We start from the raw sequence: 56,540 nt of genomic DNA on the forward strand, positions 1-56,540 counted from the left end.
CTTACGCATGGCCATATCGATCATGTCGGCGGTGCGGCGGACCTGGCGGCCGAACTCGGCGTGCCGGTCGAGGGGCCGCACGAGGCGGACCGAATGCTGATCGAGCGGGTTGCCGACCAGGCGCGCCAGTTCGGCGTCTCGGAGGCCAAGCCGGTGGAGCCGGACCTGTGGCTTGTCGACGGCGATACGATGGAGATGGCCGGGCGGACCTTCCAGGTCCTGCATTGCCCGGGGGCACGCGCCCGGGCACGTAGTCTTTTTCGATCCGGAACTCAGGTTTGCCTTTTCCGGCGATGTGTTGTTCGCCGGATCGATCGGACGGACGGACCCTGCCGGGTGCCGATCATGCCACGCTGATCGCGTCCATCAAGGAGAAGCTTCTGCCGCTCGGGGACGATGTGTCGTTCCTGCCCGGTCACGGCCCGGCATCGACCTTCGGACACGAGCGGGAAACCAATCCGTTCCTGCGCTGAGCCCTGTGATTTTACGGGGCGACTTGCCCTGCGCGTCAGAGCAGGGCGCGCAGCTCGTCTTCCTTGTCGTTGACCAGCCAGCCGTAATAGTTTTCGCGGGGGCCAGGCCGCACCGCTTCTGCGGAAGGCGGGCCGCCCGTGACCACGGATCGCCCAGATTATACAGGGTGGCCGTCAGTCCCGGGTTCTTCGAAATGTCCACCTTACCGACGGATTTGTAGGCCTCGATTGCATCCTGGATGACGGCTGCCATGTAATGCAGCGAGATGTCCGGGTCCATCGTAGCCCTGTAGACTTCCTTGGCATTGGACGCGTCCAGCGCGCGGTAGCGGCTTTGACGGGCGACCCGGTCGGTCATCTTCAGGACCGTCAGCGGGCTGAGCTGGCCGAGACCGAAGCTCTGCCCGGCAAAAAAGCGGCTGGAAGAAGGTTTCGTTGAAATTCGTGCGGGGATACCGGGTGCCGTCGACCTTCCGGTTTCGGAACTGGCCGTTCCACACGCGCTCGTAACACGACCAAAGGCGATCGCTGTCCGTGGCGGTCTTGCCCTTCCGGCAACGGTCGAACTGAGGTCTCTGGACGAAGTCGACCACGTTTTCGTCGTTGTATTCAAAGCTGATATCGATGCCGGCATAGGCGAGCGCCTTGATGTAGTAGGACTGGGCGCTGTCGAGTGTGTCGTAATTGTAGGTATGCTCGCCGACAATGGCGCCGATCATGTGGATCGGGTCGATCCCATAGACCTTCGCAACACGCTTGATGGACGAAACCAACCGGCGGTCGCGCTGGAGAACGGCAAGCACCTTTTCGAATTTTGCGTCATAGCTGGATTTGGCAGCCTTGGTACGGCGCGCCGACGCGAAAGGGATACTGGGCTGGTTCCGGTAGCGGTTTCCATCCGGAACGACACGCACCTGAGCGGCCGCTGCCGTCGAGTACATCGCAATGTAAGCCTGCTCCCGCCAACGGCAGGGCGACGGCCAGTGCGGCTGCGGTGTGAACAAGACGTTTGAATATATTTCTTCCGAACATTGCCGGTGCTCCAGGACCAGGCTCAAAATATTAAACGCGGCCTGCCGGTATCGTTGGATTTCATGCCTTACCGACGTCGAACGTGCGAACCGCAGGACGGTTTATCATCGAATCCTGCGAATCCCGTAAACGCCGGCGACAAGAAATCATCCCGCAACGTTACTTGCAAGCTGGCCCATTGGCCTCATCGACCGGTTTTTTGCCGGGCGGAAAAAAGATGCGCGTTTCCAGATTGGACCTAACATTGATGTGAATAGGTGAAGACCAGGGTGTCGGTCGTGTACCGGCCGGTTGGGCGACACTGGTTGTAAACCTCCCGGGTGCCGCGGACGGTTACCTGCAACTGGTCGGACCGGACGGGGCCTTCAACGGCATATTCCAGGGGGTGTGCCGGGGCAGTATTTTGAAAACACCCGGGCGGTGCCCCGGGTACCAGTTGCCCTGCTTTATGCCGTTGAACAGCAAGGTGCCGCGCTGGACGCCGCCGGCCTGCAGTTGTGGCCGCGGAACTTCATAACTGATCCAGCGCTCATTGCCCCTTGCCTGGAGCCGCATCAGGGATCCGTTGTGGGTCCAGCAGCTGTCTGCGCGTGCAACGGTCGAAAAGGTGGTCGCCGCGAGAAGAGCGATTGCCACAGCCTGCCACCGTCTGCCGGAGCCCCTTGATCCGGGAAACCTGTTTTTTTCGCATGTGTCGAAACCCCCTTCGTTTGCTGCTGAAGACCTTACAGCGTCCCGGGCAGGTGTCTGTGACGTAAAGCACGGATTGGCCGCCGCTGTGATTTTGCGACGGGGCATGCGGACGATGAGTTCATTGATCCGGGCGCTTCTTGCCAAGGACGGGCCCCATGCGCAGACGGACGGCGCGCGGGACCTTCATGTGGTCGAAAAATTCCTTGTGCCGGGTCAGGCCGCAGAGTTCGCGCTGGATCGTGACGTGCCAGAGCGCTTCTCCGGCTTCGGCCATGAGCCTGTCCTGTTTTTCGAGCGCAACTTCGTCGGCATCCGGATCCGGGTCGGGCAGCCGGGCGAGCGCTTCTTCCAGTTTTCCGGTTCAGCCGTGCAAGGGTGCCGGCCTTTTCTTTGAAGATCTCCTGCTCCAGAGCCGCCGAAAGCGGGTCCTGCAGGTCCTTCGAATAGGCTTTGGGCGGTCGAACGGTCATGACATCCGGTGCTGTTGCTGGAACGAGGGTCGCCCGATCGCGCCCGGAATGCAACCGGTCATGAAAAAGCCCGGAGCATCATACTCCGGGCCTTGTTATTCGATTGAGCGAAGTGCCGATATCAGTCGCGCAGCTTGACCACGACATCGTCGTCGCCGTCCTTTTTCTTGCCGCTGTCTTCGGCTTCTTCGGTGAGGCCGAGTTCCTCGGCCGGGCCGCGGCCTTCCATGGCCATCTGGTAATTGGCGATGACGGACTTGAGCTGGGCGATCTGGTCGTTCGCGGTGTCGACCTGGATCTTGTACTTCTGCAGCTTCTTGTTCTCTTCGACGAGATCTTCCAGATTTTCGGCGTATTTCTGGTTCTGCTTGCGCTCGTGGTTGAGATCGGTCAGGGCCGAATTGTAACGCAGGTTGACCTCACGCAGCTTGGCGCTGGTCGAGATCAGCTCGTTGCGGTCCTTCTCGTGGTTCTTCTGCGCGCTGTCCAGCAGCAGTTCGATTTCCTGCATGCGCTTCATCAGCGAGCGGTTGCGCTCCTTGATGGAGGAGTTCTCGCGGGTCGTTTCCTGCAGCGACTGGGCGCCGATACGGCGCTGGGAGGACAGGTTCTCGATCTCCGCGTTCAGCGCGTAGACCTCGTTGTCGTGCTTGCGCTGTTCTTCTTCAAGCCGGGACTTGGAATAGGCCAGTTCCTGGCGGGCGACATCCATGTGCGACTTCAGGTCGATGTTGTCATTACGCAGATCGACGACTTCGCGCTTGGCGGCTTCAAGCTCGTTGGAGGCGCGGCTGTTCTTCTTGACTTCCTCTTCCAGAAGCGTCGCGCTTTCGGAGAGGTTCTGTTGCAGTTCCTTCTCGCGCCGGGCGATGGCATCCAGCTCGGACTTCAGGCTTTCGGCGTGGTCCTCGAGGGAGTCGTATTTCGCCTTGAGATCGTTCAGCTCACCGGTGAGTTCGGCGATCTGGGAATTGGCTTCCACAAGCTGGGCGCTCTGGTGGCGGTATTCCTCGTTCACCCGCTTGTTGTTGTCGCGGATGGTGACGATGTCGTTGCGGGCGGTTTCCAGGGCGGTGCGGGTCTCGGTGGAGCGCTTGCGCAGGGAATGCACTTCCGCCTGGGCTTCTTCCAGCTGGGTGGACAGCGACTTGACCTGGTGCTGCACGTCGAGAAGATCGGTCGACAGCTTGGCGTTCTCGGATTTTAGCCGGACTTCCGTCTCAACGTGCTGACGGGAGGTCTCGACGAATTCGGCCAGCATGTGAATGCTGTTCTGGGATTCCATCGCCAGGGCATTCATCTGGTCGAAGGTCTTGCTGAGGCCGCCGATGCGGGTCTTCAGGCCATCGAGCGTGTGCATCTTTTCCTGCATCCGCAACGCAAACGGAGAAATCTGCGCGACGTTCGATGCTGTGTCTTCCGCTTCCATGTGCGTTGCACCGGCGGTACCGGCGTCCTCTGGCCGTTCCCGCGCGTCTTCGCCAGACCGCGAGCTCTTGGAAAAAATGCCCATAACCGACTCCTGTCTTACGCGAAGGGCCTACTGCCGACGCGACTCTGCATTTTCATTAACTCATTTTTAACCGATCTTGCCGGTCGCTTTCAACGGTCAGCCAGATTTAGCCCTAAAAGCAAGGTATGGGGAAGGCTCACCGCCAAATTTTATCCCGCTGTTGCACCAGAGTCTCTTGGGGAAATCCCTGTTGTGGATTTGCGCTTGAGATCCTGCGCGAAACCGATGTAGATGCGGCTCCGGAATGACTGGCCGGCAGACTGATTCGCTCTGTGTGCGACGCAGGTGGACCTCGCGGCGCTGCGGTGCGATAATGACGAACCGGTCAAGACAGAATTTTTGACGGACGTTTCCAGATGAGCGACACCAACTTGAAACCGCGGATCAAGCCGCGGCTCAAGGCCGAGCGGCCGAAGCTTTACCGCGTTGTGCTCCTGAACGACGACTTCACGCCACGGGAATTCGTCGTGACGGTTCTGAAGGGCGAATTCCGGCTGGATTCCTCCCAAGCGGAAATCGTCATGCTGACGGCGCACCAGAAAGGCGCCTGCGTTGTCTCCGTCTATCCGAAAGACGTTGCCGAAACCAAGGCCGACCGCGCCGTCGCCGCCGCCCAGAAACGCGGCTTCCCCCTCCAGTTCACGGTTGAACCGGAGGAGTGAGGCATGTCCGGCCTTTGGCCGGCCAATCGACAACGATTTGTCGATTGGAATGCCGAACGCGCGAAGCCATAGCGGAGCGCAACGGGCGCAAACGATTTGTCGATTGGAATGCCGAACGCGCGAAGCCATAGCGAAGCGCAACAGGCGCAAACGATTTTGCTTTTTGAACGACGAACGGCCGAAGTCCTAGCGAAGCGCAGCGGGCGTACACGATTGGCGTTTCAAGCGACGAACGCCCGAAGCCCTGGTGGAGGGCAGGGGCGGCGAAAGCTGACAATTTTTATAGAGTTGCCCTAACGAAGACCGTGGCTCCCCGGTCCCGGATCTCCGCTACGCTGCGTCCGGGATGACGAAATCGGGGCTGGCTATCAAATCCGCGCCACAGATCTGGCCTATCAGGCCTCTCCCCTCAAATGAACTCGAAATCGTCCGAATGCAGGCTGGCGAGGGCGACGCCGTCGAGGGTGATGGTGGCCACGGAACTCGCAGTGATGACCGTGTCGGAGCCGGACGTGGAGGCTGCGGCGAGCACCGCGCTGAAGTCGTCGAAGACGGCCTTGGAGAAGACGATCCGGTCTTCGGTGCCTGCCCCCGCAGTGAAGTCCGTGATGTGGTCCATGCCGAAATTCTTGCCCCGGAAATAGAAGGCATCGTGGCCGGAGCCTCCGCTCAGGGTGTCGTTGCCGTCGGAGCTTGACGAGAGCAGCAGGTAATTGGTGCCTGACGCGGCGTCCGCGGAGAAGACATCCGTGGCGCTGTCGCCGTTGAAATCGCCGGTCACGATGTTTTCCGACGACAGGAACCAGTCCGAGTCCATGTAGTTCGGGATCTCCACGAAGGAGTTGTTGATGCAGGTGTAGAACTTGGCCTGTCCGGAGCCGGCCCAGATCAGGATCAGGTCGTCCGTGCCGTTGCCGTCATAGTCGTCGATCAGAACGCGGTCCGGGTTGTCGGTGAGGCCGCTCGGGCCTTTGTAGGAGCTCGAATAGTCGAAGCCGCCGCTGGCGCTGCCGAAGAACAGGCGGGTGTCGCCGGTGTGGGCCCAGCCGAACAGCAGGTCGTCCCGTCCGTCGCCGTTGAAGTCGCCGGTGAGGGTGTTGTCCGGAGAACCGTTGATCGCGGTCGCTTCGATCGTCTGTCCCTGGGTGGAGAAGCCGCCGCCGGCGGTGCCGTAGAACAGCTTGTTCTCGCCGTAGCGGTCCCAGGTGAAGATCAGGTCGTCGCGCCCGTCGCCGTTGAAATCGCCGACGAGGGTGTGGTCCGGACTGCCGTTGATCGCCCTTGGATCGATGGGGCCGGCTACGGTGGTGAAACCGCCGCCGGCAGTGCCGAGGTACAGATTGTTCGCGCCGTAATAGTCCCAGGTGAAGATCAGGTCGTCGCGCCCGTCGCCGTTGAAGTCGCCGACCAGCGTATGATCGGGATAGCCGTTGATGCCCCTTGAATCGATGGGCACGCCCGCATCGGTGAACCCGCCGCCGGCGGTGCCCAGAAACAGGCGGTTTTCGCCGCGGTAGTCCCAGGTGAAGATCAGGTCGTCGCGGCCGTCGCCATTGAAATCGCCGATGAGGGTGTGATCCGGATAGCCGTTGATCCCGGCGGCGGGAAGCGGGCTGCCGCCGTCGGTGAAGCTGCCGTCGGCCTTGCCGAGGAACAGGCGGTTTTCGCCGCGGTGGTCCCAGGTGAAGATCAGATCGTCGCGTCCGTCGCCGTTGAAGTCTCCGGCCAGCACATGGTCGTGGTAGCCGTTGATGGCCCGGTTATCGACATGTTCGACCGCCAGGAAGGCGTAATTGTAGCCGCCGTTGAGCGTGTCGCTGTTGCCGCCGCCGTTGAGCGTGTCGTTGCCGTAGTCGCCGAGCAGGTTGTCATTGCCGGCGTTGCCGGTCAGCACGTTGGCGGCGGTGTTGCCGATCAGGATGTCCCAGCCGGAGCCGCCGATGGCGTTTTCGATCACCGTGCCGCGGGCAATCGCCAGGTTTCCGGTCAGGCCGGCGATGTTGGAATAATGTTCGGCCCGCAGGTCCAGCGTCTGGTTTGCAGAATAGCCGCTGTAGTCGAGCGTGTCCGTGCCGCCGTTGTCGATGATGGTGTAGCTGACCGGAGACAGGGAGGAGAACTGGTTGTAATAGCCGCCGGCGGTCGAATTGAAGCCGTAGGTGGTATCGCCGGTGCGCAGGGAAGACGCCGTGCCGTAAAGGGTTTGGACCGCGAGAATATCGGCGATCATCGGCGTGATGATCCAGGCGAAGCTGGCGTTGACGTAGGTGTTCTCGGTCTGGGTGAAATACGACATGATCGACCCCTGCCAGGAGTCGTTCAGATAGTCGTTGTCGACGCCGTAGGTGGCCGAGCCGTTGTAGTTGCCCGCATGGCCGAGGCCGAGCGCGTGGCCGATCTCGTGGATGAAGGTCTGGAAGGAATAGGACTGGAGGCTTGTGCCGTACGTGGCTATCCAGGCGGTCGAGACGTTGACGATGGACTGGGTGATCGTGTTGCCGTAGCCGTAGGACTGGCTGAAGGCACCGGTGTAATCGTCATAGAAGTAGATATTTGCCGAGCTGGAGGTGGTCGCGCTGAAATTCAGGCCGGTGACGTAGGACCAGGCCTGCAGTGCGGTGGTGGCCAGCGTCTGTCCGGCGGAGGTGAGGCCGGTGATGTTGTAGGTCAGCGTGGCCCCGACAGAGACGCCGAAGGAGCGCCAGCTGTAGCCGTTTGAATTCCAGTAGCCGTTGACCAACTGGTCCGCGATCTGGTCGTTTGTGTATACGCTGCTCATTTATGGGTCCGGCGAATCCGTGCCTGGCTCTGTTACTTTCGACTCTTGTTAAGAAACTTAAAGAATTTGCTAATTTGAAGTCCAGTGGCAATTCTGCGAAATATCCCCTTAAACGTGTGAGAAAAGGGCCGCCGGGGGCGATCCTGTATCGGACGGGCCTGGCAGTGCGGCGCTTTGAAGCAACGGCTTATGCGGCGAGCGACAGCCCCGCCGCTCAGCCGCCGTTCAGCCACATCAGTCCCGCGACAATAAGCGCCACCACGACTGCGGTCGCGATCAGGGTCTGGGTGTCCGGGCCGGGGTTCGTTCCTGGTGGCGGCCGCAGCAGGGCCTCATCCGGATCTTCCGCCGGATCCGGGGCCGCCGACGGTGGCGTTTGTTTCGGCCGGGTCAGCCGCAGGATCAGAAGCATGAACACAAGCGCCGTGATCACAGCCATCGCCGGGCCCAGGGTCACGGCGACGCCCATGGCGATGCCGCCGACGATCGCCCCCAGAATTGCCCCGATTGCCCGCATCGCTGTTTCCCCCAGGCCGAAAGGAGGATTAACTTAACGGCAATGGTGGTCTTGGCCAATCGGGGTCAATTGGTGTCCGGACGCGAGACAAGGGTGGAAGCGGTGAGCGGTCCCTATCTGATTTTCATCACCTTCATGGCGCTGGCCCTGCTGCTGCTGGTGGCGGCCTGGGCGCGAACCATGGTGTTCTTCCGCCACCAGTCGCCGGAAGGCGCGCTCGGCTTCGATATCGTCGAGGGTTTGAGACTGTGGTCGCGGCTCCTGCGGCGCAACGGCTTCGGCCCGGAAGCCGAACCGCTGCGCCGCCGGGTGATCCGGCTCTATGCGCTGGCGACTGCGGTTTTTGCGTTTGCTGTGGTGCTGTTCACCGTCCTGCCGGCGGTGCCGGGGTGAACAGAGCTTATCCGCTTTGCCCGGCCGCCAGCGTCATCAGTCGAAGCAGATCTTCCGGATGGTTCGTATCCAGAAAGAAAGGATACTCGGGATGCAGGCCGCGGATCTCCGGCAGCAGGCGGGCCTTGGAGTTGAGCACCATTGTCCTGGGAATGTAACGGCCGAACCGGTCGTAGCGCTTGTTGATGCCGGGCTGGGTGTCCCGGTCGACCAGCACCATCACCAGCTTTTCCGAAAGCGCGGTCACCCGCGGATCGAAGAACTGCTTGCGGTATCGGGTGCAGTGCGGGCACCAGGTCGTATAGAACACCACCAGCATCCGCTTGCCGGTTTCACGGGCCTTGCGGGCGCCCGCGTCGTACCCAAGCCATTGGATATGATCACCGTTCCATTGCTTCAGCACGTCTGGCGGGTTGGCTTGTGCCGGAACCGTGCAAATGGCCAGGACGAGCAGTGCCAGGGCGAATTTGAAACGGGCGGCAAGGCTGGAAACGCGCATGGGCACTCCGCAAGAGGATGGTGGTGTGCTTACACTATCCGGTTGTGCGGCCGATGCAATGCCTGCCGCGGAGTGCCGGATGCGGTTTCCGTTTATGGCAAGTTGCAAATAATTCATTTTATTTCAGTGTGTTAGCTTGCCTCTATCAGTTGAAACAATCGCTGCCACTGACCATGTAAAGCTCTTCCGAAACAATGAAATTCGGGAGATGTCAAAATGAAAATGGTCCCCGGAATCGCACTCCTCGGCGGGCTACTGGCCGTCACCTCCGCAGGCCTCGCCTATGCGCAGGGAGAAACGGCCAAATGGTTCGTGCTGCGACAGGATCATGCGGGCACCTGTACCATCCGGATGCTGACCGACTTGGACGGCGGCTATCATCACAGCGCCAACTGGAACATCGCCGGCGGACCCTATGACACGCAGCAACAGGCGCTCGACCGCAAGCAGGCGCTCCAGCTCAAGGTTCAAGGCCTTCGCTGACACTCTTGGAAATCGCGGAAAACCTTTCAAAGTCAAAACAATAGCGGTTGCAAGAAAACTGCTGACGACTGCGAATGCAGTCATTCGCGACGAAGTGCCGTTCACTCCGTGAAAACACAGTTGCCAGAAATCATTCGCACCGCAGGTGCGGCTAATTCTCAATGAAAGCAGCGCTCTCTTGCGCTCGCGCTGAAGCCTCAAAGGTTCGACAAATCCGCCTGGATCCCGGCAACTTCTGCGGCAAACATGTCGAATTCCGGCCGGGTAAAGTGCGCATACTGGTAGTTGCCGGCTGACTTCAACGCGAGAACCACAAAATAGTCCCCATTGCCCGTTTCCTGCTTCAGGCTGAGCGTCACGTTCGTGGAACCGTTATTTGCCTTCGCTTCGGCCTCACGGATGAGATGTCCTGAGATCATCTGGTACAGCGCCCGGAAAAACCACATGGTTCTATCCCCCTCTTGTGCGTTGGGCTCTACCGCCCCGGACGCCCGCTCTTCTTCGGCCGGCCGCGGCGCTTTTCCTCCGCCGGATCCTCATATGACCCCGCACCGATCTTGCCGCGCACGACGGGCCTGACGTCGTCTTCGGGCTTCGTCGGCACGGGTCCGCGTGACAACGGTACCTCCGTCCGTCCAACGGTCATCTCGTCCAGCGTGTTCTTTCGCACCTTGGCGCTCGGCCCGGGAAGGGCCGATTTCGAAGCCGCTCTCGCCCGATCCTTCGCCGTTTCCCGTTTCTTGCCGCTTGCGCCTGCCTTGGTCCCCCCGGCGCCGAACTTGCGGTCGCCGCGGTAGCCGCCGCTGCGGTCGTCGACGGCTTCCTGGCGGGCCATGGGGTCGTCGGCCACCGCCAGTTCGGTGGCCTGCAGGCGCTTGATTTCGTCGCGCAGGCGGGCGGCGGTTTCGAAGTCGAGGTCGCTTGCGGCCTCGCGCATCTGCCGTTCCAGATCCTCGATGTGGGCCTTGAGGTTGTGCCCGACCAGCGCGCCGGAGTCCTCGGCGAAGCCGGAGTCCACGGTGACGTGGTCCTGCTCGTAAACGCTGTCGAGAATGTCGGCGATGTTGCGCTTGACCGATTCCGGGGTGATGCCGTGCTCTTCGTTATAGGCGAGCTGCTTTTCCCGGCGGCGCTCGGTCTCGGCCATGGCCCGCTCCATGGAACCGGTCATGTTATCGGCGTAGAGGATCACCTTGCCGTCGACGTTACGGGCCGCGCGGCCGATGGTCTGGACCAGCGAGGTTTCCGAGCGCAGGAAGCCCTCCTTGTCCGCATCGAGAATGGCGACCAGGGCGCATTCGGGAATGTCCAGGCCCTCGCGCAGCAGGTTGATGCCGACCAGCACGTCGAAGGCGCCGAGACGAAGATCGCGGATGATCTCGATCCGCTCCAGCGTGTCGATGTCGGAGTGCATGTAGCGCACGCGTACGCCGTTCTCGTGCAGGTATTCGGTCAGGTCCTCGGCCATGCGCTTGGTGAGCGTGGTCACCAGCGTGCGGTAGCTCTTCGCCGCGACCTCGCGGACCTCGCCGAGCAGGTCGTCGACCTGGGACGAGGCCGGGCGTACGTCTATGACCGGGTCGACAAGGCCGGTCGGGCGGATGACCTGTTCGGCGAAGACGCCGCCGGACTGGTCCAGCTCCCAGGAACCGGGGGTGGCGGAGACGCAGACGGTCTGCGGCCGCATGGCGTTCCATTCCTCGAAGCGTAAGGGGCGGTTGTCCATGCAGGACGGCAGGCGGAAGCCGTATTCGGCCAGCGTCGCCTTGCGGCGGAAGTCGCCCCGGTACATGCCGCCGATCTGGGGAATGGTGACGTGGCTTTCGTCGGCGAAGACCAGCGCGTTGTCGGGCAGGTATTCGAACAGGGTCGGGGGAGGTTCCCCCGGCGCGCGGCCGGTCAGATAGCGGGAATAGTTCTCGATGCCGGCGCAGGAGCCGGTGGCCTCCAGCATTTCCAGGTCGAAGCGGGTGCGCTGCTCCAGACGCTGGGCTTCTAGCAGGCGGCCGTGAGCGTTCAGCTCCTCCAGCCGCTCCTTCATCTCGGACTTGATCGACTTGATCGCCTGGTTCAGCGTCGGCTTGGGCGTCACGTAGTGGGAGTTGGCGTAGACCTTGACCTGCTTCAGCTCGCCGGACTTCCTGCCGGTCAGCGGGTCGAACTCGGTGATCGACTCGATCTCGTCGCCGAACAGGGAGATGCGCCAGGCCCGGTCCTCGTAATGGGCCGGGAACATCTCGATGGTGTCGCCGCGCACCCGGAACGTGCCGCGCTGGAAGGCGGCGTCGTTGCGCTTGTACTGCAGGGCGACAAGATCGGCGATCAGCTGGCGCTGGTCGATGCGCTCGCCGACTTCCAGCGCGAAGGTCATGGCGGTGTAGGTTTCGACCGAGCCGATACCGTAGATGCACGACACGGAAGCGACGATGATGACGTCGTCGCGCTCCAGCAGAGAGCGGGTGGCCGAGTGGCGCATGCGGTCGATCTGCTCGTTGATCGAGCTTTCCTTCTCGATATAGGTGTCCGTGCGCGGGACGTAGGCCTCCGGCTGGTAGTAGTCGTAGTAGGAGACGAAATATTCCACCGCATTGTCGGGGAAGAAGCTCTTGAACTCGCCGTAGAGCTGGGCCGCCAGCGTCTTGTTCGGCGCCAGGATCAGGGCCGGGCGCTGGGTGCGCTCGATCACCTGGGCCATGGTGTAGGTCTTGCCCGAGCCGGTGACACCGAGCAGCACCTGGGTCTGCTCGTCCGCCTGGATGCCTTCGACCAGTTCCGCGATCGCCGTCGGCTGGTCGCCGGCAGGCTCGTACTCGGACTTCAGCACGATCTGTACGCCGCCTTCGGACTTGGCCGGTTTTTCCGGCCGGTGCGGGGTCCAGATCTCACCGTTCTTGTGCAGCGGGTTGCCGCTCTCGATCAGCGCCGACAGGGCCTCCACGGTGGCGGTCGCGCCCTGGTTGCCGGTCAGTTCGCCGAATTTGGATTCCTTCTTTTTCTTCTTGTTGTCCTTGAGGTGTTTCTCGAGCTTTTCCGCATCCTCCAGAGAGATGTCGAGGCCGGCGACAGGGTTGAGACCGCCCGCCGCGCGTTCGCGGGCGGTGTCGGCCTTGCCGATGGACGTGCCTCGGGCGGATTTGGTGGGTTTGGGTTGGCTCCGCTTGGGGGCTTTTTTGTTTGCGCTCACGGATGAGCGTTCGCTGCGCTCACTATCCTCCGCGGGGGCGGCCTGACCGGCCGGCGCGCGGTCGCGCTTGCCGGCTTCGCCGGAATTCTTTTGCCCTTTCGGCGCTGGTTTCGCCGCTTCTTCCTCGATTTCCTTTGCCCAGTCGGAGATGCTGCCGCTCAGGGGGGCGCCTTCGAAGGTGGCCTGGGGGGCTTCGCCGAAGCCGTCTGTTTTCGGCTCGTCGGCGGCGGTCTTTTTCGGACGGGAAGGGGACGTCTTGCTCATCCCCGCAATATGGTCCACCCGCGCGCGGGAATAAAGGGGCGGTACGGACAGAGCGGGTGCAAATGACAGGCTCCTGACACAAGGGTGACAGGAGAACCCAGGGGCCGTGACCTAGTCGGCAGGCTTGTCGCTGCAGTACAGGCGCCCGTAGGTGTCCATCCGTTCCATCAGTTCGTCTTCCTGCCCAAGCAGCACGGTCAGGATGTGGATGGATTCCGGCGAAAAGGTCCAGGTGCCGTCGCTGAAATAGGTTCCCGTTCCCGCATTCAGGTAAATCTTGTCCTGAAGCTCGTCTTTCTGGCGCTGGGCAATGCTTTTCAGGCGCGCGGAAACGTCTTCGGGAAAGGCCTTCGTTTCCTCGGTTCCGATCCGATAGTCCATGGATTCAAGCTTCAGCAGTCTTTGAAGGTATTCGGGCCGGGGCTTGTAGACAACGGCGATCTGGTCTCCCCTGGTAAACCGCTCCTTGTCCGCGTTTTCCTCGCGGACCTTGCACAGATTCGTTTCCAGCAGCCGGACATCGACCTTCTTTTCGATGTAATTGTAGCCGCGAAATTTCTGCTGGCTTTCGTCATAGTTAAACCTTTGAACCAGGACGCAGCCCTCTAACGTCGCGCTATGGCTGACGCCGTCGTTCTCGCCGCGGGACAGAAGATCCGACAACCGGTGTTCCAGGTCTTCCCGGGAGATATCCTGCGCTTCACCCTGTGCGGCCTTGCAGGGCAGGGTTTCCTGCTCGCCCGCATGAGACGCGGACGAGCTTATGGTCAGGACGGAGAGGGACGTTGCGATGGCGAAAGCAATGCGTTTTGCGAAGTGCTGAAAATTTCTAAGGGAATGCATGAAAGATGGAACCGCCGGCTGGTGCTTCGATATAGGGAATCAATAATTGGCGCGGGGAGCCGGCGCAACCTGTTCGGTCCGGGACTGATGCCGGTCCAGCCGCTGCCTCATGCGGATATCGAGGCCGAACCGGACACCGACCCGGATCTCTTGCGAAAAGGCGTGGTCGAGTCTCGCGAATAATGGGGCAGCCGGAGGGCTTGGCTTCGCTCTGCTCAGGAACTCCTTCGCCCTACCAGTTTCAGGGAAGGCGGTTTATCCGCTTCTTCTTCGGTCTCCCTCTGGTCTCGTCAGAGATGCTGCACTCACCAGCACGCCTTCGAAGGTCGCCTGGCGGCTTAGCCAAAGCCTTCAGGTATCTGGCGGCGATCTTTTTCGAACGGGAAGGGGACGACTTGCTCGTCCCCGCAATATGGGCCACCCGCGCTCGGATAAGGGGGCGGACGGCCCTTTGCCGTCGGTTCGCCACGGCTCCTGAATGGGCTGAGTTGGGAGGGCGCGCAACGTTGCGCGGGACGTCGAACCCGGCGAAGCGATGAGCAATCAATCGAACGATGGACCTTCAGCAAAACCAGGCGGAGTTTCATATGTTTCCGGAGGCGCGGTTCCTTCGCATTGCTTTGGGTGTGGAATAAAGTTAATTTCTATCAAAGATTTTGATTGCCGGCTTGAGCAACCTGAAGGGGATGGTGATGGGCATTCAAGCAAGGTCAAGGCTGAGTTGCTGGATGTGGCAAGCGATGCTTCCGGCAGTCGTGGTCTGCCTTGCCATCCTCGCTGGCTGTGCCGGCGTTCCGATAGAAGCGCTGCGGGCCTATTCCGAAGCGTTTCAGCAGGCGAAGGATGCAGGAGACCTTCTGCTGGATGAGATCTCCCCGATCATATCCTCGAAAGGTACAACCGCCCGGCAAAATTGCGGGACGTCACCTCTCGGATATCCTCAGTGTTTTGATCCGGCTGTCGCGCTATCGGAAGAAGGGAGGCGCGTAAACGAGGATCCTTCCATCGTCGCACGTCGCGATGCCCTGGCAGCAGTGGTTCGCTACAACAGCATGCTGGTGGACCTGGCGGAAGGAAAGCCGGCGACCGATTTCGGCAATCGTGTCGATGAGTTAATCAAGCTTGTAAATGCGGTCGCCACACTCGGGGTTGTTCCCAGTGGAGGACTGTCCACTCTTATTCCGCCATCGGCGACGTTTGCGAAGGATATGTACAGTCGTTTGAGCGCGGCGAGGGCGAATGCCGTTGTTCGCGATGCGATTCTGAACAGCAAGCCGGATGTTCAGGAGCTTTTGCTGGCGTTGATGGAGGATACGCCCAGAATTTACAAAGTTTTCCTCGCAGCCCGGGAAAGAGACCTCATTGTCGCCAATCACGAAGCCAATGCGGCACGCTTGAACAAAGATTCGACCACCCGGGCGGCTGCATTAAAACGGGTCAACGCCATCCGGCAGAGCATCTCGGACTTTCACAAGAGCCTGACTGCCTACACGCAATTGTTGAACCAGACGTCCGAGGCGCTGGACACTTTGGTGATCGCGGCAAGCCAGCAACCCGGTACGGTGGAAAGTCTGACCCTGATTGCTGCGGAAGCGGCCGAGATCCGTAGAAAATCCGAAGAATTCTGGGCTCGGATAAGAGATGTCCGTTCAGCCGCCGCCGTTGCAACGCGCTGAGCTTCAGATGCGGGAGGAGTCTTATGGCAACACCTGAATCAATTGTAGCAGAACTCACGGAAGACCTCACCACGGCCCGGATCCTGGAACTGCAAAACAATGCGCAGACCATGGATGAGCTGAATGCCATCACTGATTTCGGCCTGAATCTCGCGGATCAGCACCTTGATGAAGCCATAGCGGGCTTTCGCGCCGGAACGCGCAGGTTCTTGAATATCACGGAACGTTTCCAGGCGCTCGCGGATGAACTGGACGACAAGTTCGTTTCCATATCGCCTGATCGGTTACCCGATGCAGCACCGGTCCTCAACAAACTGCTGGAGCGTTTGTCTGAAGCCTTGCGTCTGTTCCACGATGACGAGGGGATGCGCACAACCCACACGTCCAATCAGGAAGTCGAGGATATTAAGAACGATGAAGGGCAATTGCCTCCTGTTGTCAATCCGGTCGATATTCCGGAGGAGGCAAAACCGACCGAAGTTCTCGTCGCCCCTGCGACGTCGACAGCACGCGAGTATGAACAGATTGCGGATGAGTATATCCGCTTCTTCCTCGGCGCGGATTACAAGAACGACCGCAAGGCCCTGGTGAAGAAGCAAGCGTTGCAAGCTTTAAAAAACAAGACGCGATACGAAGCGGTCGGAAACCCTCTCGGTATTCCGTGGTGGTTCATCGCCGGAATCCACATGCTTGAGTCGAGTTTCAATTTCAAAACGCATCTACATAATGGAGACCCGCTCAGAGACAGGACGTTTCGAGTGCCTTCAGGCCGCCCCAAAGTGTGGAATCCGCCGAACTCCTGGGAAGCGAGTGCCAGCGATGCATTGAAACACCATGAACTCGCCGGACTGCAGGACTGGTCACTGCCCCGGGCCTTGTGGCGCTGGGAGCGATACAATGGCTGGGGCTATCGCAAGAAAAGAATTCCGACGCCTTACCTCTGGAGTTTCTCAACCATCTACGCCAAGGGCAAGTATATTGGGGATGGTGTTTTCAGTGTGAACGCAGTTTCTAAACAGTGCGGTTGCGCGGCGTTTTTGAAATACTTGCATGACGAGGGGCATGTTGACCTTGGGCTCGATGTCGTCGGCGAGGACGAGGCAAACCAGTCAGATTCCGATGCGGATGCAAACGATGTCGTTGAGCATAACAAACCGAACATCGACAACAATGTCCCTCCCGCGCATCCATTCCAAGCCTATTTCGAGGAAAAACTCCCAGATGTTCAACACTTCAAGTGGCATGAGTTCCTGGTGAAAGGCGGAGCTCATGCCACCAACGGCCTGAACACCGACCCTCCACAGGAGCTATGGGAAAATGTTCTTCCACTCGTACGGGTACTTGAAGAGTTCCGCGAGCAAGTGGGACTTCCGGTCGTTCTGACGAGCGTTTATCGAAGCCCCAAGTACAATTCCGCCATTGGTGGTGCAACGCGCAGCCAGCACATGGCTTTTACGGCCGCTGACTTCAAGGTAGTTGGCGCTGGGGCTGGGGGACCCGCACAATGGGCTGACCGAATGCGGCAGATCCGCAGTTCCGGCCTGTTCGAAGGGGGGATCGGAAAATATGCCACCTTTGTTCACGTGGACGTTCGCGGGACACGTGCCGATTGGTAGTCGCGCCGGTTCTCAGGCGCTCTTTCGCTTGTCCGCGCCGTTTTCGGAAGCCTCCTTCTCGCGGGCGGCCATGTCCTCGCGGAAAAGGTCCTCGACGAACACAGCCATGTTCCGGCCGTTTTCCTTGGCGTGATAGAGCGACTGGTCGGCGAGGCACAGGACCAGCGAGGCGGTGTCGCCGTTTTTCGGGGCGATGGCCCAGCCGATACTGACGCCGATATGGGCCATGCCGCCGGCGACCGGGATCGGCTTGGAGGCTTCCTCGATGATCGTGTCGCACAGCCAGCGCAGATGGCTCTCTTCCACATTGCTGGTGATCAGCGCCAGGAATTCGTCGCCACCGGTGCGGGCAACGATGCCCGATCCGGCAATGGCTTCCTTCAGCCGGCGGGCGACGTTGCGGATCACCATGTCGCCGGCCTCGTGGCCATAGGTGTCGTTGACCTGCTTGAAGCGGTCGAGGTCGATGGCGAGCACCGCGCAGGGGGACGTGTCGCATTTGTCCATCGCCGCATCCAGCAGATCGCCGAAATAGGTCCGGTTGCCCAGCCCGGTCAGCGTGTCGTGCAGGGCGAGATATCGGTTGCGGGCCTCGCTGTCCTCCAGCGCCTTGGACTTTTGCGCCAGCTTGCGGGCGGAGATATAGCCGATCAGGAGGAAGGCGAGGATGATGGCGGTCGCGATCGGACCGATAGCGTAACGGATCGCCGTGCCGGGCGCCGCGCTGATCCACTCGAAATAGCCGATCGGAGCATCGCCGTTGACGGTTACGGGCACGTTGGCGTCGGTTGAAACCGGGCTTGAGGAATAACGGAAATCGTCGAGCAGGAAGGTCTGACTGACACTGGCGAGCAGTCTGGTTTCGATCAGCCGCACCGACAGCAGGACGCCGGGCGCGCCGTCCGGCAGGGTCAGGGCATCGGTTTCGGGGATGATGGCCATGGCGCTGACCAGCGCCGGCTTGCCGTCGACCTCGCGAACATCCGACGCGTAGATCGGGGCCAGTTCGCCCTTTTCCACATAGCGGACGCGATACCCTTCCGCGGCGGGCCTGCGGACCGAGAAATATCCGTCACGCGCACGGGTCACCAGATCGCGGGCCGCCAGCAGAACCTCGCGGCCGCCGGATGCGGGTACGACCTCGTCTTCGGCGGCGACCATCATCAGGTCGTTGTCCGGTCCGATCACCAGCGTCCAGTCATGGTCGAAGTCGAGCCAGGTCCGGGCGGCAATCATGTCCGCGGCGGCCTTGCCGATATGCCCGCTCTCGACCTCTTTCACGGTCTGGTCGTTCACCGCGAGGAAGGTCTGGTCGCGGGCGAGCAGGTCCAGCTGATGATTCAGGGCTTCGTTGACCAGCGCCTTTTCATGGGTCAGCGCCAGGTCGTCTGCGCTTTGGGTCGTGGTCGCCAGCAGATACGCCATGGCAATGATGCCGCCGGCCAGCAGGACGGAAACGGTCAGATAGACGAAATGGCGCAGCCGGAAACGGGGAGGCTTCCCACCGGGATCGAACGGTTCCATGTCCTCCGGTTTGGTCAGCCGGGTCTGACGGTACATCTGCGGGCGCTCCCCTCGCGATATCAAACGGAGCACGTCGCCTTGCCACCGCCCCCGCGGCGTTGAAAGCTGAACTCGTGCCCATCTCTTGAGCGGCATTGTGCGGCAAGGGAGTGAAACAATCCTGAGCAAACGGGAGAAACCCGCGGATTTCAGCGGTTTCGGTTAATGAAGGGTGAGCGGGAACGATCAAATTTTTCAGGTTGATCGGGAACGTGATCGCTTGCCGGAGCGAGACGGCTGACACAGGTCCTCTCTCGGCGTTAAGGTGACGCCGCCCACCTAACCATTTCACCTGTCAGGAGTCCCCCATGCGCCTAGAAAGCGACAGCCTCGGCGAGATCGAAGTTCCGCACGACCGTTACTGGGGCGCGCAGACGCAGCGGTCGCTGAAGTATTTCTCGATCGGCACGGACCTGATGCCGATCGAGATCATTCATGCCTACGGCTTTTTGAAGCGGGCTGCGGCGGGGAGGTGAATGCGGAGCTGGGGCTTCTGCCGGACGACAAGTGCGAACTGATCGTGGCCGCGGCCGAGGAGGTCGATCGGGGCGATCTGGATGCGCATTTTCCCCTCCATGTGTGGATGACAGGCAGCGGCACCCAGGACCAAACATGAACGTCAACGAGGTAATCGCCAACCGGGCGATCGAGATGGCCGGCGGAAAAATGGGGTCGAAGGACCCGATCCATCCGAACGACCACGTCAACATGTCCCAGTCGTCCAACGACACGTTTCCGAGCGTGATGAACATGGCGGCGGCGATCCACACGACCGGTCGGCTGCTGCCGGGGGTGCGCAAGCTACGTGACGCTCTGGACGTGAAGGCGAAGACCTGGGAGCGGATCATCAAGATCGGACGCACCCACATGCAGGACGCAACGCCGCTGACGCTCGGCCAGGAATTTTCCGGCTATGTGCGCATGCTCGACGAAGGCATCGCGCGAATCGAATATGCGTTGAAGGATGTTTACTTTCTGGCGCTGGGCGGAACGGCGGTCGGCACAGGCATCAACGCGCCGGCGGGCTTTGCGGAACAGGCGGCGGAGCGGATCGCCGTTTTGACCGGGCTGCCGTTTGAAACGGCGCCGAACAAGTTCGCGGTGCAGGGCGCCCATGATGCCCTGGTGATGCTGCACGGAGCCTTCAAGGCGCTGGCTGGATCGCTCTACAAGATCGCCAATGACATCCGGCTTCTGTCCTGCGGGCCCCGCTGCGGCTTCAACGAACTCGTCATCCCGGCCAACGAGCCGGGCTCGTCGATCATGCCGGGCAAGGTCAATCCGACCCAGTGCGAGGCGTTGGCCATGATCGCCGTGCAGGTGATGGGCAACGACGTCACGGTGGGACTGAGCGGTGCCGGGGGCCTTCTGGAGATGAATGTCTACAAGCCGGTGATGATCAACGCGGTGCTGCAGTCGATCCGCATTCTCGGCGACGGCGCGACCAATTTCGCGGAGTTCCTGGTAGACGGCACGGAGCCGAACGAGAAGCAGATCGCCAGTTTCGTGGAAAATTCCCTGATGCTGGTGACGGCACTCAGCCCGGTCATCGGCTACGACAAGGCCAGCCATGCGGCCCATCACGCCTATGAGCACGACCTCAGCCTCAGGCAGGCCTGCCTCGATCTGGGCTATGTCAACGAGGTGGAGTTCGACCGGATCGTCGACCCGGAGAAAATGGTGCATCCGGGGGTTTGAATGATCAAAGCCCGGCCCCTCGAAAGGGGCCGGGCGAAACGCGTTACTGGTCGAGTTCGAGCTTGGTAACGACAAGTGTGCCATCACTGGCTTCGCTGTAGGTGAGCATTACGACATCGCCGATGTTCAGTCCTTCCGTGTCGATGGTGTCCGGCAGGACGTAAACGCTGTCATCGTCCAGAACGATGGATTTCGCTTCCGGATCGATCTCCACGATGGTGCCAGAGGCTTCGTCGGCGAAGGCGTGTGCGAGGGGCAGGGCGACCGTAACGGCCAGGACGGCCACCAGACGTTTGAACATGCGCATTCCAGGATCTCCAAAGAGAGCCCCGACGGCGAGGACGGGCCGGGCTCATGGCGCGGCAAACCGTATCCTCGGAACCTGCCGGGGGTATCGGGGGGTGGTTTTTCATAAATGCGCGGAGCTGTCGCGGCCTGCCTTGCCCCGGATCTTCTGTCCGGAGAAGCAGGCGGCTTGGGTCCTTTCGAAGGGGCCGGATTCCGGCTTTTCCCAGAAGGGCTTACGCAGGGCGCGTGTCATTCCGCGGTCCCGATATGAGCGCCCGCATTGCGGCGGATTTTAGGCTGGGAACGTGAGCTAAAAAAATAATTTTGCCGGAGGCGGGAACGTGTTCCGCGCCTCCGGGCAATTCATCCTTTTAGGCTGCCGCCACGTCCTTGAGGAAGGTTTCGATCCGCTGGGTCAGGGCGCCGAGCTGCCGTGTGGCCTCGTCGGTCACCTGTTCGACCTGTTGCGCCGACTGGCTGGTTTCGCCTGACCCTTGCGATACGATGCGGATGTTGTCCGTGACGTGGGCTGTACGCTCTGCGGCGACGCTGATGCTGGTGGATATCTCGGCGGTCGCCGTCGACTGCTGTTCGACCGAACCGGCCATGGCGGCGGCGGTCTCGTTGACGGCCTCCATCATGCTCATGATGCCGGTGATCGCCTGGACGGCCGAGTTGGTGGACTGCTGGATTTCCGAGATATGGGTGGAGATTTCATCTGTTGCCCGGGCGGTCTGGCCCGCCAGCGACTTCACCTCGGAGGCGACGACGGCAAAGCCCTTGCCGGCTTCCCCCGCGCGCGCGGCCTCGATGGTCGCGTTGAGAGCGAGCAGGTTCGTCTGCTCCGCGATCTCCTGGATGAGTGACACCACATCGCCGATGCGTTCGGCTGCCCGGGACAGGCCGCGCACCTGTTCGGTCGAGGTTCTGGTCGCGCCGGTGGCTTCTTCCACACGTCCCAGCGTGTCGGTCACCTGACGGCCGACTTCCTGTACGGAGGCGGTGAGTTCCTCGGTAGCGGCCGCAACGGTCTGCACGTTGTCCGTGGCATCGCGAGAGGCCTGGGACACCTCCTCGCTCTTGCCGCTGGTGTTGGAGGCGATCCCGGACAGGAGCTCCGCGGTGGCTTCCAGCTGCTGCATGTTTTCCGTGACGGCCGACAGGGCGGTCTCGATGTCCTGGCGGAATTCAGCAACCAGCTGATCCATCTTGTGCTGGCGGTGCTGAGCGGCGTTCGAATTCGCGCGCTGCTCTTCCTCAAGACGGAAACGGTCATGTTCCCGGTCACGGAAGGTGCCGATGGCACGAGCCATGTCGCCGATCTCGTCGCGCCGGTGCTCTGCAGGGATATCCAGATCGGTTTGCCCGTCCTGCAGGTGGCGCATGGCGGCGGTCAGGCGCCTGAGAGGCGTCATGATCGTGCGTGACAGCATGACCGCAAGCAGGGCGCTGATTGCCAGCGCCAGGCCGAGGGCCGCCACGATTTCGATTTTCGCGCTTTGCCCGGAGACGACGGCCTGGGTGCCGGACTGTTCGCTGATCCGGCGCGCAGCATCGGTCAGGCTGGCGACCGTGTTCGAAAAGGCGTTGTCCGCCGTATTCAGAGCCTCGGTTGCCGTCATGACCTCGGCGAAAGTCTCGGGCACCTTGGCCGTTGCCGCCTGGGCTTCGGTAATCAGCGCCGCAACAGATCCGTTCAGAACTTCCAGAACATCCTTGTCGCCAGCCTCCGACACGGTCTTGGTCCGGTTTTCAGCCATGTTGGCGGAGACCCTGGACATCTCGTCGAGGATGCCCTGGAGAACCGTTGCCGCCTCGGCGGAAGGCTGCTTCAGGTAATCGGCATAGGTACTCCGGATGCTGACTGCACCACGGGCCAGGGTCTGGGTGTTGGTCGACAGGCGGGCGATGGCCGCATTGACCGTTTCGAAGGCGCGGAGTTCCGCCTTCATGTCCGCAATCGGCGTCTTGACCGCGGTTTGCAGGTCGCCGATCAGTTTGGACAGCGTGTTCACGGCCGGTGCGGCGTCGCTTGTGCCGATATCCTTTGCCAGGTCCTTGGTCTGCTTGAGAAGATCCTTCACCAGATCCTTGACGCTGTCGAGCTTGACGGCCCTGCGCACGGCCTTGGCGTCCTTCTCCAGATCCTTGATCTGTTTCACAGCATCCTTGGCAAGCTTCCCGTTAGATTGCTCCGCCAGTTCGGCGACGGCTTTGCCGATCAGGACGACGGCAACACGCATGTCGCTGATCCGCGATTCCACGCCGGACAGGTTCTGCAGCTTGCCTTCATTAACCAGAGTGGCGGCAACCCGCTGGCTTGCCAAAGCCTCGATCTGTCCGAAGGCGGTGTTGGTCGTTGCCAGCAGGCCGGTGGTCATGTCGTTGAGGACCTGAACGGCGCTATCGCGATCCTGGCGGGCGGCGGCAAGCGTATCGAACGCGCCGTCCAGTTGCCCGGTAATGGCGGTCAGTTCGTTCGCTTCGTCGGGACGGGCGGCTGCAAGCCTGTCGGCCCGGCCGGTGATGGAGGTGATTTCGGTGCGAACCGCATTGGAGGCTTCGTCCGTTCCGGACTGTCCGAAGTCGCCCAGATGGCGCAGAAGGCCGGGCACATTGCCCATAATGCCGCTAGCTTCATTGGCAACGGAAACGGTGCGTTGCACCTGTCCGGCGGCAATGAGACCGCTGGCACCGACGCCGACCGCACACAGCAGCATGACACCCAGACCGCCCATGAACTGGGTCTTGACCGAGAGCTGCGGCAACCGGCTACGCTTTTTCGAGGATAGGCTCGAAGAAGTTGAGTCTTCCGACCCGTCGTGCCCGGTCGATCGATTGAACAGCACTGTCACACCCCGCTGAAGATGCCCATGACGATACCTCCCGCCATTTTTATCGGGGTAAAACTCTAAGGAAGTGCAAAGGAATGAGCGGGTTGGACAGCCTCCGTCCCGATTTTCTGCTTCTTTTTTGTGCGCGGGCGATCTTCTGAGCAGTTTCTGCCATGGCACGGGTCGGCTGCCTTACTCTCCTCTCGGAAACCGCTGGCTCTCTTCCACCTGGTTCAGATCCATGTGATTGCGCATATAGCGTTCGGAGGCTTTTTGCAGCGGTTGGTAGTCCCAGGGGAAATAGGCGCCGTTCCGGAGCGCCTCGTAGACGACCCAGCGCCGGGCCTGGGATTGCCGCACATCCGCGTCGAAGGCGGCCATGTCCCAGGTGTCGTGGACTTCCGCCGCGAGTTCCGCTGCAACGTCGATGAAGGCGGTGTCCTGCGCGAGGTTGTTCAGTTCCAGCGGGTCTCTTTCCAGATCGAAAAGCTGCGGCGGATCCAGTTCGCAATGGACGTATTTGTAGCGGCCGCGGCGGAGGCCGACCAGCGGCGCGTAGGAGGCTTCCGCGGCATATTCCATACGTACTGACGACGCGCGGCCGGCGCCGTTCGCCAGCGGCACCAGGCTTTCGCCATCGGTCCAAGGCATGATTTCGCCCATGTCGATGCCGGCGAGATCGGCCAGCGTCGGCAAGACATCAAGGGTGCTCACCGGCGCCTCATAGAGCCCGGCCGGCATGCCGGGATCCGCGACCATAAGCGGCACACGGGACGCGCCCTCGAAGAAGGTCATCTTGAACCACAATCCGCGCTCGCCGAGCATGTCGCCGTGGTCGGAGACGAAAACGATCGTCGTGTCCTCTGTGAGACGCATGGCATCGAGGGCAGCCAGAATCTCGCCGATCTTGTCGTCCAGATAGGAGATATTGGCGAAATAGGCCCGGCGCGAGCGGCGGATGTCCTCCTCGGAGATGGCGAAACTGCGCCAGTCGTTGGCGTCGAAGATGCGTTTCGAATGCGGGTCGTGCTCTTCATAGGGGATGGCGGGAACTTCCGGCAGCAAGTGTTCGCAATCCTCGTAGAGGTCCCAGTATTTTTTGCGCGCCACGTAAGGGTCGTGCGGGTGGGTGAAGCTGACGGTCAGCATCCACGGACGGTCGTATTTTCCGCGGCCGTAGTCGTAGATCTTACGCACCGCCTGGAAGGCGACGTCGTCGTCATATTCCATCTGGTTGGTGATTTCCGCGACGCCGGCGCCGGTGACCGAGCCCATGTTGTGGTACCACCAGTCGATCCGCTCACCGGGCTTGCGGTAGTCGGGCGTCCAGCCGAAGTCGGCCGGATAGATATCCGTGGTCAGCCGTTCCTCGAAACCGTGCAATTGGTCCGGTCCGACGAAGTGCATCTTGCCGGAGAGGCATGTGGTGTAGCCTGCTCGGCGCAGATGATGGGCGTAGGTCGGAATGTCGGAGGCGAACTCGGCGGCATTGTCATAGACACGCGTACGCCTGGGAAGCTGCCCGGACATGAAGCTCGCCCGTCCGGGGGCGCACAGCGGTGACGCGGTATAGGCGTTGCGGAAGCGGGCGGAGCGGTCGGCGAGCCTCTTCAGGTTCGGCGTGTGCAGAAACCCGGCGGGCCCGTCGGGAAACAGCGTCCCGTTCAGCTGATCCACCATCAGGACGAGAATGTTCTTGGCGTGGCTCATCGGGGGTCTCCGCGGTAAGGGGGGCAGGCCTCCCGGTTTTTCTAGCGTTTTTTTGAATGCTCGATCAATAAAAACCGTCGCTTTGTGGATGACAGGCGTCTTGCGGCCATTGTTGGAGCGAAAACCGAAAATCGGTTCTTGACCTGGAGTGCACTCCAGCACTTAGGGTCTGCCAAATCGTCCTGTTCGGAGAACGTCCATGCTGATCGGTGATCTTGCGGAAAAGTCGGGGCTCAGCGTCGATACGCTGCGCTACTACGAAAAGATCGGGCTGATCCCGAAGGCGCCGCGCGATGGCGGTGGCCGGCGGATCTATGATGCGACAATGCTGCGGTGGATCGATTTTCTCGACCGGCTGAAGGCAACCGGCATGGGGATCAAGGATCGGTTGCGGTATGCGGACCTGCGCGGCAAGGGGGGGGCTTCGCTCACGCCACGCCGGCAGATGCTGGAATGCCACCGGGACAGGGTGGCGGAAGACATTGCCCGGCTCACCGACATGCTGGGCGTTCTGGACGACAAGATCGCCCTCTATCGGAAGATGGAAGCGGGTGAAACCGTCGATCCGTCTTTCGAAAGCTGTGCCCGGACCGAACACGGCGCGCAGTGACCTTTAAAGGACAGATGAATGAGCACTGCACTGGAACGCGGCCGTGAGCTGACGAAAAGGCTGAACCCGGATCTGGAACAGATCCTCGATGATCGATATGGCGCGCTGCTGCCGGATTTCGCGGAAAGCCTGATTGAATGGGCCTACGGCCGGCACTATGCCCGCCCGGGCCTGGATTTGAAGACCCGACAACTCTGCACGATTGCGGCGCTGACGGCGCTGGGCGGACAGACCGGTCCGCAATTGAAAATCAACATCGAACACACGCTTGCGGCAGGAGCGAGCCGGACCGAGATTGTCGAGGCGATCTGGCAGATGGCGGTTTATGGCGGCCTGCCGGCGGCAATCAACGGGCTGAATGCCGCAATGGACGTGTTCGCCGAAGACGACCGGTCTGCCGCCTGACGGGAGCCGCGGCTTTGAAACACCCGGACGGAGGCATGTCGTTTGCCTTCGTTCGGCCCTATGGGGTACTCCAGAATTGCATCGACCGTGATGGCGGATTAACGGAGAAGCTCAACCGAGCTTGCATCCATCAAATGATGGCCGTCACGGATGTTGACCATGTGAAATGTTTCAGTGCGGCCCGACCGGAAACGGGTTCCGGTCAGGTCATGGCGAACATGCGCACATGTTTTGAAAAGCGCGAGTGCCGCAGCCGGAACAGGTGGTGCAGGATGGAATCCACGTCGGCCGGGTAAAAGGGCTTGCGCAGGAACGCGCGTGCGCCCACGCGCTGGGCCGCCTGGTCGAGATCATCGCTCATTTCCGTCGACATCAGGATGACATCCGCATCACCCTGGTAGGCTGCCAGCCGTTCGGCCAATTCGATCCCGCTCATGTTCGGCATGTTGAAGTCGGTGAAAATGATCCGGTAGTCCTTTTTCTTGACCGCTTCGATTGCGCTCGGGCCATCTTCGGCATGGTCGATCCGAAGGTCGAAAATACTCTTCTTCAGGATTTTCTCGACGAGGCGGCGAACGGTCGAGGAATCGTCCACGAGGAGAACGTCGTAGGACCTGTGAATGGCTTCATAGGTTTCGATGATCTGGCGGATCTGGGCATTTTTGAAAGGCTTGGTCAGGAAATCGTAGGCGCCGAAGGACCTAAGCTTCTTTTCCGATGCCTCGCTCAATTTGTCCGACATGGAGACGGCGAATGTTCGGGCCCCGGTGACATGGATGGCCGCCATGACTTCAATGCCATTCAGTTGCGGCATGTTGATATCGAGAAAAGCCAGGTCGAAGGTTTCCATGCTGAGTTTTCGCACAGCATCATGACCGTCGTGAGCGATCGAGATTTCAACATCCCGACCGGTTTCGTGGAGGCCCCTTGCAATGAATTTGCATACCGTAGAGGAATCGTCAGCGATGATGACTTTTATGGGGGTCTTCTTGTTTTCGCCTTGCATAGCCGGGGATCACCCTCTTGGGTTTTGGTCCTTCAGTCCGGCAAAACTGGAAAATAATGTTTAATATCTGATGATGATTATTCTGTTCGGTTTAAAATCATCGTCATGGCTGACAATTATATTGTCAATATTACGGAACATGAATCTATTTTTTCGCGAGCGCAGTTCTGCTTTAAATTGACGTAGCCGTTGCAGGTGGGCCGGCAGGGATGTTGTGTGCCTTCCTCCTCAGCTCGTGCGCCGTTCAGAGACATGTCTGACAGGTGTTCGGGGACATGGTTGACACGTCCGCAACCCGTTTTGACCGACGTGAGTAGCCTTACGACCCTGCCGGCGGGAGATTCGCCCGCGGCGTCATCTATGTGACGAACAGAGGGGGAGAGCCGAACCCCCGGCAAGACGGCTAAATCGGGCATGTTGCCGATAAAGCCTCCTGCCGAAGGGAAAGGAAGGGCGACGTGCCTATTCGCTTTCGGCGTCGTGGCCGGTCGAGATATGTTTCGAAACGTAGGTCTTTTCGCCGATCCGCTCGAGGAGGTCGAGTTGCAGTTCCAACCAGGACATGTGACCTTCCTCATCGAGGACGATCTTTTCGAAGAGGGTCCGCGATCCGATATCGCCGGCGGCCGCGGCCTCCTGTGAGGCCTTGGTGTAAAAGCTGATCGCGTCCTTTTCGTCGGCGAGGTCGGCTTCGAACATGTCCTTCAGCGTCTGGGCACGTTCCGGCTGTTTTGCAAATTTCAGTTCCGGCGAGCCTTTGAGGAACATGATCCGGGCCATGAATTCGTCGGAATGGCCGAGTTCTTCCTGCATTTCCTCGCGCATCTGGGCGGCCAGCTTGTCCATGCCCCAGTCTTCGAGCACGTGCGCGTGCAGCTGGTACTGATGGGCCGCGCTGAGTTCCATGGAAACGGCGGTCTGCAGGTTGGCGAGTGTTTTCTTGCGGTCGCTCATGATGAAATCCCCAATGCTGATGACAGTGTCGAAACTGCGAGCCGGGACCCGGCTCCACAGTGATGTTGACGGCTTCCTTTTCCAGTGTCGGGCGGAGCGCGGCATCGCACGAAACGCTCCGCCCTTGGCGCGGCCCCGTCCGCCGCGCTGTTAGGGAGGTCCGGGAGGGCCGGACCTCTAGCTAGTGCGGTGGATTTGAAATACGCCTCATTTCCACCGCGGATGCCGACGCGTATTTCAAATCCGTAAACCGCACTAGAAACATATACTTGCTAGTCACCCCTTTGAATCTGAAGTTCGTTTGGAGTGCGCTGAGACATAAGACGAACTTCAGATTCGGGTGACTAGGATCAGAGGGACTTCTTGGAGAAGTACCAGTCCACGTAGTTGTAGCCTTCGCTGGCGCGGGCTTCGGCGCCTTCGGCGGTTGCCGGCGGCGGGACGATGACATCCTCACCCGGCTGCCAGCCTTCCGGGGTCGCCACCTTGTTGGCGTCCGAGGTCTGGAGGGCGGTCACAAGGCGCAGGAATTCCGGGATCGAACGACCGTTGGACATCGGATAGTAGACCATGGCGCGCAGAACGCCGTCCGGATCGATGACGAAGGTCGCCCGCACCGCGGACGTATCGGATGCACCGGGCTGGATCATGCCATAGGCCTTGGCCACGTCCATGGAAAGATCGGCGATGATCGGGAAGGGGATCTCGACGCCGAATTTCTCCTTGATGTTGCGCATCCAGGCGATGTGGGCGTAGTGGCTGTCGATGGACAGGCCCAGCAGCTCGCAGTTCAGCTTCTTGAAGTCCGGCGCGGCCTTGGCGAAGGCCATGAATTCGGTGGTGCACACAGGCGTGAAATCGGCCGGGTGCGAGAACAGGATCAGCCACTTGCCTTTATAGTCGCTGAGGCTGATTTCGCCATGGGTGGTCGGGGCGGTGAAGGCCGGTGCCGGCTTGTTCAGCTGCGGCATGGCCGGGCGGGCGATAAGGTCGTTTTCCATCTTGGTCTCCTTGGGTTGGTAATTTCGCTAAAGTGAAAATAGGTGCTTGCGATAAAATAGTGAAACGGATTAGTTTGATCTCAGTAATCGGTTATTTCGATAAGTCGGATGGTCCTGCCAGTGATCCTACCCAGTCTCCGCCAGCTTGAATTCCTTGTGGCGCTCGCCGATGAGCAGCATTTCGGCCGTGCCGCCGAAAAATGCCATGCCAGCCAGTCGACCTTGAGCGCCGGGCTTAAGGAACTGGAAGCGACCCTGAAGGTCGTCGTTGCCGAACGCACGCGCCGGTCGGTCACCCTGACGCCGATCGGCAAGGAACTGGCGGCCCGGGCGCGCCGGCTTCTGGCGGATGCCAAGGCGATGGTGGATTATGCGGCGGCGAATATGGGTGTCCTGTCCGGCGATCTCAGGCTGGGCGCCATCCCGACGCTCGCGCCATATCTCCTGCCGCAAATCGTCCCGGAAGTGCGGCGGAACTATCCGGATCTCAAGCTTTATCTGCGGGAAGCCAAGACCGACGACCTGTTGCACAGCCTGCATGCGGGGGAGGTCGATGCCGTCCTGCTGGCCTTGCCGTATGAAATCGGGGATCTCGCGGTCTTTCCCTTGTTTGAAGACAATTATCAGTTGGCAATCCAGCCGGATCACCCTCTGGCCAAACGCCCCCGGCTGTCCGGCGAGGACCTGACCGACATCCAGATGATGCTTCTGGAGAAAGGTCATTGCCTGCAAAGGCATGCGCTGTCCGCCTTTGCGCCGCTGGGCCCGCAGCAGGACCTGACCTTCGAGGCGACCAGCCTGCCGACGCTGGTTGCCATGGTGGCGGAAGGGCTGGGCGCGACGCTGTTGCCGGACATCGCGATCGATGCCGGTGTTGCCGAGGGCCAGGACGTGGCGCTGGTCCCCCTGAAAGGCGCGCATCCGCGCCGGATCGCGTTCGTCTGGCGTAAGACGTCGCCGCGCGGAGCGGAACTGGAACTGCTGGGAGAGGCCATCATACGGATCCGGGACGCGGTCAAAACGCCTGGTCCAGATCAACCGGGTTCGTGAACAGGTCTTCGAGTATGCCGTCCCGGGCCCGGAAACCCGGCGGTGACGTCTGACGTTGGCTGTCCTGGATAAGGCGGGCAAAGACGACCATCTTCCCGTTCTTTTCCGCCCAGCCGACAAACCAGCCGAAGGGCTGCCCCTTGAGGAGTGTGCCATCCGCATCGCGCGGCAAGCCGGCTCCAGTCTTGCCGTGAACATGCCAGCCGGCGGGCTGTCGGCCATAATCGGTGATCTCGGCCGTATGTTGGACGGCTTCGGCACGGACCGGCAATTCGCCGCGGATCAGTTTGCGCAGGAACGCCACCTGTTCCGCCGGCGAAATCTGCAGGGAGGAACTGAGCCAGGCAGCGGTCAGACCGTTGTTCTTGCCTGGATCGCCTGACACGTCTTCATTGCCGTAACCGAAGGCCTTCACATAGTCGGCATAACGCTTGTCGCCGAGGCGCGTGGTAATCTGCTGGGAGTACCAGACCACGGAATCCCGCATCCATGTTCGGGGCGAGGTTGTTTTGCGCCAATTGGGCCGCCAGTCCACATAACCTTTCCTGAACGGCAGGACCGGCGACGAGGCGTCTTTCAGGACACCGGCATCGTAGCCCATCAGGCTGATGGCGATCTTGAAGGTGGAGGCAGGCGACATGCGGCTGTCGCAGTCGCCCTGCTCAACGAGACGCGCACCGTTTTCGGCGTTGAGCACAATCGTGCACAGGGTTCGGGTTTCCGCATGAACCGCCGTCACGCAGGAGGCGAACAAAAATCCGAAGGAGAAAAGCAGGGCTTTCATTGGGCCAGCCGATCCTCTTACGTGTCAGGTCCGATCCTTAAGGAGGAGGAGTGGTCAAATTGCAGCAGATGCAGATGACCTAACGGTCCGAATGACCGAGATCCATTTCCGGCCAGACCAGATCGCGGACGCGCTGCTTGAGAACCTTGGCCTCGGGAAAGCCGCCATCGACCGTCCGGTCCCAGACGGTCTTGCCGTCACAGGTGATGATGAAGGTGCCGCCGGTGCCCGGAATCAGGGACAGGGAACCGACTTCCTCGGAAAACGTCGACAGGATTTCCTGTGCCATCCAGGCGGAGCGGAGCAGCCAGCCGCATTGGCGGCAATAGGTAATGGTGATATGCGGGGAAGGCAGGTCTTGCATGGGTTCCGTCCGGATGAAGCGGTAAGGTGAGGGGCCCGAAATAGGCCTGAAAAGAAAAGTTGAGTAATTAGTGCCACAAAAGAGATCCCGTCCGCCAGCCTCGGATTCGACTTTTCCTGCATCGGCTTACGAGGAGGGTGCTCACGCGGCTGTGAAGGCCGCGCTGCGACAGTATCCGGAGCTGCGGGAGGCCGTTGGTACGGTGCAGTCCGTTACCCGGCTGGACGGACTGACGAACCGGGTCTATCGGGTTACGACGGCAGACGGCGATTTCGTGCTTCGGCTGCCGCGGGCGGAGAATGCCGGGCTGATCGACAGGGAAGCGGAAGCGCACAATCTCGCGCTTGCCTGGGAACGCGGGTTTGCGCCGCCTGCGGTCATTCTCGACCCCCGCTCCGGAATATTGCTCACCCGGGCGATTGAACCGAGGCCGGCGTCAGAGCGGGTCGGGCCGACCGCGCTGGGCCGGATCGTTGCCGACTTGCATTCGGCGCCGCTTGCGTTTCGCGGTGTGACCGATCCGGACAGCCTGATTGACCGCCAGCGCGCAGACCTGGATGCCCATACCGACCTTGTAGCTTCCTTCGAGCCACTTGCCGACGTGCTGGAACGGCTGGGACCTGTATCGGATGTTTTCGCGCCTGTTCCAAGCCACGGAGACCTGTCCCCAGGAAACGTTCTTTCCGGTTTTGACGGACCGGTTCTGATCGACTGGGAGTATTCGGCCATGGCCAATCCCGCCTGGGATCTCGCCTATGCGATCCTGGAACATGACTTCGACGCGAGCGAAGAACGGGCATTCCTGGCGGCTTATGCGGAGACAGGAAACTCAGGGACCGGCCTGTGCCTGGAGGTACTCAAGATGAAGATCCGCTGCGATGCGGTTTCCATGCTTTGGGCGCTCGGTCAGGCAACGAAGGGTAACAACTCCACCGATTTCGAAGCCTTTGCCCGAACCCGGCTAAAACGGGCGCTGGACACCTATTCCAACCTCAGCGGATAGGCGTTTGGGTGCTGTCAGCGGGAAAGGTGCAGGCGTTGTAGTGGTTGTTCATGTCCTGCAGCAGCTCCGGATCTTCCGGGTTGGTCAGTAAAGGTTCCCAGAGGCCGTCTTCCTTCAAGGTCGTCAAGGTGCAGGCGCAGATGGTTTTGCATTGCGCCTCAGAGCCGCCGGCCAATACGCAGCGCTCGACGCAGCTCTCCTGAAAGCCGAGCGCGATCCGGTCTGGGGCAAAACCGGCAGCGGCGACCAACCACACCAGTCCGTAGAGGACCGGCTGATGCACCAGATAGATTGCCAGGGACCTGCGACCGCAGAAGCGGATCAGGCGGCCCGGCCATGAGGCCAGGCGCAGGGGGCGGACCGCTTCGAGCAGAGCCGGCATGCCCGGGGTCTTGAAGACCGCGACCCCCAACAGGACCGCTGCTGCCCAAGGCGCAAGCGGCACATAGTCGACGGACCCGGAAGCCGGTGTCCCCAGACCCGTCCATAAAAAGAGATCGCCGTCAAAGACCGGGCTGCTTGCCCAGTGGGGCATCGTGTAGACGACGACCGCCGCGGCATAGGCGAACAGGACCGGCAGGCGCACGAACGGCAGGGCGATCAGGCTGCCGGCCGCGATCGAGTGCAGGATGCCAAAACGCACGAAGATGCCGGAGAAGGTGAAATAGGTCCCTGCGGATACAGCAAGGGCTGCGGCAACGATCACGGCCTCCCGTTTCCAGAAAGCCTTCCAGCGGATGCCTTGACCATGGGCCAGAACGAGGCTGGCGCCGGCGAGGAAGAGAAAGGAGCCGGCGATAGCGCCGGAGAAGATCCGCCAGCCCGGCCCGTCAGAAACCGGCCAGCCGACGAAGCCGAACCAGGAAAGATCCCAGGACAGATGATAGGCGATCATCGCCAGGATCGCGAAGCCTCGAAGGGCATCGATCACCGGAATGCGCGACATGGTCAAAGGTCGCGCCATGAGAGGCTGGTGGCGCCGTATCTAGCTTCCGAAGGCAAGCAGCATAGAGCAGACCACCGCGGCCAGGGCGATAATGCCACCGACAAGGGGCCACGGAGACGGTTTGTGAGCGGTAAAGGTGTCACTTTCCGAATGGTCCTGGAACATTGCCTAAAAGCTCCTTGCTCCTGAATGTCGCTGATTGACAGCCTGCAGGACCCAAGAAGTTTCGTGAAGTTGGTAAATGAACCGTTAACCGGGTTTTCCAAAAGAACCTTCCGGTGACGCGCTGTGCCGTTGGAAAAGCGCTGGTCAGAGATCAAGCGCGTCGAGGCCGTTTTCCAGATAATCCGGCAGAAGTGGCATGCCGATCAGGTAATCGGCGGTCGGACCGACTGCGCGCTCCCGGGCTTCTTCCACAGCCTGTTCGAAATCTTCCGCATCGAAATCGCCGCGGCCGATCCAGGCAATGGCAACCAGTTCGGCGGCTTCATCGACATTGAGGTCTTCGATCAGTTCGCGCAGCTCTTCGTCGGACAGGTCGTCGTTTTCCTCTTCCGCAAGGCCGTCATGGCTATGGGTGTCGGACAGGGTCTCCTCATCGAACTCGATTTCCCCTTCGTGACCGTCTTCGAAGGTGTCTTCGAGGGCGGACGAAGCGGCACGGGCCTTCTGGGCCAGAAGGCGGATTGTATCCGCGGAGAGGGTCAGATTGACGTCCATGGCAGGCTCCCAATTGCTTTTGATTTCTTTATGGTTCGGGTCACGCCGCTTCGCAACGGTTTTGTACGTCGATCCTATCGGTCTGCACGCAAGATGGCGTCGATGGACGACAGGAAATCCTCTGTTTAAAAAAGCCAAACCGCTCGGGTCGAATACGCCGATCCGCGCGGTCCCGGTCCTCCAGTTGAATCAAGATAAAGCTGGAGTTATCCCCGGAATTCAGCTGATTTCTCCGGGAAAACACTTATATAGCGCTTTCCCGGCGAAATATCTTGCACGAATGCAAGCCTGCCGATTAGCATTTGTTTCAAGGAAAGTGCTCCGGAAGAAACCTTGTTGCCGCAGTGAAGCTCCGCTATCGGGGGCAAACGGGCAGTATGGGGGGGGGAGCCGGATCTGAAAAGGCAGAAAAACCTGATTACCGGGGGCGGACCGGGCACTCGGGGGCCAACGACAGCGATCTGGTGGTTGTCGTTGGCTCCCAGCTTGGTCTTAGGTTCGCAACCTGTTTTCCCGGGTGCGGTCTTGAGCGATCTGCCGAAACAACTCTCATTATTTTTGTCAGCACGGCTTCATCTTGAATATGAGGTATCCGTCGTTTGCGCCGCGTTGGACTGATCGGGGCGCCATGCCGCTGCTACCGTCAGGGTCAGGGCAAGGACAAGCCCGATGGTGATGGCTATGAGCAGCGGGCGCGCTTCATGCAACATCGGACTGGCCGATGCCTTCTTGAGTTTTGTCCGGATCACTGTTCGTAGCTCCGCGATGACGTTACGCTAACCCTGACCAAAGCTGAATCCAGGTCGGCGTCGCCGCCGTTGATGCCGGCCAGTTCTGCGCCGAGCCGACCGGCGAGGAAGAGCGTCGCGGTGACCATCGCAATGAAGGCGGCGCTCAGCAGAAGAAGCAGGTTGTTTTGCGGAAACGCGATGCCGGCGACCAGCGCCAGCAGCGCTAACGTCGACAGGGCAGCGACCTTCAACAGAACGCGGTTGTCTTCAGTTTCATCCTGGAAATCGGCTTCACGATTTTTTCTCCGGACCATCGCTCAATCCTCCAATGGCTTCGACACGAAGACAATGGCTGTCGATTGGGCCGGGTTGCCGACCGATTTTAGGCGCTTCCGGTGTCATTTCGTGACCGGATTGTGGTCGCAATTCGCGACGGCGAGAGGCGAAGAAAAGAGAGTTGTCAGATGTTTGGCATTGTCTGAATCGTCTTCATAACTTTTTTGCTTTTAAGCCCGATCATGCTTTCCAATCCATGTATTGCCGCAAAGATCGGCCAGGCACGCGAATGAGTACACAAGTAGCGCAACGTCGGGAACCGGCCGAGACTGCGGTCTCTGATGCCGCGAAGGCTCCCGAAGATGAAAAGGACACGCTGGGCCCGGCACTTCATCTGGCGGGGCTCCAGTTTTTCATCGCCGATATCAGCCGCAAGACCATCTTGTGGAATGAGAGCGGGTCGCAAAGCTTCAACAGCGAGATCAAGGATCTTCAGGAAGCACAATCCGCTCAGGCGTTGCGCCTGCTCACTCCGGAGGACCGCAAGACCATTCTGCGTCTGGTTCAGGGGGCGATCAGGGAAGGCAAGGCCGGGCCCTATGATGTTGGCGGCGGCGCCGACCACCGTATTCCGGGCGTTCCGCTCATGGCCTACCGCTATGAGCTGGAAGGCGGCAGGCTGCTGGCCATCTGTTTTCCCTCCCTTGGTGAGGACGATGCCAATCCGGGCAATATCGTCCTGGGCCTTGCGCCGATCCTGCAGCACTTCGTTGCGAGTTCGAACCGGATTGTGCTTCTGGTGGACAATTTCGGCTATGTCCGCTTTGCCAGTTCCGGGTTCCTCCAAAGCTTCCAGATCCCCGATGCCAAGCTGATCCTGGGCCGCAACATCGCCCATATCCAGAAAAGGGTCGGCCGGTCCATCGTGTCGCTGGCGTTGACCGCGCTGGCGCGCCGGCAAAGCGCGACCGGCCGGGCCAAGTTCCTGCTGGCTTCCTCGGACAACGTGGAACTGACCTATGAGGCCATGTATTTCCGGTTCGGCAGCAGTGTTGGCGGTGTTCTGTTTTCAGCGGGCCATGCCGCAGGCGACGTGGACTACGCACAGGTCTTTGACATCTGCGGTGCGCCGATCATCGTGGTCAATACCTCGAACCGCATGATCGTTGCGGCGAACAAATCTGCGCTCAAGGCCTATCATCTGACGCAGGACTCGATCGATCAGAATCCGATCACGGAGACGCTGCTGCATCCCAGAAGTTACGCCACGCTTCTGGAAGCGGCCCAGAAAAACGTCGACGTGCCTCAGTCGGTGGTGGTCAACAGCCTGAACGGCCAGTCTAAGAAGAAGCGCCTGAAGGCGACGTTGATCGACGCGGACCGCACGCCGAAGCTGATCCTGGAAGCCCGTTCCTGAACTAGTCTCACAAATAGCGTCTTTTTTGCGCCGAAAAGCGGGGCTTTGTCTTGCTTGTTGCGTTGCAGAGGACTACGGTCCGCCGCGCTTAAAACTTCCCGTTTCCCATGGAGGGCATTATGGGCTTTATCGCCGACGCGCTGGCGCGAGTTAAACCATCCGCGACCATTGCAGTCACCAACAAGGCAGCTGAACTGAAAGCCTCGGGTATGGACGTCATTGGCCTGGGTGCCGGTGAGCCGGACTTCGATACCCCGGACAATATCAAGGCAGCCGCGATCAAGGCGATCAACGAGGGCAAGACCAAGTACACCAAGGTGGACGGTATCCCCGAACTGAAGGCTGCGATCTGCGCCAAGTTCAAGCGGGAAAACGGCCTGACCTACACGCCGGACCAGATCACGGTCGGCACCGGCGGCAAGCAGGTGCTCTACAATGCCCTGATGGCGACCCTGAACCCGGGCGACGAAGTTATTATCCCGACGCCCTACTGGGTGAGTTACCCGGACATGGTTCTTCTGGCCGGTGGCACACCGGTGATCGTGGAAGCCGACAAGTCGACCTTCAAGATCACGCCGGAAGCGCTCGATGCGGCGATCACGCCGCGCACCAAGTGGATCATCTTCAACTCGCCGTCCAACCCGTCGGGGGCCGCCTATACGGAAGCGGAACTCAAGGGTCTGACGGACGTGCTGATGAAGCACCCGCATGTCTGGATGATGACCGACGACATGTACGAGCACCTGGTCTACGACGACTTCAAGTTCACCACGCCGGCCCAGATCGAGCCCGCGCTTTACGAGCGCACGCTGACGGTCAACGGGGTGTCCAAGGCCTATGCCATGACCGGCTGGCGCATCGGCTATGCCGGCGGTCCGGCCGAGCTGATCAAGGCGATCGCCAAGATCCAGTCCCAGTCGACCTCCAACCCCTGCACGATCTCGCAGTGGGCGGCGGTCGAGGCCCTGAACGGCAGCCAGGATTTCATTCCGGTCAACAACGAGATCTTCAAGGGCCGGCGCGATCTGGTCGTCTCGATGCTGAACCAGGCGAACGGCATTCACTGTCCGGTTCCCGAAGGCGCCTTTTATGTGTTCCCGTCCTGCGCGGGCACCATCGGCAAGACCGCACCGTCCGGCAAGGTGATCGAAACGGACGAGGACTTCGTGACCGAGCTTCTGGAAGCCGAGGGCGTTGCCGTGGTTCACGGCTCGGCCTTCGGTCTCGGCCCGAACTTCCGCATCTCCTATGCGACCTCGAACGAGGCGCTGACGGAAGCCTGCACGCGCATTCAGCGCTTCTGCGGAAATCTGAAGTAAGGCCGGTCTTTTTCCGGTTCGAAAGGGCGGAGCGATTTCCGGCCTTTGAGCAAAAACTGTTGTCGCAAGTTACGCGGCTCTCGTTTCTCTGCCGGAGAAACGAGAGCCATGTTTCGTATCATGTGATGACCTGCCGCAGGCTCGTTCTGCTTCTTGCGACGCGCCCTGGCGCTCAGACTTGCGCATAACCTCCGTCGACGAAGACCTCGCTGCCGGTCATGAAACTGCTGTCGTCGGAGGCAAGGAACGTTGCGACTGCTGCGGTCTCGCTCGGATTTCCAATCCGTCCCAACGGTGTCTTGGCAACAAAGTCGGCGACGATCTCGTCCGCCATGCCCGTCTGCGCAAACAGATCCTTGATCGTTTCTGTTTCCGTCGCCCCCGGCGAGAGAACATTGACCCGGATGCCCGTGTCCTTCAGATCGAGCGCCCAACTCCGGGCGAAGTTACGAACCGCCGCCTTGGACGCGCTGTAAACGCTCATTTGCGGCGTGCCGGTCACGCCCACCGTCGAGCCGGTCAGGATGATCGATCCTCCCTGCTTCAGAAGCGGCAGTGCCTTTTGCACCGTGAACAATGTGCCCTTGACGTTGATGTCGAAGGTCCAGGCCAGATGCTCCGGAGTGATCTGTCCGAGAGGGGAAAAATCGCCAACGCCGGCATTTGCGAACAGGATGTCTATGGCTCCCTTCTCACGCTTGACCGTTGCATAGAGGCGATCGAGATCCTCTGCGTTTGTCGTGTCGCCGCGGACTGCGCTCGCTTTGTCGCCGAGTTCGGCCAGAGCCGCATCAATCGCCTCCTGCCGTCGGCCAAAGATATAGACGAACGCGCCTTCGGCGACGAACCGTTTGGCGGTAGCAAAACCAATACCACTCGCTCCGCCGGTGATAACCGCTGTCTTTCCTTCAAGTTTGCCCATGTTCAAATCTCCTTTGCTTGGGTGTATCCTGAAGCTAAGAGGTGATTTCTTTTGGACAAGTATGCACCTTTTGGTAAGTATGAAGAATGAAAGCGAACAATACCGAGATCACGCCCTTTATCTGCGGTCTGGACGCCGCACTCCGCGTCGTCGGGGGCAAATGGAAACCGCTTGTACTTTACTTTCTGGATGATGGGCCAAAACGGTATGGCGCGTTGAAACGCTCCGTGCGTGGGGTCAGCGACAAGATGCTGATTCAGCAACTGAAAGAGCTTGAAGCACACCGCATTGTTTCCAGAACCGATTACAAGGAGGTTCCGCCACGGGTCGACTATGCGTTGACCCCGCTTGGCAGGAGCCTGGCAGACGCCTTGAGGCCGCTTTGCATGTGGGGGGAAGAGAACTCCGATACGATTGCAGCCGCGCTTGCCGTGCACGAAAGGCGGAGTTCTTCTTAGACTTCAGGGCAATTTCTGCCAGCAGGTTTGCCTCGCGGCAATGATTGGGGAGAGAACCACCCTGCATTTGCGCCCGTGTTCAGCCTCGGGGTTGTGGAGCAATCCGTGTTTTTATTGCCCGGGGATCTGCCTGGCCTGACCCGAAATCGATTTTTCTCGATCAACACAATTGGGCCATAGGTTTGGTGTGTGACTGTCGCAGGCCGTCGGCGGGTTTATCCGGCGTGCCGGGGTTGGGAACCAAATGCCGTCCGTAGGCGTTACGGTCAGGTAGCATAGGAGTTGAGAATGAAACGTTTGATGCCGATTGCACTTTCCCTCGTTGCCGCGGCCGCCTCGGCGACCCCTCTGCTGGCAAAGGATGCGCCCGGTCTTCAGGTCGGCAAGCTGACTTGCGCCGTGACGGAGAAGACCAGCTTCATCGTCGGCTCGACGGCGACGCTCGGCTGCAATTACCAGCCGGCCACCGGAGGGGCCGTGCAGTATTACACCGGTACCATCAAGGACTATGGGATCGACATCGGAAGCATCGACAACGCGACGCTGATCTGGGGCGTGCTTGCGCCGAGCGCGGACATGCAGCCCGGGGCGCTGGAAGGCACCTATGGCGGGGTGACCGCGGGTGCAAGCCTCGGCGCCGGCCTGGAAGCGAATGCGCTGGTCGGCGGGCTGGACAAGTCGATCGCCTTGAACCCGCTCAGTATTCAGGGTGAAACCGGAACCAATATTACACTGGGTGTGAGCAAGCTCACGCTCAAGCTGATTAACTGATCCGGGTCAAAGGACCGATGAAGAAGGGCCGGCTTTTGCCGGCCCTTCCTGTTTTCGGACGGAACGCGCCAAAGCCGTCCCGACCGGTTTTATTTCGACGGTTGCGGACATCCTGCGCCGGTGGGAGAGGTGCAATCCCTCGAATTCTCGTTCATCCGATCCAGCTTCTGCCGCCGTTCGCTTTGTTCGATGGATTGCCGGGTGGAGAAGGTGCCGATCTGCTGGTCCTGCTGTCTCTGGAGCATGCCCTTGACCGACGGCAGGTTCGACCTGGGGTCGTCGGGGATCCCGCGCAACTGCTGGGTCTGGGCCTGTCCGCCGGCGGTCAGGCCGAGCAGAAGGATGGTGGCCAACAGGGCGGATTGAAGAACCTGTTTCGTCATGATGGGCGTTCCGGTTTCGTGACAGGCATTTTCCCTGAACGTTTCGCGGCTTGGCGGCATAGCCCGGTCCTGTGCGGAAGCGTTCTCCTCCAATATGGGCCGCCGTCCGCTCGCTTTCCATGCTGCGCTGCCGCATATGTTTCCCTTGCGTTATCGGTTCAATCGGCGCGACGATACCGGACCGCCCCCATGGCGGGGCGAGGCGCGGCGGGCCGCGTCCAGCCTGAATGAGCTGAGTTCATGTGTGGCCTTGTCGGCGCTGGTGAGGGTTTCAACCCCAGAACCAACGGGAGGCACTTCATGGCGCAAAGCAGTAAGGGCGGGCAGAACGACGGGGCCCGCGAAACAGCAGATAATTCCGGTTCCAGATCAGGTTCGGGCACGAGATGCATCGCACTGGTCGGACCGTTCGGCAGTGGCAAGACCAGTCTCCTGGAAGCACTTCTGGCGCGGACAGGGGCGGTGGCGCGCCAGGGAACGGTCGCAGGCGGCAATACGGTCGGCGACGGGTCTCCGGAAGCGCGTGCCCATGGCATGAGCGTGGAAGCGAATTTCGCGGAAACGGAGTATCTCGGCGATCGCTACAGCTTCATCGATTGCCCGGGGTCGGTCGAATTCCTGTCGGAAATGGAAGGGGTGCTCGACGGCGTGGATCTGGCCGTGGTCGTTGCGGAGGACGACGAACGCAAGGTACCTGCCTTGCAGCTGATCCTGAAAAGCCTGGAAGCCCGCGCTGTGCCGCGGGTTTTTGTTTTTGAACAAGATCGACAAGAGCATCCGGCGGGTGCGCGACGTGCTGCAGGTGCTGCAGCCGGCGTCCTCCGTGCCGCTGGTCTTGCGGCAGATCCCGATCTGGGAGGGCGGCGAGGCCAAGGGTTTTATCGATCTCGCCCTGGAACGGGCGCATGTCTACCACGAACAGGAGGAAAGCACCCTGGTCGACATGTCGGATGCGGACAGGGCCCGGGAGCTCGAAGCCCGCTATACAATGCTGGAAACGCTTGCCGATCATGACGACGATCTGATGGAAGCGTTGCTGGAAGATATCGCACCGGACCGGGATCTCGTTTTCGCAGATCTGGTCCGTGAACTGAAAGAGGGCCTGATCTGTCCGGTCTTCTTCGGCTCGGCGGAACACGGCAACGGCGTCGGGCGTCTCCTGAAGGCGCTCCGCCACGAAACGCCGGATGTGGCGGGCACGCGCGGCCGTCTTGCGGTGGACAGCAGAGGGGCTGCGGTTCAGGTGGTCAAGACGCTGCATACGCTCCATGGCGGCAAGCTTTCCATCGCCCGGATCCTGGGCGGGCAGGTGAGCGATGGCGACACGCTCCAACGGGCCGACGGCAGCGAAGTGAAAGTGTCCGGGGTGTTCACGATTTTCGGTCAGCAAGCGGTCAAGCGTGCGACAGCTGAAACCGGCGACCTTGTCGGCCTTGGACGGCTCGATGACGTGCAGACCGGTGAACGGCTGCAGATGTCAGCGCATGAAGTGGCCAATGGGGCCGGTCCAGCCGCGCTCAGTCTTCCCCAGCCGGTGTTGTCGATTTCCGTCGCAGCCGCCAGGCGTCAGGATGAGGTGCGATTGTCTTCGGCACTGGGCAAGCTGATCGAGGAGGACCCGTCTCTTTGCCTGCATCAGAGCCAGGCGAGCAGTGAAACCATGCTTGGCGGTCAGGGGGAGATGCACCTCCGGGTGGCCAAGGAACGGCTATCGGGCAAGTATGGCCTGAGCATCGATACGTCCGTGCCTCATGTGCCCTATCAGGAAACGATCCGGACGGGCACGAAGGTTCGCGGCCGGCACAAGAAACAATCCGGGGGACACGGCCAATTCGGCGATGTGGTTCTGGACATCAGGCCGCTGCCGCGCGGCGAAGGCGTTCAGTTCACCGATACGATCACCGGCGGCGTCGTGCCGAAGCAGTATATCCCCTCGGTGAAGGACGGTGTTACGGAAGCCCTGCAGGCGGGGCCGCTCGGCTTTCCCGTGGTGGATGTTGCCGTGTGTCTGACCGATGGGTCCTATCATTCGGTCGATAGTTCCGATCAGGCCTTCAAGATGGCGGGAATCCTTGGGATCCGTGACGGTTTGCCGGAGTGCAAGCCGGTGCTGTTGGAGCCGATCATGAAGGTTGTCGTGGTCTGCCCGAGCGATGCCACGGCCAAGATCAATGCGATCGTCTCCGCCCGCCGCGGCCAGTTGCTCGGGTTCGATGCCCGGCCGGGCTGGGACGGTTGGGACGAGGTCAATGCGCTGATGCCACAGGCTGAAATCGGTGATCTGATTGTCGAACTCAGATCGGCGACGGCAGGGGTGGCGAGCTATACTGCCGACTTCGACCACATGGCGGAACTCACCGGCAAGGCTGCCGACGATGCGCTGCGCCGCGCCGGACAGCAGGCTGCCTGAGACACCTCTGAGGAGCCCCTGCGCCGGTTCGCTCCGGCGCAGGGTTTTTTGAATGGGTTGCTCTTGCCGACTTTGGAATGAACGGTCACGGATTTTCAGCACCAAGTAACTCGGGCGTTATTTGCCTTTGATCTCCGATTTACCGATCTTCTGGGGCTAGATAAGGAGCGAGACGCCATGAACATCATTCACAAGCGGTCCTGGGAAATACCGGAAAGCGCGGCAACGCCAGAGGATGTCTTCTGGAACCGGCGGCGGTTTCTTGCCGGCCTCGGGGCAAGCGGACTGGCTCTGGGAGCCGGCGGTTTCGCGCGTCCGGCCTTTGCCGAGGACGATCCGAGCGCGAAGCTCTATCCGGTTCCGCGCAACGAGGCGTTCACGCTGGATCGCGACGTGACACCGGAATCCGTCACCTCCGTCTACAACAATTTCTATGAATTCGGGTCGCACAAACAGATTGCGCGCGCCGCCCAGGAGCTGCCGATCCGGCCGTGGAGCGTGGTGCTCGACGGGATGATCGACAATCCCCAGACAATCGATATCGACGACCTTCTGGCGAAAATGCCGCTGGAAGAGCGGCTTTACCGGCATCGCTGCGTCGAGGCCTGGTCGATGGCCGTGCCGTGGTCCGGTTTCCAGCTGTCCGAACTGGTCAAGATGGCCGGACCGAAATCGGGGGCCAAGTATCTGCGCTTCGAAACGTTCAAAAACCCCGATGTCGCCTCAGGTCAGAAACAGAGCTGGTATCCTTGGCCGTATGTGGAGGGGCTGACCATGGAAGAGGCGACCAATGAGCTGACATTCATGGCGACCGGCGTCTACGGAAAGCCGCTCGCCAAACAGTATGGTGCCCCGCTGCGGCTGGCTCTGCCCTGGAAGTACGGCTTCAAGTCGATCAAGTCGATCGTGCGCATTTCCTTCACCGACAAGCGTCCGGTGAGCTTCTGGGAGGAAATCCAGGCCTCGGAATACGGGTTCTGGGCGAACGTGAACCCTGAAGTCCCGCATCCGCGCTGGAGCCAGGCGAGCGAACGACTGCTTGGCACGGACGAACGCCGGGATACGCTGCTTTACAACGGCTACGAAGAGCAGGTCGCCTATCTCTACAAGGACCTGCAGGACGAGCGGCTGTTCATGTAGGGGCGAGCGGCCGAATTGGGCTGCTGAATGGGTCTGAAAAGAAAACAGGGCCGGCGCTTTTGGCGACCGGCCCTAAGTTTATGAAGATCCGCCGGGGGAGAGCGGATCTCGGGGAGGGGACGACGGACCGTTTCAGCCCGTCTTCCTCGATATGGGGATACCCGGTGGGTTACGCCAGAGGCTGCGACAAGCTGTCATGGAAAGATTGAAGCCGGAGGGTGGTGCGCCCGCATTCCGATCGTGCGGCGCAAAAAAAATGCCGGGTCAAGGACCCGGCAGTTTAGATTTGATTTCACCGCATGTAGCAGTGGAATCACCTTCCAGAGGGGAACAGCTGGCAGATGAGGCGCTGCTGGGAGGAACTAGCCGCGCCAACTGACCAACAGTGATGCTTATATGCAGTGCACAAGCTGGTGAAACAAGAGGCAGGTGCGCAGGTCTGATATGCGAAAAACGAATAGCTTTGATAAGTGCTTGAATTAAATATATAAAATTTTGATTTTTTGTGCAAAAAAGTGCTTTTACCGGTGCTATTTTCGAGACTTCAGAGGAAGTTCAGGCGCGAATCTTCCGACTCTGCATAATTTGCAGTCAAAATAGGCATGTCTGTTATGTGGGCATGCGCGGTGGTCAGTAGACCCAGGTTTCCGCGTTGGCGACCAGAAAGTCGCGGAACACCTTGACCCGTGCCGTATTCTTCAGTTCCGACGGATAAACGAAATAGGTGTCGAACGAGGGAACCTTGTCTTCCAGCTCGGTCAGGACCTGCACAAGGCCGCTGTCCTTCTCGATGATATAGTCGGGAAGGATGGCAATGCCGACACCGGCCTGCACGGCGCGTTTGATGGCGACCAGGTTGTTGACCTGCAAGACCGAGCGCCGCGGGTCCGATGGCGTTCGCCCGGCGGTGTCGAGCCAGTTCATGTCGCGCAGATAGGCCGGCGCCTGTTCGCCGAAGGTGACGATGCGGTGCTTGTCCAGTTCGTCGGTGCTGAGCGGCGTTCCGAAGCGTTTCAGATAGCTCGGTGCCGCATAGACGTGGAAATGCACGGTGAACAGCTTGCGCTGAATGAGGTCCGGTTGGGTCGGCAAGCGCAGCCGGATCGCGACATCCGCCTCGCGCATGCCCAGGTCCAGTTCATCGTCGTCGAAAATCAGCTGCAGTTCGACATCCGGATAGAGATTGATGAAGTCGTTGATCCGCGACGTCAGCCAGGTGGAGCCCAGACCAACGGTCGTCGTGACTTTCAAAACGCCGGATGGTTTATCCTTGCTGTCGGATAGTCGGCTCTGGACCGATTCCAGTTTCATCAGCACATCGGCAGCGGTTCGGTAAAGCAGCTCCCCCTGTTCGGTCAGCAAGAGCCCGCGGGCGTGCCGGTGAAACAGCGGCACGCCGAGATCCTGTTCCAGGGAGCTGACCTGCCGGCTCACGGCCGACTGGCTCAGGTTGAGCACATCTCCGGCGTGAGTGAAGCTGCCGGCCTGGGCGGCGGCATGGAAGATGCGCAGTTTGTCCCAATCCATGTCACGCGCCCCCGCTGGCTTATCGCATCAATCTTCGGTGTCGTCTTATTCCGCCGGCTCAGGTGCGGAGACTTCATGTTCCGCCAGAAAGCGTTCCGCTTCAAGCGCCGCCATGCAGCCCATACCGGCTGCGGTCACGGCCTGGCGATAGATGTCATCGGTCACGTCGCCGGCGGCAAAGACACCGGGGATGGCCGTCTTGGTGCTGTCGGGAGCGGTTTCCAGATAGCCGTTGGCTTTGAGCGGCAGCTGTCCCTTGAACAGCTCCACCGACGGCGCATGGCCAATGGCGATGAAGACGCCGTCGGTCGGAATTTCCTGGGTTTCGCCGGTCCTGGTGTTTTTCAGGCGTACGCCGGTAACGGCCTTCGGAATGCCGCCGCCCAGGATTTCGTCGACCGCATGGTCCCAGATCACCTCGATCTTCGGGTGCTTGAGCAGGCGATCCTGAAGGATGCGTTCCGCGCGCAGGCTGTCACGGCGATGCACAAGGGTCACCTTGGAGGCGAGGTTCGCCAGATAAAGCGCTTCCTCGACCGCCGTGTTGCCGCCGCCTACAACGACCACTTCCTTGTTGCGGTAGAAGAAGCCGTCGCAGGTGGCGCAGGCGGACACGCCGGCTCCCATGAAATCTTCTTCCGAAGGCAGGCCGAGCCAGCGCGCCTGGGCGCCGGTGGCAATGACCAGCGCGTCGGCGGTATAGGTCGTGCCGCTATCACCTTCCATGCGGAACGGGCGCTTGGAAAGATCGACCTTGAGGATCGTGTCATAGACGATCTTCGTGCCGACGTTTTCAGCCTGCTTCTGCATCTGTTCCATCAGCCACGGACCCTGGATCGGATCGGCGAAGCCCGGGTAGTTTTCCACCTCGGTGGTGATGGTGAGCTGGCCGCCCGGCTGGATACCGGCAACAAGCGTCGGTTCCATCATGGCACGGGCGCCGTAAATGGCCGCGGTATAGCCGGCAGGTCCCGAGCCGATGATGAAAAGCTTTGAATGCTCGGTGGTCATGGGTGAAGTGCCTCGTCTCGTTCGCCTTGCCTGTCGCGGGCGCCGTCGTCGGAACGGCCGGGCCCGGTATGCTTTTGTCAGTCCGTCCGATGTCTTGCGAATCTCTTCAGAATTTCGCTGGCGATCATCGGCGTACTGTCCAGCGGCTCGTAGGTAGTGTTTTTTAGCGGCCCCGGAAAGGGGTGAATGATCCCAAGTGAGGTCAAAGTCCCCAGAAAGCGGTCAATTTTCGGGTGATCGCCGTGCGGTGTGAACACGTGGACCGGTTTTCCGGTGGCTGCCGCCTCGCCGATCATGTTGGTCGAATCGGCCGTTGCGACAATGGCATCCGCCTTGGCGAGATAGGGGGCGAGCGGATTTTCGCTGCTGCCGTTCCAAAGAAGACAGTTCGGTGATGCGGCAAGTTGTTCCAGCCGCTGCTTGAGCGGCTCCGGCGTCCGGCGGGATGCCGTGATCATCAAGGATGCGCCGTCGTCGTCCATAAGCCGTGTCAGTCCTGCGCTCAGGTTCTCGATATCGCTTTCTGTAAACGTGTGATGACGGCTGTCGCCGCCGATCAGGACGGCGACGCGCGGATGGGCAAGGGCATCGATTTGCGGATGCGATCCTGCCCGGAGATCCGCCAGAACCTGGCGTGTAAACCGGTGCGGCGCGGTCGGTGTCGCGATCACGTTCGCACCGCGCAGGCCATCGTGCTCGGGCACCCAGATCAGATCGGCTGTTTCCGGCCCGGTGCGCGGATCTTTCAGGAACACGGTGAAGGTTCGCCCCTGGGAGGCCTTTTTAACCCGCCTCAGATAGGCCACGGCGCGCCGTCCTGAAGCGATGGCGATATCCGGAAAGGGTGGGGCAATCGGACTGCCGGGCCGGCTTTCCCTTTCCCGCGGATCGATCGGTCCCCACGGCATGATCCAGGAAAACGGCGGACGGGGGGCTACCTTGCGGATCTCGTAACCGGTCCCGAGTGCCTCCGCCACGCCGATGCACTGGGCTTCGTCCCCTGCCTTGCCATCTGTCAGGACCCAACAACTTTCAGGCGCTGGTGATATAGGCACGGGAATCCTGTTGTGATGTTTCTGAATCATGCGCGATTTTGTTATAGTCTTGCACAAATGCGCAAAAAATCATAATTCGGCTAGGGTGAACCATTCGGCCGGATTCTCTGCGGATTGGTATTCGATTTTCCAGATCAAGGCCGTATCCGGGCTGGCCGGACATCATAAAGCGGCCCGGGAGAACAAGAGTGAAAGCGCGGCTTGATGCAATCGACTGGCACATCCTGAAAGAGTTGCAGGAAGACGGGCGGATGACGAATGTCGAACTCGCCCGTAGGGTCGGAATTTCCGCTCCTCCCTGCCTGCGCCGTGTCCGCGCGCTGGAAGAAGCTGGATTGATCCGCGGCTACCGGACGCTTCTGGATGAAAAGCAGTTGGGCTTCGATGTGACCGCCTTTGCCATGGTTGGTCTGCATAGTCAGAAAGAAGCCGATCTGATCGCTTTTGAAAAAACCGTTCAGGCCTGGGATGTCGTTCGTGAGAGCTACATGCTTTCCGGCGAAGTCGACTTCCTGTTGAAATGCGTTGCGCCGGATCTGCAAAGTTTTCAGAATTTCGTCATCAGCGAATTGACGGCTGCAGCAAACGTGGCGAGCGTGCGCACAGCGCTGACCATTCGGCGTACCAAAGATGAACCGATTGTTCCGATCGATGACTGATCGCCTATATTAAGTAACGTAACGGCAGTTTTATATTATAATATAATATATGTATTATATTATTTCTTGAGTGAGAGCGAAGAAAATCCTTTGTCCGCTTTTCTTCGGCAATTTTCATGACAGTTTACGGCGCATTAACATTGCCTTCTACATGATGCCCTACGTAGATAAACTTACTAGCAAGAGACGCGCTCTGATGCCGGAATAAAGTTGGGAGCCGGTGTCAAAGTCTTTTGCAGGGGGGCGTAGTGAGGACGACGCTGCAGATTTCAATCGATGATCTTCCGGATGGTGTCGTCATATGCGACCCCACCGGCACGATCCTGGCATTCAACGGCGCGTTAGAGCGGTGTTTCGGATATTCGCACAACGACCTGATTGGCCGGAAGATCGAGATCCTCATTCCCGAACGGTTTGCGGGGCACGAGAAGCTGCGTGAAACCTATGCTCAGAATCCGGTTTCCCGGCCTATGGGGTCAGTCCAGCGGATCTTCGGCAGACGGAAGGATGGATCCGAACTCCCGCTCGATGTTTCGTTGAGCAAATTGAACGACCAGGGAGATATCATCTGTTTTGCCCGCGATGCCTCGGAACACGTGAGGCTGGCGGAAGAAATCAGAAAGTCGGCCTATTACGATCCGGTCACAGGCGTCTTGAACCGGCGGGCCTTCAACGAGGATCTGGCGGAGGCCATGTCCGGTCTGGATATTCGCCCCAACGGGGTCTGTATCGCGCTGTTCGATCTCGACCATTTCAAGGACGTGAACGACACTCTGGGACATTCGGTCGGGGACAAGCTGCTGGTGGCTTTTTGCGACCGGCTGCGCGAAGTCATGCATGATCAAATGCGCCTTTACCGGATTGGCGGAGACGAATTTGCGCTGATCCTGCCGACCTGCGCTGATCCTCAAAATGCCTACGCTTTCGTGGAAACGGTGATCTGGAACGTGCGCAAACCGGTTGTCGTCGATGCCCACGAGATCACCATCGGATGCAGTGCCGGTGTGGTGCATGCGCCGGAAAACGGGAAGACCCCCGACGAACTGATGAGCAATGCCGACCTTGCGCTCTATGAAGCCAAGATCATTCGTGGCCGGGTTTCCAAGTTTACGCCGGACCTGCGGGAAGCAGTCGAAGAACGGTTCGCGCTGATGCCGGAATTGAAGGCAGCATTGGAAAAGGACCAATTCGAGTTGCACTTCCAGCCGCAGATCGATATCCGCAGCGGCCGGATCGTTGGCGCCGAGGCGTTGCTGCGGTGGAACCATCCCAATAGAGGCTTGCTGACGCCGGACTGCTTTATCGACCTTATCACAGCAAGCGACATGTCTATCAGCGTCGGCCGTTGGGTCCTGACACAGGCATGCGCCCAGGCGCAGAAGTGGCGCTCGCTTACAGGCCGGCCGCTGAAAGTTGCGGTCAATCTGTTTCCACGGCAGACTTACTCAAAATCCCTTGTCAACGATGTCACCTGGGCTCTGGCAGACACCGGTCTGAGCGCCGGTTCGCTGGAGCTGGAGCTGACCGAAAACACCATCCTGGATTCGTCCGAGAATTTCATCGAGGTTCTGGGGTATCTCAGGGGGCTGGGGGTGACGATCGGACTGGACGACTTCGGAACCGGCTATGCGTCCTTGAACAGTCTCACGAGATATCCGGTCGATACGATCAAGGTGGACCGAAGCTTCGTTTCGGGTTCGGCGGGCAAACCGGAGAGCCAGGCGGTCCTGCGGGCAATGGTGATGCTTGCACGCGAGTTCGGGCTGGACTCGGTCGCCGAAGGTGTGGAAACGGCGGAGGAGGCGCAGATTGTCGAACAGATTGGTTTCAATCTCGGGCAGGGCTACATATGGAGCCGTCCGGTCGGTGGTGTGGAATTCGAAGAGCTTCTGAAGGCCGGCCGGCGGAAAGGCATGGCGGGGATGGAAGATCAGGACGGTGGCGGTGCGCCGCATGAGGCGCAGACCCATGATGCGGCACGGAGCGTTTCGGCCTGACCGGGCGACCGGCGCAAGGAAACGGGATGACTGTCAAACGCATCGTTACGAATATCGCCTCACCGAACGTCGGGGAGGCGGCCCGCTTCTATGGGGATGTTCTGGGAATTCGCATTGTCATGGACCACGGCTGGATCCAGACCTTTGCCGCTGAGGGAACTGCGACACCGCAGATCAGCATTGCCAGTGAAGGCGGGGCGGGAACCGAAGTGCCCGACCTTTCCGTTGAAGTCGACAATCTGGATCAGGTCCTGGAGCGCGCCCGCTCGGGTGGATTCGAGATCCTCTACGGGCCGGCAATCGAACCCTGGGGTGTCAGGCGCTTCTTCGTGCGAGACCCCTTCGGCCGAGTGGTCAATATTCTCCAGCATCAATGACCAAAAGGCGACTGCCGGCGGTCCGGGTGGAACACGCCGTCAGAAGCCGTTTTGATTGGGCTGGAGATTTAATGCCGGCCGTCAGGCCGGGGCCCGGTCAGATGAATTGAACGCCGACGATTTCGTAGGAATGCGAACCGCCGGGTGCAGAGACTTCGACGCTGTCGCCGACGGTCTTGCCGATCAGGGCACGGGCGATCGGAGAGGAGATCGAAATCTTGTTCTGCTTCACGTCGGACTCGACGTCGCCGACAATCATGTATTTCTTCTCTTCCTCGGTGTCCTCGTCGATGAGGGACACCGTGGCGCCGAACTTGACCACGTCGCCGGACAGCTTGGTCACGTCGATCACTTCCGCACGGGAGAGTTTGTCTTCCAGCTCGGTGATCCGGCCCTCATTGTGGCTCTGCGCTTCCTTGGCGGCATGATACTCGGCGTTTTCCGACAGATCGCCATGCGCGCGGGCTTCCGCGATCGCATCCACGATACGCGGGCGCTCTACCGACATACGCTGCTTCAATTCCTGTTCCAGCATCGCGTAACCGGCGGAGGTCATCGGAACTTTTTCCATTGGTCACAGACCTTCAGCTTACCGGGTCCCCTTTTCAGGACCTCGTATCATAAAAAGAAACCCAGCCGGGAAAGGAACACTTTCCCGGCCGGGGGGCTAGCCCACATTTCTCGCACTCCCATTGCCCTGGTCCCCAAGTTTCCCTGGTATTCCGTGCCGATCGACGCAGGGCAAAGGGAGTGCGAGAAGGGCGGGCCGGATAATAGCCTCAAGCGAAGTAAGATTGCAAAGGTCTCACTTCAAGGTTGCCTTCCTTGTGGGCGACGATGCCCTTGGCAGCCGCTACCGAGCCAGCAAGCGTGGTGTAGTAGGGCACCTTGTTCATCAGCGCTGCCTGACGCATCGAGCGGCTGTCGAGAAGGGCCTGAGCGCCTTCCGTGGTGTTGAAGACAAGCTGTACTTCGCCGTTCTTGATCGCATCGACGATATGCGGTCGTCCTTCCAGAACCTTGTTGATTTTCTTGCAGGAAATACCCTCATCCTGCAGGAATTTCTGGGTGCCGCCGGTGGCAATGATGGTGAAGCCCGCCTGTTCCAGCATGCGGACCGCCTCGACCACGCCCACCTTGTCCTGATCCCGCATGGAGACGAAGACCGTTCCTTTTTCCGGGACGCCGGTGCCGCAGGCGATCTGCGACTTGGCAAATGCGGTGGAAAAGGCGCCGTTCAGGCCCATGACTTCGCCCGTTGAGCGCATTTCCGGTCCGAGAACCGTGTCGACACCGGGGAAACGGGTGAACGGGAAGACGGCTTCCTTGACGGCGATGTGCTTTAGTTCCTTTTCCACAAGGCCGAAGGAGGCGAGGCTTTCGCCCGCCATGACGCGGCTTGCGATCTTGGCGACCGGATCGCCGATGGTCTTGGCGACGAAGGGCACGGTGCGGGAGGCGCGCGGGTTGACCTCAAGAACGTAGATCTCACCGTCCTTTATGGCGTATTGCACGTTCATCAGGCCACCGACTTCCAGAGCCAGGGCCAGAGCCGTGGTCTGGCGCTTCAGTTCCGCAATGATGTCCTTCGACAGATTGTAGGGCGGCAGGGAGCAGGCGCTGTCGCCGGAGTGAATGCCAGCTTCCTCGATATGTTCCATGATGCCGCAGACGAAGACGTCCTTACCGTCGCACAGCGCATCCACGTCCACCTCGACCGCTCCTTCCAGGTAACGGTCGAACAGCAGCGGGTTGGTGCCAAGCAGGGTGTTGATCTGGCCGGTCTTGTCGTTCGGATACTTCGCCCGGATGTCACCGGGGACAAGTTCGGGCAGGGTGCCGAGCAGATAGGAATTGAGGGCCTCCTCGTCGCGAATGATCTGCATGGCCCGGCCGCCCAGCACATAGGACGGACGCACGACCAGCGGCAGGCCGAGCTTGCCCGCGATCAAACGGCCCTGCTCGACGGAATAGGCAATACCGTTTTCCGGTTGCTTCAGATCGAGCTTGACCAGAAGTTTCTGGAACCGGTCCCGGTCCTCCGCAAGGTCGATCATGTCCGGGGATGTACCGAGAATCGGCACACCGGCCTTCATCAGCGCCTGCGCGAGCTTCAGCGGCGTCTGGCCGCCGAACTGGACGATGACACCGTGAAGTGTGCCGTTTTCCTGCTCCTTGCGGATGATCTCCAGAACGTCCTCGGCGGTCAGCGGCTCGAAGTAAAGCCGGTCGGAGGTGTCGTAGTCGGTGGAAACCGTTTCCGGATTGCAGTTGATCATGATGGTTTCATAACCGACCTCTTCCAGGGCAAAGGCGGCATGGCAGCAGCAGTAGTCGAATTCGATACCCTGGCCGATCCGGTTCGGTCCGCCCCCCAGGATGACCACCTTCTTGCGGTCGGAGGGCGCCGCCTCACAGGCGAGGTTGCCCATGAAAGGCGCTTCGTAGGTGGAGTACATGTAAGCGGTGGGGGAGGCGAACTCGGCCGCGCAGGTGTCGATCCGCTTGTAGACCGGGTGCACGTCCAGCTCCGCGCGCAACTTCGCGATATCCGCTTCGTCCTTGCGGGCGAGGGCGGCGAGCCGGGCATCGGAAAAGCCCATGGACTTCAGCTTGCGCAGCATCTGCCCGCTTTGCGGCAGTCCGTGGGTGCGTACCTTGGCTTCCATATCGACGATGGCAGCGATCTGTTCCAGGAACCAGGGGTCGATGGAACTGGCCTCATGGATCTCCTCCAGGCTCATGCCAAGGCGCATGGCCTGGGCGACATTGAGCAGGCGCGTCGGTGTCGGAACCGAAATCGCGGCGCGGATGGCGTTCTTGTCGTCGCCCTGATCGAGGCCCGGGATCTCGGTTTCGTCCAGTCCGGTCAGTCCGGTCTCCAGGCCGCGCAGAGCCTTCTGCAGGCTTTCGGCGAAGGTGCGGCCGATCGCCATGACTTCGCCGACGGATTTCATCGCCGTGGTCAGCACCGGTTCGGAGCCGGGGAACTTCTCGAAGGCAAAGCGCGGGATCTTCGTGACCACGTAATCGATGGACGGTTCGAAGGAGGCCGGGGTCGCGCCACCGGTAATGTCGTTTTCCAGCTCGTCCAGGGTGTAGCCGATGGCAAGCTTGGCCGCGATCTTGGCGATCGGGAAGCCGGTTGCCTTGGACGCGAGCGCAGAGGAGCGCGACACGCGCGGGTTCATTTCGATCACGACGAGGCGGCCGTTGTCCGGATTGACGGCGAACTGCACGTTCGAGCCGCCGGTTTCCACCCCGATCTCGCGCAGCACGGCGATCGAGGCGTCGCGCATGATCTGGTATTCCTTGTCGGTGAGCGTCAGCGCCGGGGCGACGGTAATCGAGTCGCCGGTGTGCACGCCCATCGGATCGACGTTCTCGATGGAACAGATGATGATGCAGTTGTCCGCCTTGTCGCGGACGACTTCCATCTCGTATTCCTTCCAGCCGAGCAGGCTCTCGTCGATCAGGACCTGGCCGACCGGAGAGGCGTCGATACCGGAACGGACGATGGCTTCGAATTCCTCGCGATTGTAGGCAACCCCACCACCGGTGCCGCCGAGGGTGAAGGCCGGCCGGATAATCGCCGGCAACCCGATATCGTCGAGCGCCTTCATGGCCTCCAGGACGCCGGTGGCGCGGTCGTAGCCGACGATCTTGCCTTTTTCGTTCCTGATTGCCGGGGACGAGGCAATGGCGGCGCGCGGGTTCTCCAGGCCGATGGTATCCATGGCGGCGCGGAATTTCTCGCGGTCTTCGGCCTTCTCGATGACGTCTGCGCGGGCGCCGATCATTTCGACATTGAACTCTTCCAGGACGCCCATCTGCTCCAGATCGAGCGCGCAGTTGAGCGCGGTCTGGCCGCCCATGGTCGGCAGCAGGGCGTCGGGACGTTCCTTCTCGATGATCTTGGCGACGATTTCCGGCGTGATCGGCTCGATGTAGGTGGCATCGGCGAGATCCGGGTCGGTCATGATCGTTGCCGGGTTCGAGTTCACCAAGATGATGCGGTAGCCCTCTTCTCGAAGGGCTTTGCAGGCCTGCGTTCCGGAATAGTCGAATTCGCAGGCCTGGCCGATCACGATCGGACCGGCGCCTATGATGAGAATGGAGGAGATGTCAGTACGTTTTGGCATCGGGGCTCGCATCGGCCGTTTCCGCGCAGGCCTAGCGGCCCACCGGTTCGGCTCGTTCCATTATGGTTGTCTATGTTGGCTGAGCGCGTCTTATAGGGAAAACTATGAGGCGTGGAAACCCCGCGTGGAGGCTAAATTCCGTTTTCACGACGCATGGGCGCGCAAAACGTTAATTCCCGGTAGGAGCCTCGTCTGCCGGCAGGGCATTATTGCCGTCAAAATCGACGATTCCTTCCGACAGGGCATAACAGGCGAGGCGAATCGACTTGGGAATTTCGACCGGGCGACCATCCCGGTTGCCTTTTTCGTAATACTGGATCATCCGCTTCTTGAGCCCCAGCTGATCGGCAGCTTCCTTCTGCTTCAACCCGAGTGATCGTCTCCATTCACGGAACTGATCCGGGCTCATAACGGGGGCGGCATGTGAGTTCTTGGTATCGGCCATGTCATCTATCGTGCTTGCCGGTCGGGCAAATGAACGAGCATTTGCGGGCAAGATGTCCGAAGTCTCTCGTGTTCAGCGGTTAAGTCCGTTCCGGCTTCCGTGATCCTGCAAGAGCCGGAAAACGCAGCCGGAAACTCATTAACCGACAAAATAATGAAGCGCTACATAAGCTTCGTTCGAAAACAGAAAAATCTTGAACGGTCGGGACTGTCAATGCGGAAGTGCACTTTGTGCCACAATTGCAGAGGCGGGGTTTCCTCCCGGACAAATCGTCTCATGCGCACGCTTTTAAGCGTTAAGTGTCGTTTTCCTGCATTATTTTCTGGGGACGGTTTGACCAACTCAATGGTTGTAACTGAAACTATCTAAGCTCAGACTATTCGGAAGCGAATTGTTAACACCTAAAACAAAGCAGAATATAACACTCAGGAATATCGGCGTTTTTACAGAGGGTGGTGTTTATTTTTTCGCCGGGGAAGAGGAGGTGAGATTGTTTTCAGGCTGGACATTTGCTTTTACGCTGCCTTTATTTCGAAGCGTATATTTCATGTAAATATTATCGATAATTAATATTATAAAGCACCTGAAAGGCTATGTGTCTCTGTAAAATTTGCATAAAGATCATAAGTTGCAGTTTATGTGTCGTAAAAAGATCTCTCTTATTAAAAAAAATTCTATTTTTTGGCAATTCGCGCCAATTTCTTGAAAATGACGTGGATTAGCTGTTCGAAAATAGTGTAAGAGAGTTATGTGAAAGCTTACGCGGTTTGGAGTTCGACCGCTTCCGTTCCTGTCCGTCATGTATAGTGATGGGAACTGCAGCGCTCGCGGGTATTCGGCGTGTGGGATCCGATGAATACGGAGGTGGGCCGTATCATTTGGATGCCGGATAGTCAGCAAGCCGTGAAAAAAAACGAGAAACTATCGGGCAAGTTTGATGAACAACATAGCTATGAACATAGTCGCCGTTCCGGATATCGCGGGGCCGGTCGAAAATGCCGCAACCGAAAACGAAGTTCTCGCAATTTCGGAAATGTCGGAACTGTTCGGCGTCACACTCCGAACACTGCGGTTTTATGAGGAAAAAGGCCTTCTTCATCCCGTGAGGCGGGGCGCACGCCGCTTTTACGGTTCACGAGATGTCGGCCGCATGCGCGTGATCCTGCAGGCGAAGAAGATCGGTCTTACGCTGGCGGAAATCCGCCGGGTGATCAAGCTGGTTGAAAGCGACACGCCGAAAACGGACCAATACCGTGAGCTTCAGGGCATCTGCCAGGCGCAGCAGGAAATGTTGCACGAGCAGAAGGCGCTTTTGGACGAGCAGGTTACCGAAGTCGACGACGTCCTGACGGCATTGAACAAGCTGGTGGCTGCCAACTAGCAGAACGCGTGGCGCGCCTGCTTCCTCCGGCGCGGACGCCAAAAGCCACTTTCTGTCGTAAAAAAGGCCCGAATTGTTTCCGGGCC

At 60.0% G+C, this 56,540-nt stretch carries 47 protein-coding genes and 4 pseudogenes; 22 read left to right on the top strand and 29 right to left on the bottom strand.

Translation table 11 applies throughout. The features are described 5' to 3' along the window. A pseudogene (locus ABIN98_RS08920) lies at positions 1–473 on the top strand (MBL fold metallo-hydrolase); the annotation flags it as partial. A 35-nt stretch (positions 474–508) separates the two neighbouring features. On the opposite strand, the pseudogene ABIN98_RS08925 reads toward ABIN98_RS08920, so the two are convergent. Further along, positions 509–1,414 (bottom strand): annotated as a pseudogene (locus ABIN98_RS08925) (DUF1402 family protein). Between the two features lie 896 nt (positions 1,415–2,310). Between ABIN98_RS08925 and ABIN98_RS08930 the strand changes: the two are divergent. Continuing rightward, the gene (locus ABIN98_RS08930) at positions 2,311–2,592 is read left to right on the top strand and encodes a hypothetical protein (RefSeq protein ID WP_346909288.1); all 282 of its coding nucleotides are present in this window, start codon (positions 2,311–2,313) and stop codon (positions 2,590–2,592) included. Positions 2,593–2,789: 197 nt separating this feature from the next. Here ABIN98_RS08930 and ABIN98_RS08935 read toward each other — a convergent pair whose 3' ends face one another. Continuing rightward, the gene (locus tag ABIN98_RS08935) at positions 2,790–4,181 is read right to left on the bottom strand and encodes a hypothetical protein (RefSeq protein WP_346909290.1); all 1,392 of its coding nucleotides are present in this window, start codon (positions 4,179–4,181) and stop codon (positions 2,790–2,792) included. A gap of 356 nt (positions 4,182–4,537) precedes the next feature. Here ABIN98_RS08935 and clpS point away from each other — a divergent pair, with 356 nt between their 5' ends. Then, positions 4,538–4,843, top strand: coding sequence for an ATP-dependent Clp protease adapter ClpS (clpS, locus tag ABIN98_RS08940; protein WP_346909292.1), 306 nt, complete (start codon positions 4,538–4,540; stop codon positions 4,841–4,843). Between the two features lie 409 nt (positions 4,844–5,252). Here clpS and ABIN98_RS08945 read toward each other — a convergent pair whose 3' ends face one another. Further along, on the bottom strand, positions 5,253–7,622 hold the full coding sequence (locus tag ABIN98_RS08945) for an FG-GAP-like repeat-containing protein (protein WP_346909294.1): 2,370 nt from the start codon (positions 7,620–7,622) through the stop codon (positions 5,253–5,255). A gap of 214 nt (positions 7,623–7,836) precedes the next feature. Further along, entirely contained in the window at positions 7,837–8,139 is a 303-nt protein-coding gene (locus ABIN98_RS08950) for a hypothetical protein (protein WP_346909296.1), read from the bottom strand. Between the two features lie 102 nt (positions 8,140–8,241). Here ABIN98_RS08950 and ABIN98_RS08955 point away from each other — a divergent pair, with 102 nt between their 5' ends. Next, a complete protein-coding gene (locus ABIN98_RS08955) occupies positions 8,242–8,532 on the top strand; it encodes a hypothetical protein (RefSeq protein ID WP_346909298.1) in 291 nt (96 codons plus the stop codon). Between the two features lie 7 nt (positions 8,533–8,539). Here the strand turns inward: ABIN98_RS08955 and ABIN98_RS08960 are convergent, their stop codons facing one another. After that, complete coding sequence (locus ABIN98_RS08960; protein WP_346909300.1) at positions 8,540–9,031, bottom strand: thioredoxin family protein; 492 nt, start codon at positions 9,029–9,031, stop codon at positions 8,540–8,542. A gap of 216 nt (positions 9,032–9,247) precedes the next feature. Between ABIN98_RS08960 and ABIN98_RS08965 the strand changes: the two genes are divergently transcribed. Then, a complete protein-coding gene (locus tag ABIN98_RS08965; RefSeq protein ID WP_346909302.1) occupies positions 9,248–9,514 on the top strand; it encodes a hypothetical protein in 267 nt (88 codons plus the stop codon). Positions 9,515–9,711: 197 nt separating this feature from the next. Here ABIN98_RS08965 and ABIN98_RS08970 read toward each other — a convergent pair whose 3' ends face one another. The 3 genes from ABIN98_RS08970 to ABIN98_RS08980 all read right to left on the bottom strand — a co-directional run bounded on the left by ABIN98_RS08970 (position 9,712) and on the right by ABIN98_RS08980 (position 13,805). Beyond that, the gene (locus ABIN98_RS08970; RefSeq protein ID WP_346909304.1) at positions 9,712–9,960 is read right to left on the bottom strand and encodes a hypothetical protein; all 249 of its coding nucleotides are present in this window, start codon (positions 9,958–9,960) and stop codon (positions 9,712–9,714) included. Between the two features lie 29 nt (positions 9,961–9,989). Then, the gene (gene uvrB, locus ABIN98_RS08975; protein WP_346909306.1) at positions 9,990–12,962 is read right to left on the bottom strand and encodes an excinuclease ABC subunit UvrB; all 2,973 of its coding nucleotides are present in this window, start codon (positions 12,960–12,962) and stop codon (positions 9,990–9,992) included. A gap of 111 nt (positions 12,963–13,073) precedes the next feature. Beyond that, complete coding sequence (locus tag ABIN98_RS08980) at positions 13,074–13,805, bottom strand: hypothetical protein (protein WP_346909308.1); 732 nt, start codon at positions 13,803–13,805, stop codon at positions 13,074–13,076. A 668-nt stretch (positions 13,806–14,473) separates the two neighbouring features. Here ABIN98_RS08980 and ABIN98_RS08985 point away from each other — a divergent pair. Both ABIN98_RS08985 and ABIN98_RS08990 read left to right on the top strand, forming a co-directional pair. Beyond that, a complete protein-coding gene (locus ABIN98_RS08985; RefSeq protein WP_346909310.1) occupies positions 14,474–15,481 on the top strand; it encodes a hypothetical protein in 1,008 nt (335 codons plus the stop codon). Between the two features lie 23 nt (positions 15,482–15,504). Next, the gene (locus ABIN98_RS08990; RefSeq protein WP_346909312.1) at positions 15,505–17,097 is read left to right on the top strand and encodes a D-Ala-D-Ala carboxypeptidase family metallohydrolase; all 1,593 of its coding nucleotides are present in this window, start codon (positions 15,505–15,507) and stop codon (positions 17,095–17,097) included. A 12-nt stretch (positions 17,098–17,109) separates the two neighbouring features. Here ABIN98_RS08990 and ABIN98_RS08995 read toward each other — a convergent pair whose 3' ends face one another. Beyond that, entirely contained in the window at positions 17,110–18,657 is a 1,548-nt protein-coding gene (locus tag ABIN98_RS08995) for a diguanylate cyclase domain-containing protein (protein ID WP_346909314.1), read from the bottom strand. Positions 18,658–18,968: 311 nt separating this feature from the next. Here ABIN98_RS08995 and fumC point away from each other — a divergent pair. Further along, a pseudogene (gene fumC, locus ABIN98_RS09000) lies at positions 18,969–20,358 on the top strand (class II fumarate hydratase). A 43-nt stretch (positions 20,359–20,401) separates the two neighbouring features. Here fumC and ABIN98_RS09005 read toward each other — a convergent pair. The 3 genes from ABIN98_RS09005 to betC all read right to left on the bottom strand — a co-directional run bounded on the left by ABIN98_RS09005 (position 20,402) and on the right by betC (position 25,190). Next, positions 20,402–20,665, bottom strand: a complete 264-nt coding sequence (locus tag ABIN98_RS09005) for a DUF1344 domain-containing protein (RefSeq protein WP_346909316.1) — start codon at positions 20,663–20,665, stop codon at positions 20,402–20,404. A 352-nt stretch (positions 20,666–21,017) separates the two neighbouring features. After that, positions 21,018–23,414 (bottom strand): HAMP domain-containing methyl-accepting chemotaxis protein, encoded by a 2,397-nt coding sequence (locus ABIN98_RS09010; protein WP_346909320.1) that lies wholly within the window; start codon positions 23,412–23,414, stop codon positions 21,018–21,020. Between the two features lie 258 nt (positions 23,415–23,672). After that, the gene (betC, locus tag ABIN98_RS09015) at positions 23,673–25,190 is read right to left on the bottom strand and encodes a choline-sulfatase (RefSeq protein ID WP_346909322.1); all 1,518 of its coding nucleotides are present in this window, start codon (positions 25,188–25,190) and stop codon (positions 23,673–23,675) included. Positions 25,191–25,389: 199 nt separating this feature from the next. Here betC and ABIN98_RS09020 point away from each other — a divergent pair, with 199 nt between their 5' ends. Together ABIN98_RS09020 and ABIN98_RS09025 are read left to right on the top strand one after the other, a co-directional pair. Beyond that, positions 25,390–25,800 (top strand): MerR family transcriptional regulator, encoded by a 411-nt coding sequence (locus ABIN98_RS09020; protein WP_346909324.1) that lies wholly within the window; start codon positions 25,390–25,392, stop codon positions 25,798–25,800. An 18-nt stretch (positions 25,801–25,818) separates the two neighbouring features. After that, positions 25,819–26,205 (top strand): carboxymuconolactone decarboxylase family protein, encoded by a 387-nt coding sequence (locus ABIN98_RS09025; protein WP_346909326.1) that lies wholly within the window; start codon positions 25,819–25,821, stop codon positions 26,203–26,205. Between the two features lie 202 nt (positions 26,206–26,407). On the opposite strand, the gene ABIN98_RS09030 is transcribed toward ABIN98_RS09025, so the two are convergent. From ABIN98_RS09030 to ABIN98_RS09040, 3 genes are all read right to left on the bottom strand, one after another. Continuing rightward, positions 26,408–27,211: a response regulator gene (locus tag ABIN98_RS09030; protein WP_346909328.1), complete on the bottom strand. Its 804-nt coding sequence runs from the start codon at positions 27,209–27,211 to the stop codon at positions 26,408–26,410. 462 nt (positions 27,212–27,673) lie between these two features. Next, a complete protein-coding gene (locus tag ABIN98_RS09035; RefSeq protein WP_346909330.1) occupies positions 27,674–28,165 on the bottom strand; it encodes a bacterioferritin in 492 nt (163 codons plus the stop codon). 350 nt (positions 28,166–28,515) lie between these two features. Beyond that, on the bottom strand, positions 28,516–29,166 hold the full coding sequence (locus tag ABIN98_RS09040; protein WP_346909331.1) for a peroxiredoxin: 651 nt from the start codon (positions 29,164–29,166) through the stop codon (positions 28,516–28,518). Between the two features lie 120 nt (positions 29,167–29,286). Here ABIN98_RS09040 and ABIN98_RS09045 point away from each other — a divergent pair, with 120 nt between their 5' ends. Then, complete coding sequence (locus ABIN98_RS09045; protein WP_346909333.1) at positions 29,287–30,216, top strand: hydrogen peroxide-inducible genes activator; 930 nt, start codon at positions 29,287–29,289, stop codon at positions 30,214–30,216. Here the strand turns inward: ABIN98_RS09045 and blaOXA are convergent. Together blaOXA and ABIN98_RS09055 are read right to left on the bottom strand one after the other, a co-directional pair. Beyond that, positions 30,182–31,000: a class D beta-lactamase gene (blaOXA, locus tag ABIN98_RS09050; protein WP_346909334.1), complete on the bottom strand. Its 819-nt coding sequence runs from the start codon at positions 30,998–31,000 to the stop codon at positions 30,182–30,184. The two genes, ABIN98_RS09045 and blaOXA, sit on opposite strands and share 35 nt — an antisense overlap. A gap of 79 nt (positions 31,001–31,079) precedes the next feature. After that, positions 31,080–31,364, bottom strand: a complete 285-nt coding sequence (locus ABIN98_RS09055) for a SelT/SelW/SelH family protein (RefSeq protein ID WP_346909336.1) — start codon at positions 31,362–31,364, stop codon at positions 31,080–31,082. Positions 31,365–31,515: 151 nt separating this feature from the next. Between ABIN98_RS09055 and ABIN98_RS09060 the strand changes: the two genes are divergently transcribed. Then, positions 31,516–32,367, top strand: coding sequence for a choline kinase family protein (locus ABIN98_RS09060; RefSeq protein ID WP_346909338.1), 852 nt, complete (start codon positions 31,516–31,518; stop codon positions 32,365–32,367). Here the strand turns inward: ABIN98_RS09060 and ABIN98_RS09065 are convergent. The 4 genes from ABIN98_RS09065 to ABIN98_RS09080 form a co-directional block, all read right to left on the bottom strand. After that, positions 32,357–33,331, bottom strand: a complete 975-nt coding sequence (locus ABIN98_RS09065; protein ID WP_346909340.1) for a heparan-alpha-glucosaminide N-acetyltransferase — start codon at positions 33,329–33,331, stop codon at positions 32,357–32,359. The two genes, ABIN98_RS09060 and ABIN98_RS09065, sit on opposite strands and share 11 nt — an antisense overlap. 291 nt (positions 33,332–33,622) lie before the next feature. Further along, positions 33,623–34,033, bottom strand: coding sequence for a DUF3775 domain-containing protein (locus tag ABIN98_RS09070; protein ID WP_346909342.1), 411 nt, complete (start codon positions 34,031–34,033; stop codon positions 33,623–33,625). A 572-nt stretch (positions 34,034–34,605) separates the two neighbouring features. Then, positions 34,606–34,782, bottom strand: coding sequence for a hypothetical protein (locus ABIN98_RS09075; protein WP_346909344.1), 177 nt, complete (start codon positions 34,780–34,782; stop codon positions 34,606–34,608). Continuing rightward, on the bottom strand, positions 34,779–35,078 hold the full coding sequence (locus tag ABIN98_RS09080; protein ID WP_346909346.1) for a hypothetical protein: 300 nt from the start codon (positions 35,076–35,078) through the stop codon (positions 34,779–34,781). The genes ABIN98_RS09075 and ABIN98_RS09080 overlap by 4 nt, the downstream gene beginning before the upstream one ends. Before the next feature lie 251 nt (positions 35,079–35,329). Between ABIN98_RS09080 and ABIN98_RS09085 the strand changes: the two genes are divergently transcribed. Both ABIN98_RS09085 and ABIN98_RS09090 read left to right on the top strand, forming a co-directional pair. Then, positions 35,330–36,457: a hypothetical protein gene (locus ABIN98_RS09085; protein ID WP_346909348.1), complete on the top strand. Its 1,128-nt coding sequence runs from the start codon at positions 35,330–35,332 to the stop codon at positions 36,455–36,457. Between the two features lie 119 nt (positions 36,458–36,576). Continuing rightward, a complete protein-coding gene (locus ABIN98_RS09090; protein WP_346909350.1) occupies positions 36,577–37,776 on the top strand; it encodes a pyridoxal phosphate-dependent aminotransferase in 1,200 nt (399 codons plus the stop codon). Between the two features lie 172 nt (positions 37,777–37,948). Here ABIN98_RS09090 and ABIN98_RS09095 read toward each other — a convergent pair whose 3' ends face one another. Then, the gene (locus tag ABIN98_RS09095; protein ID WP_346909352.1) at positions 37,949–38,698 is read right to left on the bottom strand and encodes a glucose 1-dehydrogenase; all 750 of its coding nucleotides are present in this window, start codon (positions 38,696–38,698) and stop codon (positions 37,949–37,951) included. A gap of 86 nt (positions 38,699–38,784) precedes the next feature. Here ABIN98_RS09095 and ABIN98_RS09100 point away from each other — a divergent pair, with 86 nt between their 5' ends. Continuing rightward, positions 38,785–39,156, top strand: coding sequence for a helix-turn-helix domain-containing protein (locus ABIN98_RS09100; protein ID WP_346909353.1), 372 nt, complete (start codon positions 38,785–38,787; stop codon positions 39,154–39,156). A 288-nt stretch (positions 39,157–39,444) separates the two neighbouring features. Next, the gene (locus ABIN98_RS09105) at positions 39,445–39,927 is read left to right on the top strand and encodes a DUF992 domain-containing protein (protein WP_346909354.1); all 483 of its coding nucleotides are present in this window, start codon (positions 39,445–39,447) and stop codon (positions 39,925–39,927) included. Between the two features lie 89 nt (positions 39,928–40,016). On the opposite strand, the gene ABIN98_RS09110 is transcribed toward ABIN98_RS09105, so the two are convergent. Continuing rightward, complete coding sequence (locus ABIN98_RS09110) at positions 40,017–40,310, bottom strand: hypothetical protein (RefSeq protein WP_346909355.1); 294 nt, start codon at positions 40,308–40,310, stop codon at positions 40,017–40,019. 300 nt (positions 40,311–40,610) lie between these two features. Here ABIN98_RS09110 and ABIN98_RS09115 point away from each other — a divergent pair. After that, positions 40,611–42,720: pseudogene (locus tag ABIN98_RS09115) on the top strand (elongation factor G). A 177-nt stretch (positions 42,721–42,897) separates the two neighbouring features. Beyond that, a complete protein-coding gene (msrP, locus tag ABIN98_RS09120; RefSeq protein ID WP_346909356.1) occupies positions 42,898–43,860 on the top strand; it encodes a protein-methionine-sulfoxide reductase catalytic subunit MsrP in 963 nt (320 codons plus the stop codon). Positions 43,861–44,490: 630 nt separating this feature from the next. Here msrP and ABIN98_RS09125 read toward each other — a convergent pair. The 3 genes from ABIN98_RS09125 to ABIN98_RS09135 form a co-directional block, all read right to left on the bottom strand. Continuing rightward, positions 44,491–45,387 carry a LysR family transcriptional regulator gene (locus tag ABIN98_RS09125; RefSeq protein ID WP_346909357.1) on the bottom strand — a complete coding sequence of 299 codons (897 nt, stop codon included), beginning with the start codon at positions 45,385–45,387 and terminating at the stop codon, positions 44,491–44,493. Between the two features lie 45 nt (positions 45,388–45,432). Then, positions 45,433–46,398 (bottom strand): thioredoxin-disulfide reductase, encoded by a 966-nt coding sequence (gene trxB / locus ABIN98_RS09130; RefSeq protein ID WP_346909359.1) that lies wholly within the window; start codon positions 46,396–46,398, stop codon positions 45,433–45,435. A gap of 77 nt (positions 46,399–46,475) precedes the next feature. Further along, positions 46,476–47,453, bottom strand: a complete 978-nt coding sequence (locus ABIN98_RS09135) for a mitochondrial fission ELM1 family protein (RefSeq protein WP_346909361.1) — start codon at positions 47,451–47,453, stop codon at positions 46,476–46,478. Positions 47,454–47,641: 188 nt separating this feature from the next. Between ABIN98_RS09135 and ABIN98_RS09140 the strand changes: the two genes are divergently transcribed. The 3 genes from ABIN98_RS09140 (at position 47,642) to ABIN98_RS09150 (ending at position 50,486) form a co-directional block, all read left to right on the top strand. Continuing rightward, positions 47,642–48,112, top strand: coding sequence for an Lrp/AsnC family transcriptional regulator (locus ABIN98_RS09140; protein ID WP_346909363.1), 471 nt, complete (start codon positions 47,642–47,644; stop codon positions 48,110–48,112). Positions 48,113–48,360: 248 nt separating this feature from the next. Next, on the top strand, positions 48,361–50,109 hold the full coding sequence (locus ABIN98_RS09145) for an EAL domain-containing protein (RefSeq protein WP_346909365.1): 1,749 nt from the start codon (positions 48,361–48,363) through the stop codon (positions 50,107–50,109). Between the two features lie 26 nt (positions 50,110–50,135). Further along, positions 50,136–50,486: a VOC family protein gene (locus ABIN98_RS09150; protein WP_346909367.1), complete on the top strand. Its 351-nt coding sequence runs from the start codon at positions 50,136–50,138 to the stop codon at positions 50,484–50,486. A 97-nt stretch (positions 50,487–50,583) separates the two neighbouring features. Here the strand turns inward: ABIN98_RS09150 and greA are convergent, their stop codons facing one another. From greA to ABIN98_RS09165, 3 genes are all read right to left on the bottom strand, one after another. Beyond that, positions 50,584–51,057, bottom strand: a complete 474-nt coding sequence (greA, locus tag ABIN98_RS09155; protein ID WP_346909369.1) for a transcription elongation factor GreA — start codon at positions 51,055–51,057, stop codon at positions 50,584–50,586. A gap of 208 nt (positions 51,058–51,265) precedes the next feature. Continuing rightward, positions 51,266–54,628, bottom strand: a complete 3,363-nt coding sequence (carB, locus tag ABIN98_RS09160; RefSeq protein ID WP_346909371.1) for a carbamoyl-phosphate synthase large subunit — start codon at positions 54,626–54,628, stop codon at positions 51,266–51,268. Between the two features lie 169 nt (positions 54,629–54,797). Further along, complete coding sequence (locus ABIN98_RS09165; protein ID WP_346909372.1) at positions 54,798–55,073, bottom strand: helix-turn-helix transcriptional regulator; 276 nt, start codon at positions 55,071–55,073, stop codon at positions 54,798–54,800. Positions 55,074–56,010: 937 nt separating this feature from the next. On the opposite strand from ABIN98_RS09165, the gene ABIN98_RS09170 reads away from it, so the two are divergent. Beyond that, entirely contained in the window at positions 56,011–56,454 is a 444-nt protein-coding gene (locus ABIN98_RS09170; RefSeq protein WP_346909374.1) for a MerR family transcriptional regulator, read from the top strand. Positions 56,455–56,540: the final 86 nt, after the last annotated feature.

This window comes from uncultured Roseibium sp., assembly GCF_963675095.2.
Lineage (GTDB): Bacteria > Pseudomonadota > Alphaproteobacteria > Rhizobiales > Stappiaceae > Roseibium.

Excerpts from the sequence above, each read along its gene's own strand:
- ABIN98_RS08930 (WP_346909288.1), top strand. The coding sequence starts at position 2,311 with ATGAGTTCATTGATCCGGGCGCTTCTTGCCAAGGACGGGCCCCATGCG.
- ABIN98_RS08935 (WP_346909290.1), bottom strand. The coding sequence starts at position 4,181 with ATGGGCATTTTTTCCAAGAGCTCGCGGTCTGGCGAAGACGCGCGGGAA.
- clpS (WP_346909292.1), top strand. The coding sequence starts at position 4,538 with ATGAGCGACACCAACTTGAAACCGCGGATCAAGCCGCGGCTCAAGGCC.
- ABIN98_RS08945 (WP_346909294.1), bottom strand. The coding sequence starts at position 7,622 with ATGAGCAGCGTATACACAAACGACCAGATCGCGGACCAGTTGGTCAAC.
- ABIN98_RS08950 (WP_346909296.1), bottom strand. The coding sequence starts at position 8,139 with ATGCGGGCAATCGGGGCAATTCTGGGGGCGATCGTCGGCGGCATCGCC.
- ABIN98_RS08960 (WP_346909300.1), bottom strand. The coding sequence starts at position 9,031 with ATGCGCGTTTCCAGCCTTGCCGCCCGTTTCAAATTCGCCCTGGCACTG.
- ABIN98_RS08965 (WP_346909302.1), top strand. The coding sequence starts at position 9,248 with ATGAAAATGGTCCCCGGAATCGCACTCCTCGGCGGGCTACTGGCCGTC.
- ABIN98_RS08970 (WP_346909304.1), bottom strand. The coding sequence starts at position 9,960 with ATGTGGTTTTTCCGGGCGCTGTACCAGATGATCTCAGGACATCTCATC.
- uvrB (WP_346909306.1), bottom strand. The coding sequence starts at position 12,962 with ATGAGCAAGACGTCCCCTTCCCGTCCGAAAAAGACCGCCGCCGACGAG.
- ABIN98_RS08980 (WP_346909308.1), bottom strand. The coding sequence starts at position 13,805 with ATGCATTCCCTTAGAAATTTTCAGCACTTCGCAAAACGCATTGCTTTC.
- ABIN98_RS08990 (WP_346909312.1), top strand. The coding sequence starts at position 15,505 with ATGGCAACACCTGAATCAATTGTAGCAGAACTCACGGAAGACCTCACC.
- ABIN98_RS08995 (WP_346909314.1), bottom strand. The coding sequence starts at position 18,657 with ATGTACCGTCAGACCCGGCTGACCAAACCGGAGGACATGGAACCGTTC.
- ABIN98_RS09005 (WP_346909316.1), bottom strand. The coding sequence starts at position 20,665 with ATGCGCATGTTCAAACGTCTGGTGGCCGTCCTGGCCGTTACGGTCGCC.
- betC (WP_346909322.1), bottom strand. The coding sequence starts at position 25,190 with ATGAGCCACGCCAAGAACATTCTCGTCCTGATGGTGGATCAGCTGAAC.
- ABIN98_RS09020 (WP_346909324.1), top strand. The coding sequence starts at position 25,390 with ATGCTGATCGGTGATCTTGCGGAAAAGTCGGGGCTCAGCGTCGATACG.
- ABIN98_RS09025 (WP_346909326.1), top strand. The coding sequence starts at position 25,819 with ATGAGCACTGCACTGGAACGCGGCCGTGAGCTGACGAAAAGGCTGAAC.
- ABIN98_RS09030 (WP_346909328.1), bottom strand. The coding sequence starts at position 27,211 with ATGCAAGGCGAAAACAAGAAGACCCCCATAAAAGTCATCATCGCTGAC.
- ABIN98_RS09035 (WP_346909330.1), bottom strand. The coding sequence starts at position 28,165 with ATGAGCGACCGCAAGAAAACACTCGCCAACCTGCAGACCGCCGTTTCC.
- ABIN98_RS09040 (WP_346909331.1), bottom strand. The coding sequence starts at position 29,166 with ATGGAAAACGACCTTATCGCCCGCCCGGCCATGCCGCAGCTGAACAAG.
- blaOXA (WP_346909334.1), bottom strand. The coding sequence starts at position 31,000 with ATGAAAGCCCTGCTTTTCTCCTTCGGATTTTTGTTCGCCTCCTGCGTG.
- ABIN98_RS09055 (WP_346909336.1), bottom strand. The coding sequence starts at position 31,364 with ATGCAAGACCTGCCTTCCCCGCATATCACCATTACCTATTGCCGCCAA.
- ABIN98_RS09065 (WP_346909340.1), bottom strand. The coding sequence starts at position 33,331 with ATGGCGCGACCTTTGACCATGTCGCGCATTCCGGTGATCGATGCCCTT.
- ABIN98_RS09070 (WP_346909342.1), bottom strand. The coding sequence starts at position 34,033 with ATGGACGTCAATCTGACCCTCTCCGCGGATACAATCCGCCTTCTGGCC.
- ABIN98_RS09080 (WP_346909346.1), bottom strand. The coding sequence starts at position 35,078 with ATGGTCCGGAGAAAAAATCGTGAAGCCGATTTCCAGGATGAAACTGAA.
- ABIN98_RS09085 (WP_346909348.1), top strand. The coding sequence starts at position 35,330 with ATGAGTACACAAGTAGCGCAACGTCGGGAACCGGCCGAGACTGCGGTC.
- ABIN98_RS09090 (WP_346909350.1), top strand. The coding sequence starts at position 36,577 with ATGGGCTTTATCGCCGACGCGCTGGCGCGAGTTAAACCATCCGCGACC.
- ABIN98_RS09095 (WP_346909352.1), bottom strand. The coding sequence starts at position 38,698 with ATGGGCAAACTTGAAGGAAAGACAGCGGTTATCACCGGCGGAGCGAGT.
- ABIN98_RS09100 (WP_346909353.1), top strand. The coding sequence starts at position 38,785 with ATGAAAGCGAACAATACCGAGATCACGCCCTTTATCTGCGGTCTGGAC.
- ABIN98_RS09105 (WP_346909354.1), top strand. The coding sequence starts at position 39,445 with ATGAAACGTTTGATGCCGATTGCACTTTCCCTCGTTGCCGCGGCCGCC.
- ABIN98_RS09110 (WP_346909355.1), bottom strand. The coding sequence starts at position 40,310 with ATGACGAAACAGGTTCTTCAATCCGCCCTGTTGGCCACCATCCTTCTG.
- msrP (WP_346909356.1), top strand. The coding sequence starts at position 42,898 with ATGAACATCATTCACAAGCGGTCCTGGGAAATACCGGAAAGCGCGGCA.
- ABIN98_RS09125 (WP_346909357.1), bottom strand. The coding sequence starts at position 45,387 with ATGGATTGGGACAAACTGCGCATCTTCCATGCCGCCGCCCAGGCCGGC.
- trxB (WP_346909359.1), bottom strand. The coding sequence starts at position 46,398 with ATGACCACCGAGCATTCAAAGCTTTTCATCATCGGCTCGGGACCTGCC.
- ABIN98_RS09150 (WP_346909367.1), top strand. The coding sequence starts at position 50,136 with ATGACTGTCAAACGCATCGTTACGAATATCGCCTCACCGAACGTCGGG.
- greA (WP_346909369.1), bottom strand. The coding sequence starts at position 51,057 with ATGGAAAAAGTTCCGATGACCTCCGCCGGTTACGCGATGCTGGAACAG.
- carB (WP_346909371.1), bottom strand. The coding sequence starts at position 54,628 with ATGCCAAAACGTACTGACATCTCCTCCATTCTCATCATAGGCGCCGGT.
- ABIN98_RS09165 (WP_346909372.1), bottom strand. The coding sequence starts at position 55,073 with ATGGCCGATACCAAGAACTCACATGCCGCCCCCGTTATGAGCCCGGAT.
- ABIN98_RS09170 (WP_346909374.1), top strand. The coding sequence starts at position 56,011 with ATGAACAACATAGCTATGAACATAGTCGCCGTTCCGGATATCGCGGGG.